At 48.8% G+C, this 57,671-nt stretch carries 44 protein-coding genes and 4 pseudogenes (2 of these 48 cut by a window edge); 13 read left to right on the top strand and 35 right to left on the bottom strand.

The features are described 5' to 3' along the window. The 5 genes from AC50Y5_RS02000 to AC50Y5_RS01980 all read left to right on the top strand — a co-directional run. A protein-coding gene (locus AC50Y5_RS02000; protein ID WP_494858105.1) for a hypothetical protein crosses the window boundary here: on the top strand, nucleotides 1-1,241 show its 3' portion. It extends 49 nt beyond the left edge of the window; only the last 1,241 of its 1,290 coding nucleotides appear in the window; the start codon falls outside the window, past its left edge; the stop codon is at nucleotides 1,239-1,241. A 35-nt stretch (nucleotides 1,242-1,276) separates the two neighbouring features. After that, nucleotides 1,277-2,410, top strand: coding sequence for a hypothetical protein (locus AC50Y5_RS01995; RefSeq protein WP_494858103.1), 1,134 nt, complete (start codon nucleotides 1,277-1,279; stop codon nucleotides 2,408-2,410). Between the two features lie 1,126 nt (nucleotides 2,411-3,536). Beyond that, nucleotides 3,537-4,937 carry a discoidin domain-containing protein gene (locus AC50Y5_RS01990; RefSeq protein ID WP_494858101.1) on the top strand — a complete coding sequence of 467 codons (1,401 nt, stop codon included), beginning with the start codon at nucleotides 3,537-3,539 and terminating at the stop codon, nucleotides 4,935-4,937. A gap of 244 nt (nucleotides 4,938-5,181) precedes the next feature. Beyond that, complete coding sequence (locus tag AC50Y5_RS01985) at nucleotides 5,182-5,988, top strand: alpha/beta fold hydrolase (protein ID WP_056029915.1); 807 nt, start codon at nucleotides 5,182-5,184, stop codon at nucleotides 5,986-5,988. Between the two features lie 170 nt (nucleotides 5,989-6,158). Next, nucleotides 6,159-7,310: a PQQ-dependent sugar dehydrogenase gene (locus AC50Y5_RS01980; protein WP_494858098.1), complete on the top strand. Its 1,152-nt coding sequence runs from the start codon at nucleotides 6,159-6,161 to the stop codon at nucleotides 7,308-7,310. A 63-nt stretch (nucleotides 7,311-7,373) separates the two neighbouring features. Here the strand turns inward: AC50Y5_RS01980 and AC50Y5_RS01975 are convergent, their stop codons facing one another. The 14 genes and pseudogenes from AC50Y5_RS01975 to AC50Y5_RS01910 all read right to left on the bottom strand — a co-directional run. Further along, complete coding sequence (locus AC50Y5_RS01975; protein ID WP_494858096.1) at nucleotides 7,374-9,068, bottom strand: DUF8769 domain-containing protein; 1,695 nt, start codon at nucleotides 9,066-9,068, stop codon at nucleotides 7,374-7,376. A 54-nt stretch (nucleotides 9,069-9,122) separates the two neighbouring features. Further along, nucleotides 9,123-10,286, bottom strand: a complete 1,164-nt coding sequence (locus AC50Y5_RS01970) for an MFS transporter (RefSeq protein ID WP_056029924.1) — start codon at nucleotides 10,284-10,286, stop codon at nucleotides 9,123-9,125. An 11-nt stretch (nucleotides 10,287-10,297) separates the two neighbouring features. Then, nucleotides 10,298-11,173 carry a carbohydrate ABC transporter permease gene (locus AC50Y5_RS01965; RefSeq protein WP_056029927.1) on the bottom strand — a complete coding sequence of 292 codons (876 nt, stop codon included), beginning with the start codon at nucleotides 11,171-11,173 and terminating at the stop codon, nucleotides 10,298-10,300. A gap of 26 nt (nucleotides 11,174-11,199) precedes the next feature. Next, a complete protein-coding gene (locus tag AC50Y5_RS01960) occupies nucleotides 11,200-12,102 on the bottom strand; it encodes an ABC transporter permease (protein WP_056029930.1) in 903 nt (300 codons plus the stop codon). Between the two features lie 166 nt (nucleotides 12,103-12,268). After that, nucleotides 12,269-13,861 carry an extracellular solute-binding protein gene (locus tag AC50Y5_RS01955; RefSeq protein WP_494858093.1) on the bottom strand — a complete coding sequence of 531 codons (1,593 nt, stop codon included), beginning with the start codon at nucleotides 13,859-13,861 and terminating at the stop codon, nucleotides 12,269-12,271. A gap of 386 nt (nucleotides 13,862-14,247) precedes the next feature. After that, a complete protein-coding gene (locus tag AC50Y5_RS01950; protein WP_056029936.1) occupies nucleotides 14,248-16,518 on the bottom strand; it encodes a helix-turn-helix transcriptional regulator in 2,271 nt (756 codons plus the stop codon). 377 nt (nucleotides 16,519-16,895) lie between these two features. Continuing rightward, the gene (locus AC50Y5_RS01945; RefSeq protein WP_056029939.1) at nucleotides 16,896-17,552 is read right to left on the bottom strand and encodes an urease accessory protein UreH; all 657 of its coding nucleotides are present in this window, start codon (nucleotides 17,550-17,552) and stop codon (nucleotides 16,896-16,898) included. 33 nt (nucleotides 17,553-17,585) lie between these two features. After that, nucleotides 17,586-18,425, bottom strand: a complete 840-nt coding sequence (locus tag AC50Y5_RS01940) for an urease accessory protein UreD (RefSeq protein WP_056029942.1) — start codon at nucleotides 18,423-18,425, stop codon at nucleotides 17,586-17,588. Next, complete coding sequence (gene ureG / locus AC50Y5_RS01935) at nucleotides 18,418-19,134, bottom strand: urease accessory protein UreG (protein WP_099519519.1); 717 nt, start codon at nucleotides 19,132-19,134, stop codon at nucleotides 18,418-18,420. Before ureG ends, AC50Y5_RS01940 begins: the two co-directional genes overlap by 8 nt. A gap of 59 nt (nucleotides 19,135-19,193) precedes the next feature. Beyond that, the gene (locus AC50Y5_RS01930; protein ID WP_494858084.1) at nucleotides 19,194-19,928 is read right to left on the bottom strand and encodes an urease accessory protein UreF; all 735 of its coding nucleotides are present in this window, start codon (nucleotides 19,926-19,928) and stop codon (nucleotides 19,194-19,196) included. 27 nt (nucleotides 19,929-19,955) lie between these two features. Beyond that, nucleotides 19,956-22,004 (bottom strand): urease subunit alpha, encoded by a 2,049-nt coding sequence (ureC, locus tag AC50Y5_RS01925; protein WP_494858082.1) that lies wholly within the window; start codon nucleotides 22,002-22,004, stop codon nucleotides 19,956-19,958. Further along, on the bottom strand, nucleotides 22,001-22,327 hold the full coding sequence (locus AC50Y5_RS01920; protein WP_056029948.1) for an urease subunit gamma: 327 nt from the start codon (nucleotides 22,325-22,327) through the stop codon (nucleotides 22,001-22,003). Before AC50Y5_RS01920 ends, ureC begins: the two co-directional genes overlap by 4 nt. Nucleotides 22,328-22,573: 246 nt before the next feature. Beyond that, entirely contained in the window at nucleotides 22,574-22,996 is a 423-nt protein-coding gene (locus AC50Y5_RS01915; RefSeq protein WP_056029951.1) for an ester cyclase, read from the bottom strand. 23 nt (nucleotides 22,997-23,019) lie between these two features. Further along, nucleotides 23,020-23,271, bottom strand: a pseudogene (locus AC50Y5_RS01910) (TetR family transcriptional regulator C-terminal domain-containing protein); the annotation flags it as partial. 421 nt (nucleotides 23,272-23,692) lie between these two features. Here AC50Y5_RS01910 and AC50Y5_RS01905 point away from each other — a divergent pair. Continuing rightward, nucleotides 23,693-23,917: pseudogene (locus AC50Y5_RS01905) on the top strand (MFS transporter); the annotation flags it as partial. 504 nt (nucleotides 23,918-24,421) lie between these two features. Here the strand turns inward: AC50Y5_RS01905 and AC50Y5_RS01900 are convergent. The 3 genes from AC50Y5_RS01900 to AC50Y5_RS01890 all read right to left on the bottom strand — a co-directional run bounded on the left by AC50Y5_RS01900 (nucleotide 24,422) and on the right by AC50Y5_RS01890 (nucleotide 27,880). Then, on the bottom strand, nucleotides 24,422-25,441 hold the full coding sequence (locus AC50Y5_RS01900) for a Leu/Phe/Val dehydrogenase (protein WP_494858769.1): 1,020 nt from the start codon (nucleotides 25,439-25,441) through the stop codon (nucleotides 24,422-24,424). A gap of 341 nt (nucleotides 25,442-25,782) precedes the next feature. Further along, nucleotides 25,783-26,175, bottom strand: a complete 393-nt coding sequence (locus AC50Y5_RS01895; RefSeq protein ID WP_056029960.1) for a DoxX family protein — start codon at nucleotides 26,173-26,175, stop codon at nucleotides 25,783-25,785. 43 nt (nucleotides 26,176-26,218) lie between these two features. Beyond that, entirely contained in the window at nucleotides 26,219-27,880 is a 1,662-nt protein-coding gene (locus tag AC50Y5_RS01890; RefSeq protein WP_494858079.1) for a helix-turn-helix domain-containing protein, read from the bottom strand. A 194-nt stretch (nucleotides 27,881-28,074) separates the two neighbouring features. Here AC50Y5_RS01890 and nikA point away from each other — a divergent pair, with 194 nt between their 5' ends. Together nikA and cntE are read left to right on the top strand one after the other, a co-directional pair. Further along, complete coding sequence (nikA, locus tag AC50Y5_RS01885; RefSeq protein WP_494858077.1) at nucleotides 28,075-29,712, top strand: nickel ABC transporter substrate-binding protein; 1,638 nt, start codon at nucleotides 28,075-28,077, stop codon at nucleotides 29,710-29,712. A 1-nt stretch (nucleotide 29,713) separates the two neighbouring features. Beyond that, on the top strand, nucleotides 29,714-30,910 hold the full coding sequence (gene cntE, locus AC50Y5_RS01880) for a staphylopine family metallophore export MFS transporter CntE (protein ID WP_494858075.1): 1,197 nt from the start codon (nucleotides 29,714-29,716) through the stop codon (nucleotides 30,908-30,910). 30 nt (nucleotides 30,911-30,940) lie between these two features. On the opposite strand, the gene AC50Y5_RS01875 is transcribed toward cntE, so the two are convergent. After that, nucleotides 30,941-32,521, bottom strand: coding sequence for a helix-turn-helix domain-containing protein (locus AC50Y5_RS01875; RefSeq protein WP_494858072.1), 1,581 nt, complete (start codon nucleotides 32,519-32,521; stop codon nucleotides 30,941-30,943). 85 nt (nucleotides 32,522-32,606) lie between these two features. Between AC50Y5_RS01875 and AC50Y5_RS01870 the strand changes: the two are divergent. The 3 genes and pseudogenes from AC50Y5_RS01870 to AC50Y5_RS01860 all read left to right on the top strand — a co-directional run. Then, nucleotides 32,607-32,945 (top strand): annotated as a pseudogene (locus AC50Y5_RS01870) (MFS transporter); the annotation flags it as partial. Nucleotides 32,946-32,973: 28 nt separating this feature from the next. After that, entirely contained in the window at nucleotides 32,974-34,002 is a 1,029-nt protein-coding gene (locus tag AC50Y5_RS01865; RefSeq protein WP_494858067.1) for an IucA/IucC family protein, read from the top strand. Continuing rightward, nucleotides 33,959-34,543, top strand: a pseudogene (locus AC50Y5_RS01860) (IucA/IucC family C-terminal-domain containing protein). The gene AC50Y5_RS01865 and the pseudogene AC50Y5_RS01860 overlap by 44 nt, the downstream one beginning before the upstream one ends. Nucleotides 34,544-34,934: 391 nt before the next feature. On the opposite strand, the gene AC50Y5_RS01855 reads toward AC50Y5_RS01860, so the two are convergent. The 12 genes from AC50Y5_RS01855 to AC50Y5_RS01800 form a co-directional block, all read right to left on the bottom strand. Next, nucleotides 34,935-35,861: an ABC transporter ATP-binding protein gene (locus AC50Y5_RS01855; protein ID WP_056029987.1), complete on the bottom strand. Its 927-nt coding sequence runs from the start codon at nucleotides 35,859-35,861 to the stop codon at nucleotides 34,935-34,937. Next, nucleotides 35,825-36,928, bottom strand: a complete 1,104-nt coding sequence (locus AC50Y5_RS01850) for an ABC transporter ATP-binding protein (protein ID WP_494858065.1) — start codon at nucleotides 36,926-36,928, stop codon at nucleotides 35,825-35,827. The genes AC50Y5_RS01855 and AC50Y5_RS01850 overlap by 37 nt, the downstream gene beginning before the upstream one ends. Nucleotides 36,929-36,941: 13 nt before the next feature. Continuing rightward, a complete protein-coding gene (gene opp3C / locus AC50Y5_RS01845; RefSeq protein ID WP_494858063.1) occupies nucleotides 36,942-37,961 on the bottom strand; it encodes an oligopeptide ABC transporter permease in 1,020 nt (339 codons plus the stop codon). Further along, nucleotides 37,954-38,895 (bottom strand): ABC transporter permease, encoded by a 942-nt coding sequence (locus AC50Y5_RS01840; RefSeq protein WP_494858061.1) that lies wholly within the window; start codon nucleotides 38,893-38,895, stop codon nucleotides 37,954-37,956. Before AC50Y5_RS01840 ends, opp3C begins: the two co-directional genes overlap by 8 nt. 132 nt (nucleotides 38,896-39,027) lie before the next feature. Beyond that, a complete protein-coding gene (locus AC50Y5_RS01835; RefSeq protein ID WP_494858059.1) occupies nucleotides 39,028-40,713 on the bottom strand; it encodes a peptide ABC transporter substrate-binding protein in 1,686 nt (561 codons plus the stop codon). 216 nt (nucleotides 40,714-40,929) lie between these two features. Continuing rightward, complete coding sequence (locus tag AC50Y5_RS01830) at nucleotides 40,930-42,426, bottom strand: monooxygenase (RefSeq protein ID WP_494858057.1); 1,497 nt, start codon at nucleotides 42,424-42,426, stop codon at nucleotides 40,930-40,932. A gap of 30 nt (nucleotides 42,427-42,456) precedes the next feature. After that, nucleotides 42,457-42,963 carry a MarR family transcriptional regulator gene (locus AC50Y5_RS01825; protein ID WP_056030006.1) on the bottom strand — a complete coding sequence of 169 codons (507 nt, stop codon included), beginning with the start codon at nucleotides 42,961-42,963 and terminating at the stop codon, nucleotides 42,457-42,459. Between the two features lie 99 nt (nucleotides 42,964-43,062). After that, nucleotides 43,063-43,623, bottom strand: a complete 561-nt coding sequence (locus AC50Y5_RS01820) for a nitroreductase family protein (RefSeq protein WP_494858055.1) — start codon at nucleotides 43,621-43,623, stop codon at nucleotides 43,063-43,065. A 369-nt stretch (nucleotides 43,624-43,992) separates the two neighbouring features. Next, on the bottom strand, nucleotides 43,993-44,976 hold the full coding sequence (locus AC50Y5_RS01815; protein ID WP_494858053.1) for a glycoside hydrolase family 43 protein: 984 nt from the start codon (nucleotides 44,974-44,976) through the stop codon (nucleotides 43,993-43,995). A 22-nt stretch (nucleotides 44,977-44,998) separates the two neighbouring features. Next, nucleotides 44,999-45,844 carry a carbohydrate ABC transporter permease gene (locus tag AC50Y5_RS01810; protein WP_494858051.1) on the bottom strand — a complete coding sequence of 282 codons (846 nt, stop codon included), beginning with the start codon at nucleotides 45,842-45,844 and terminating at the stop codon, nucleotides 44,999-45,001. Beyond that, the gene (locus AC50Y5_RS01805; RefSeq protein WP_494858049.1) at nucleotides 45,841-46,698 is read right to left on the bottom strand and encodes a carbohydrate ABC transporter permease; all 858 of its coding nucleotides are present in this window, start codon (nucleotides 46,696-46,698) and stop codon (nucleotides 45,841-45,843) included. The genes AC50Y5_RS01810 and AC50Y5_RS01805 overlap by 4 nt, the downstream gene beginning before the upstream one ends. A gap of 81 nt (nucleotides 46,699-46,779) precedes the next feature. Next, nucleotides 46,780-48,126 (bottom strand): ABC transporter substrate-binding protein, encoded by a 1,347-nt coding sequence (locus AC50Y5_RS01800; protein WP_494858047.1) that lies wholly within the window; start codon nucleotides 48,124-48,126, stop codon nucleotides 46,780-46,782. A gap of 189 nt (nucleotides 48,127-48,315) precedes the next feature. Between AC50Y5_RS01800 and AC50Y5_RS01795 the strand changes: the two genes are divergently transcribed. Further along, the gene (locus tag AC50Y5_RS01795; protein ID WP_494858045.1) at nucleotides 48,316-49,389 is read left to right on the top strand and encodes a GntR family transcriptional regulator; all 1,074 of its coding nucleotides are present in this window, start codon (nucleotides 48,316-48,318) and stop codon (nucleotides 49,387-49,389) included. Between the two features lie 116 nt (nucleotides 49,390-49,505). On the opposite strand, the gene AC50Y5_RS01790 is transcribed toward AC50Y5_RS01795, so the two are convergent. The 3 genes from AC50Y5_RS01790 to AC50Y5_RS01780 form a co-directional block, all read right to left on the bottom strand. Then, nucleotides 49,506-50,570, bottom strand: coding sequence for an LLM class flavin-dependent oxidoreductase (locus tag AC50Y5_RS01790; RefSeq protein ID WP_056030024.1), 1,065 nt, complete (start codon nucleotides 50,568-50,570; stop codon nucleotides 49,506-49,508). A gap of 192 nt (nucleotides 50,571-50,762) precedes the next feature. After that, complete coding sequence (locus tag AC50Y5_RS01785) at nucleotides 50,763-51,899, bottom strand: SMP-30/gluconolactonase/LRE family protein (RefSeq protein ID WP_494858043.1); 1,137 nt, start codon at nucleotides 51,897-51,899, stop codon at nucleotides 50,763-50,765. Between the two features lie 42 nt (nucleotides 51,900-51,941). Next, nucleotides 51,942-52,721 (bottom strand): SDR family NAD(P)-dependent oxidoreductase, encoded by a 780-nt coding sequence (locus tag AC50Y5_RS01780; RefSeq protein WP_494858041.1) that lies wholly within the window; start codon nucleotides 52,719-52,721, stop codon nucleotides 51,942-51,944. Nucleotides 52,722-53,075: 354 nt separating this feature from the next. Here AC50Y5_RS01780 and AC50Y5_RS01775 point away from each other — a divergent pair, with 354 nt between their 5' ends. Next, the gene (locus AC50Y5_RS01775) at nucleotides 53,076-53,744 is read left to right on the top strand and encodes a TetR/AcrR family transcriptional regulator (RefSeq protein WP_494858039.1); all 669 of its coding nucleotides are present in this window, start codon (nucleotides 53,076-53,078) and stop codon (nucleotides 53,742-53,744) included. Between the two features lie 115 nt (nucleotides 53,745-53,859). On the opposite strand, the gene AC50Y5_RS01770 is transcribed toward AC50Y5_RS01775, so the two are convergent. After that, nucleotides 53,860-55,926: an AraC family transcriptional regulator gene (locus tag AC50Y5_RS01770; protein ID WP_494858037.1), complete on the bottom strand. Its 2,067-nt coding sequence runs from the start codon at nucleotides 55,924-55,926 to the stop codon at nucleotides 53,860-53,862. Between the two features lie 146 nt (nucleotides 55,927-56,072). Beyond that, nucleotides 56,073-57,671, bottom strand: partial view of an AraC family transcriptional regulator gene (locus tag AC50Y5_RS01765; RefSeq protein WP_056030035.1) — the 3' portion only. The gene runs 360 nt beyond the window's last position; only the last 1,599 of its 1,959 coding nucleotides appear in the window; its start codon lies beyond the right edge, outside the window — the gene reads right to left on this strand; the stop codon is at nucleotides 56,073-56,075.

The following is a 57,671-nucleotide window of genomic DNA, read 5'->3' as shown; positions in this document are numbered from 1 at the left end:
CGGTTATTTTAGCACTGCTCGCCCTCTTCCTCGCGTTCAATCTGCTGTACATTATGCAGCAGTCGTATAAGCGCCAGGATATGGCGGTACTGAACACAATGGCTGGACAATTCGGTCTGCGAATTAACGATCAGATGCTGGCTGAGATTGAGCAATATAATCAGCAGCAGTTGGCGGAAATGAACGCGCTGACGAAAGAACGTGCAGGGAAAGTATATGCGCAGGCGGATGATTTTTTCACTTATGATAATTTGGGTGAAGTTGTTTATCAGCAACCGGGCCTATTTCTGGAATCTGAAATCGCCAGCTTTCATCGGCTGAGCATTTTGCAGCATTATGCTGCGAGAATGCAGAGTATCGATGAAGTCTATGCCAAGCTGGATACGAGCCAAATGGCTGAAGGACAAATCCAATTGTACGGCCTTAGCGGGCAAGCTGCAACGGCCTTGAAAGAGCGTTATGCCGGGCTGGACACACGGCTTCAGCAGCTTGAGGCAAGCGGAGAATATAAGCATTTATTTTTCGATGGCAAGCTGTATGGAACGCACTCGATGCTGTTTAAAAGCCTGCTCAGGATGCTGCTGTTCGAGCTAATGATTTTAGTTGTGCTCCTTTCTGTCTTTTTAAGCAAAAATGAATTTGAACAGCATACGCATTTATTGTTTTATTCAGCCAAGCATGGGCGAAAGCTGCAAACGGACAAGCTGCTTGCCGCGCTTGCTGCTACCGCTGCACTGACAACTATACTGGCTGGCATTACCCTTTCCGCCTACTTTCTCACATTTAGCTACAAGGGACTGTGGCAGGTGCCGATCAGCAGCTTTTTCACCTGGGAGCCAGGCATGGCCTTTCCATTCCTCACTTGGCACGTTCTATCGTTCGGCAAGTATTTGGGCTGTGCTGTAGTACTTATGTACGGGCTTCAGCTGATTTTCGCTGCCTTGGCCTTTGTACTCGGCTTTTTTATCCGCAGCAGCTACCTTGTATATGGCAGTTTTGCCGTGCTGTTTGGCAGCCTGCTGCTGCTAGGAAGAGTCATACCGTTGAGCTCGGAGCTGCTATTTTATTCCGGTTTTACTCCCTTTCAACTCATACTTAATCCGCATATATGGTTCACTGCAGGCGGGGCGTTCAATATGATCCGGGATTGGGAATGGATAACCGCAGGCGGCTGGGCCATTGTGCTGGCTGCTCTCTGTTACGTGTGTCTAAAGCAATTTAAACGCCAAAATATTCATTAATCGGAGGTGCAGCTGTGGGGATCGTCCTTCACGAAATGAAAAAGCTTTTTAGCCTGAAAATGATCGTTTTAGTCGCTGTACTGAACGTCCTTTTTTATTTGATGTTCATCCAGTTTTATTTTGAATATTTTCCGAATGGCAGGCCCGATAAAGATGCGTATAAGGTTGTCATCGAGATGCAGCAGCAATATGGGCTGGAGCTTGATGAAGCGGAATTCGAACAGTTCAAGCTGAGCTATCACGAAAGGGTTCAGGAAGCTGAGCAGCTTATGCATGATGACCCGCAGTTTAAGAAGGCCGGCATTTCTACTTATGAGGCTTTTCGTGCAATGGATGTGTTCAGCGACAATAAGGAATGGAATGAATTAGACCGCTACGCGATATTCAACCCCGGCATTGATTTGTTCTGGGAGCTGCAAGGCAGAGAGTATTTAATCGAGCAATATGAACGCAGGCTGGAGCGGCCTTATGCAAATCTTTCAAATGAGGATGCGGCGGCCCTGCAGCGAATGGATGAAATGGTGGCGTCTGGCACGCTGAATACGATTTTTCCATCGATGATTTATGATAATTTTAAAAATGTGATGTTTTATGTGTATGCCATAAGCATAATCAGCATTTTGCTAATCGTATCGCCGATTTTTTTGCGCGACAGGCGCAGCCGGGTCGTTCATCTCCAGCATGCCTCGCGAATCGGGCGCAGCCTGTTCCGCAGCAAGCTGATTGCTGCACTGCTGTCTGCTGTACTCATTATTTCTATACAGCTCGGCTGCATCTTTCTATTGTACAGTCAGCAGCCGGGCATTGAATTATTTTACGAAGCACCCATCAACTCTGCCTTTAATTTTCCCTACTTCTGGTATGATCTTACGTTTGCCCAGTTTATCATGCTGACGGTTGCCGTCCTTTATGTGCTTGGCTTGATTACCGCTCTGGCGGCAGCTTTCTTCTCCAGCATCTCTGCGAATTATATGGCGCTCGTTGCGCTGCAAATTCCTTATATTTATCTCATTACACAGCCGCTTTCCCGTGTGCTGATTGAGGAACTCATTATGTTGTACAAACCGAAGTACGCACAGCCTCTCGCATACGGGTTGTTTATCGCGATCGTCGCTAGTTTGCTTGCATACAGGTGGCATCGGGAACGAAAAGGAGATTTGCTTCTATAAAACTTGCTTTGCCATCAAGCATCAGCCTACCCACAGGCCTCGCTTGATGGCTTCGGCTGTTTAAGCAGCCGGTCCTAGACTGCCGATGTTTGCTCAATATGTATTAAAGTACGATTTCAACAATTGGGCACATGACCCAGTATCATTAGGCTAATGTGTATCATACATTGCCATATAAGTTTTCAAAATGTTTTGAACAAAGAAACGTAAAAGGAGTTATTCATCATGTGGTCTTATTCTCCTGATTGTTATTATCGCGCATTTGGACCGTTTGGAATTCCAGGCCCTTCAATGCCACCACCAATTGCTCCCCCTTTTTTCCCTCAACCTGGGATGCAGCCATTCCCAAGCACGCAGCCTCCCGTTCAAACACCTACTCAAGGAGGCCCTCCTGCTTTCGCTCCTCCTTCTACCATTCCACCCAGACCACCACAATTGCCACAAGGAGTGTCAGCTTTAATTGATCCAGGTGCAATCGTAAGTTGTCGAAATAAATTTACCTATATATGGCAAAGTAACGGCGCTTCCTACTGGATGTTTATTACTTTTGTTGGCCCAAATTCAATAGCTGGTTGGCGCTGGGTCGGGCCAGGAATTGGTTGGGTAAATTTTGGGCTTGATCTTAGATTTGTGGACTCGAGTGTCTGCGTCCCTTAATTTCATGATTTTTCACTAAGACGATTGTGGACTAAGATTCAAGGGGATGCAGCCAACTATTTGACTGATTTGATTTATTTTATTCGCAAGGCACTTGGCATTAGAGAAGCTTAAACGGCCTACACCCTCAGTAGATAAAAAAAAGACGTTCCCTCCAATTCATGAAAGCTGAATGGGGAACGTCTTTTTTTTGCCTTTCTATTTATTTTTAGTCCAATCGGCCAGCGCCGCGTTTCCCTCTCCACAACGTTATTTTTCGCTCGGCGGCTGCATGATTCGACAGTTATCCACAAATTTCAGCAACAATTTACAAAATAATACTTTCCTATTTTTTTCATCTATTGTAAAATGATAGACGAATTGATAGTTTGCTAGATGTATCCAAAAATTCAAAATCAAAGTACATGTGGGGATGAGGGTCAGCTAGCCGTTTTAAAAAAATCCAATCTCAGAAAATGGAGGAACACAAATGTTAAAGAAAACCAGCCTCACCTTGACTTCATTCTTGCTCTCGGGCTCCCTGCTTGCAAGCAGCCTTACCGTTGCGTCGGCAGCTCCGGCGGTGCCAACGATTACGCCAGCAGTCGCTTATCAGGCTTCAGCCGCCGCGGTCAGCAGCATTACGCTTGCAGACATGCCTGCGAACCTGAAAAACTCCATTGAGTGGGTATGGACTAATCGCATGGTAACGGAAGGCTCGACGGTTCGCAAAAATTTGATTTTTGATCAAATCGTTGCTGGAAAAGGCACTTTAAATTACGTCGTGCGCTGGCAATCGGGCAAAAACTTGACGCTCCAGCAGCGCAAGGATCTTGCCGCCATGCTGCAGCGCCAAATGAATAACTGGACGAAGCATTTGAAAGATTATGACGGCTGGCCTTACGGAGACATTCAAGTGAAAATCGTGGGCTGGGCCGTAGCCAACTCCGCGCAAATTTTAGACAAGCAAGCAGATGAAATCATCTATACAGACTATATAACTGACCAACTGAGCACCTCTAATCCCGCTATCCCATCGAAGCTGCCTGTAGCGCCGAGCGCTTTGTCGCGCTTTGACCATTTTACGAACCCCAACTATGTTTATCCGGGCGGACTCGACAAGCGCTTTGACATGTATTTGTGGGCAACATCAGGCTTTGGCGGCGGAGCAGGCGGCGATTGGGGCCAGCGCATGTCCGACGATTACATTTTGAGCACCGTCAATTCCAATGAAATTCAAATTACAGAGCATGAAATTGGCCATGGCTTTGGTTTGCCAGACTTTTATGAGGCGAACGAGCGTCCTCCGGGCGGCTTCCCAGTGCCTACCATTATGTGGGCAGGAAATTCCCCAACGATTACGAACTGGGACATCTGGATGCTGCGTTATACATGGAGCCAAGTGAAGAAGGATGCTACTCGATTCCCGGGCATAACTGATAATGGGAATACGAATTTGAGCAACATTGCGCTTAACGCTTCCGTTACGTCCTCTTATGTATCCCCTTGGGAAAGCATTAGCGCACTCAATGACGGCTTTGATCCGATTCATTCCAACGACCGCAATCATGCGGTTTATGGAAACTGGCCGGAAACCGGTACGCAATGGGTTCAATATACGTTTGATAAGAGCTACACCGTTACACAAACGGAAGTGTACTGGTTCAAGGACAATGGCGGTATCGATGTGCCGAGCTCGTATAAAATCAAATATTGGAACGGCAGCGCTTGGGTAGATGTCCAAAACGCCGTCGGTCTCGGAACGAGCATTAACCAATACAACACAACAACATTCAATCCTGTCGCAACGACATCGCTGAGAATCGAAATGGTGTCGAAAAACCCGGCATCCACTGGCATTTTGGAGTGGAAGGTTAAAGCATCCAGCTAGCATTGGAGCCTGGAAGTTTAGCGAAAAATAAGCTGGGCTGCGCGTAAAGCAAAGCAGCAAAAGCATAAAAGGAACGTCAAAGGAGACTATCCCCTTTCGGCGTTCTTTTTTTACCAATTACAATTAGTAGAAGCATAGACAGTCGCCGAGCAAGTCTATCCCCTATTCATCATCCATGCTTATGGCATGACGGCCCGCCAGCTCGAATATAATGATAAGCATCCTAATGTGGAGGCCTATTCCTATGAACGAGCTTCTAGCAACTGCTCAGCACCTGTCGTATCGCAATAGCAGCATAGCTTATCAATTCATGCCTAACCCCGGAAAACAAACGCTATTGTTTCTCCACCCGGCGTTCGCAGATCATCGGGTATTTCGCAAGCAGACGAGCTATTTCAAGAGCGGCTATCAGGTGATAGCCCTTGATATGCCAGGGCATGGCCGCAGCCAAGTTCAAGGCACCAAAGTGACGTTAAAAGATATGCCGCACATTGTGGCCGCGGTTTTAGATAAGCACAACATTGCCGCCTGCCATGTGGTCGGCGTTTCCCTTGGCTCGCTCGCAGCTCAAGCTTTCGCTGAACGTTTTAACGAGCGGGTGCTATCCGTTACGATTGTCGGAGGTTATTCCATTCATCGCGAAAATGCGGAAATTTGGAAGGAACAGAAGCGCGAGGGACTGCGGTGGCTGTTTTATTTTTTATTTTCCATGGGGCGGTTTCGCCGTTATGTGACTACCATTTCCTGCGCCAGCAGCTATGGCCGGGATGTATTTGCCCGAGGCGCGAAGCTGTTTAATCGGCGCTCTTTTGCAGCCATGTCGGGGCTTGGCGATTTTTTCACAAAAAAAGATACGCCCGTCCCCTACCAAATGCTGCTCGTATACGGAGATCAAGATTTGAAGGTGCTTGTGGATCACGCGCACAGCTGGCACAAGGCAGAAACGCTGTCGCAGCTTGTGCTGCTGCCCGGTGCCGGCCACTGCGCCCAGCTCGACGCGCCGGAGTCGTTTAATTGCATATTGGAGCGTTTCATCATGTCTGTATCCTGACGGGCATGTTATTCCTTCTGCCAAAGAAACGGGTGCTGGAGCCAGCGCCTGTTTTGGCTTGCTTTCGACGTATCGCTTGGCTGAAGCTTTCCCTATTCATTTTTCTGTTTCGGCGAAGCGCCCGAAGCGTAATAATAGGTGATAGAAGAACAAGAAGGAGAGGATGAATCTTGAAATGGACACGAGTATCAGCTGTACTTATATTGAGCCTATGGTTAGGGGTTTTGGCCGCTTGTGGACAAAATGAAGATCCGGCGGCAGCTAAGCGCTCCGCTGAGGCATCGCCAGCATCAACATCGGATACAGCTGTGCCAGTTGCATCCGATGCAACGGAACCATCGACCGAATCGACTGAACCCTATGAGGTTGTCGCAGAAAAACTGCGAGCTCCTTGGGTCATTGCGTTTGCCGGTGACATTATATACGTTAGTGAGCGGGAAGGCCATATTGTCCGAATCGAGGGCGATCAATCGACGAGGCAAAACGTTAACCTGTCTAAATCGGTTCATGGCGGCGGCGAGGGCGGATTTCTGGGCTTTTTGCTGGCGCCGGATTTTGAACAGTCGCAGCAGGCGTATGCTTACCACACGTATGAGGAAAATGGCGAAATGCTCAACCGCGTCGTGCAGCTGAAGTATACCGGCGAGAGCTGGGATGAGATACGTGTTATGCTGGAGGGAATACCCGGTGCTTATAATCATGATGGCGGCAGAATGGCCTATGGACCGGACAAGCTGCTGTATATGACAACAGGAGATGCCCAGCAGCCTGAGCTATCACAGGATAAAGACAGTCTGGCAGGCAAAATATTGCGCATGACGCTCGATGGCGAGGTACCAGCAGACAATCCATTCCCGGATTCGTACGTTTATTCCTATGGGCACCGCAATCCACAGGGACTGGCCTGGACAGATACAGGTGTCATGCTTGTGACGGAGCATGGTCCATCGGGCTCGCCTGGCGGTCATGATGAGATTAACGTTATCGAGCCTGGCGGCAACTATGGCTGGCCCACCGTATATGGCGATCAAACTGGCAGTGGGATGAACTCGCCCGTCTATCATACTGGCGAGCCGGCTATCGCGCCTTCCGGTGCAGCCATTGACGATCAGAACCGGATGCTGATCGCTACGCTAGTGGGCAGTGCCTTGTATCGCTATGACCCTGCAACAAAGGAAATGTCGGTCGTGTTTGATGGAGAAGGGCGGCTGCGCGATGTGAAAATAAAGGATGGCCGTGTATATGTCATCACTAATAACACCGATGGCAGAGGAAACCCGGCAGAGACGGATGATCGGCTGCTGATCGTGAACGAGTTGTAGTAAAACATGCCGCCGCTTGAACGAAGCAGTGCCCCCATTTCTAACGGAAACGGGGGCACTGTGCTAAACCTTCCCCTGCACTCTGCTGAGCAAAAATTTCATTGTATTGGGGGCGGCAGGTGTCTCTAATGATTTTTTCGCTTGTACCAAATAGATGATTTCCAGACGATTGTCAAAAGCTTGCACAACAGGAGCTGGAGCCTCCGCCTCAACTTCAAGCGTCAGCCCTGGCAGCGTCCAGCGATTGGCCGCAATGCCGCGCGCGTCCACCCCTTGCCCCGTAATTTCAAAATAAAATTCAATATCAACGGCGGCACCGCACTGAACCTCTACCTCAAGCTCGCGTTCATTCACTGCCGCTTCATAATAGACACCTCGCAGATGGGTGTTCCAATGCTTGCCGACTTCGCGCCGAATGAGACGGAGATCGTATTTATGTCCATCCGCCGTTTTCCAATGAATCGTGGCGGGGTGAAGCTGGCCGTTCGTGTTTTTGCTGCCTGACATGGCACCCATCATCAGCTCTTTCTCGATCCAAGCCCGCGCTGTACATAAATTTGTATTTGCATCCGGCTGGTCCCGCTCACACAGCTCCCGGAAAGGCTGCTCCACAAGCCGGTCGCCCTGATGCTCGGCAAGCTGCGGAAGCAACTCCTCCGGTACATCTACACCGACAAGCGCGATCATAATATCATGCTCCGTCTCACAGTTTATTGCGGTAAAATGCTCATAGCCATTGCCGAGCGCCAAATACAGCATGACACCCAGCGAGCTGTGGGCGGTCATTTCCATTTCATAGGCACGGGCAAACGGCCCGGAAAGATTTTCGATATACGGATTATAAAAATCGGCGATGTTGGCCCAAAGCCCCTTCTCCATCGCATGCCCAAGCTGCTTAAAGGCAGCCGTCTTTCCGTATTGCCGCCATAAACCAAGCACCGTCAAATCGACACCATAATAGGTTGTCGTATTAAATTCGGATAAGGAGCCAAACTCCGCATAACGGGCGTGAAGCTTCTCCGCCTCGCGGTCGGCATGCTCCAGCCAATCGCTGCGCTGCAGACGTGTGCCATAATAATGGACAATAAACGTATGCATCAGCTCAATATTGGAATTCATCGGAACGACATCCGACAAGCGGCGTTCTATGGAGCCGGTAACCGCCTTGATCATCGATTGCTCCATACGTCCGAGCAGCTGCTGCGGCAGCTTGCCTGCAAAATGCTCCAAAATGACAGCAAAAATGCAGCTAATGAACTCGCGCCAATTCGGATCGTAGCTTTTCCAAACTGGAGGCAGCACTTCATCTACCGCCGTCACAAGCCGGTCAGCCCATTCCTTTTTCGCTTGCTCGCCTTCTATTCCGCTGACCAAACGCTCGGTTATTTTTTCAACGGTTTGCGCTAGAAAATAAGCATGGCCATGCCCTAAGCTTTTCCAAGGGTAGTTGCCCGCTGGCGGGTCGACTGACTCAAGTGCGCTCTTAAAGGTGCCATGGTAAATCTCATCTGGCGCATCGAATTGCAAATCAATAATTTTATGGAGCACCTCGCAAGCCCGCTCTATGTCGCCCGGCTCGCTGCGCAGCAGCAGTCCGAGTGCGTAATGTCCACTGCCCCTCGTGCCGTGCTTGCCATGCTCCTCGCTGTCGCCAATCAGCTTCGCCTTCTCATCATACTTTGCATCCATATAAGCCAGCGCTTGATCGACTAAATAACGGCGCTCCTCCGACAACTGGCTCCATTCTTTCCATGCCATGCCCTTTCTCCCCCTAGAAGTTCCGCCATTATCCGCCCGGTTTTCATCCCTAAATTAATGCCCTTGCAAAGAACGGCTTCTTTTATTAACGCCATGTAACAGCAACAAGCCCATTATAGCACTGACCGTGCATGCCAGATACATCAATTGTGCGCCACCCGCATTGTACAAAAATCCATTAAGCAGGTTGCCAATAATGCCGCCCAGCCCAACAAAAACCATATTAAATACACTTTGCCCGGTCGCCTGCATGTCCTTGCCCGATACGTTTGCTACATACTCGACCGCTGCGACATAAAAGAGTCCGAACGACAAGCCATGCAGCGCTTGGATACCTATCATGACAGGCGGGTACGGAAACAGCCATTGCACAGCCCAGCGCAGCGCATAGGCGAAAGCGGCAATGACGAGCGTCCGTTCCCTGCCAAGCTTGGCAATAATTTTAGCGGCCAGCAGCATGGAGGGCACATTAGTCATCGAAGCGAGCAGCAGCGCAAAGCCGACCATGGAGAAGCTTCCCCCTGCCTCCTGAAAGGACAGCACAAAAAAGGAATTGTAGGCGGTCAGCGTCTGATTGACAAAAAAGCAGGCTACAAGAAACCATAGAAAATTGCGGTTGCCGAGCATTTTTTTGAACCCTTCGGTTAAGCTCACCGTCGTTCGGTAGCTATCCGACTTATTCGACAGCGTCAGCACCATTGCCACTCCAGCCGCACTGAATATAAAAAACGGCAGCCACAGCTGGGTAATGTGAAAATAAGATAAGTACAAGCCGCCGGCATAACCGCCAAGCGCCGTGCCTAAACTCCCCAGGCTGCGAATCGTCCCATAGGAGGTGCGCCCTTCGCGGGCAGCGGTAACGGCATAGGAATCGGCGATTGGGCTTTGCGTCACGCTGAAAATAATCGACGTTGTGTACACGATGACAAGCAGCGCGAATATGTGGACATTGTAAAAGTAAGCAAGCACCGCAGGCATGCCGATGCTGCATACAAGCACTAGCTTCGTCTGGCGGTAACGGTCCACCATGTAGCCCCAGAATGGTTGAACGATGATAGACAGCAGCGTGCCCAGCGACATCATCATGCCTACCTGACCCGCCGACATGCCTTGATGAACGAGCAGCGTCGTTAAATAAGGGTTGAACAAACCGCCAGCAAGCCCTGTAAACAAGTACAAGGCTCGCAGCTTTAGCAGCATTTTTTTCGCGTCATTCATGATGAGGTTGATTATCCTTTCACTGCTCCAAGCATTACGCCACTGACAAAATAACGCTGAAGCCATGGGTATACGAGCAAAATCGGAACAGTAGCAAAAATAACACTCGCTGATTTCAAGCTTTCCGGCGTAATCTTCGGCCCGCCGCTGTTGCCTTCAAGGCTGGACAGCTCGGACACCATATTGTTCTGAATCATTTGATACAGCTTGAGCTGAATCGGATACAGCTCCGGCTTGGAAATGTACATGAGCGTATCCTGAAAGCCATTCCAGCGCCCAACGGCGTAAAAGAGGCACAGCGTCGCCATAACGGGCAGGGAAAGCGGCAATATGATGCGCATCAGCGTTCCAAAATGCGAGCTGCCGTCGATTTCAGCCGCTTCCTCCAAGCTTTGCGGAATGCCATTAAAGAAAGAAATCAGAATAATCAGATAAAATGGGCTAATCAGACCCGGCAGCACGAGCGCCCATACCGTATTGAGCAAATTCAGGTCACGCACGAGGATATATTCCGGAATGATGCCGCCTGTGAAAAACATCGTGATGACGATTAAAATCATGAACAGCTTGCGTCCTTTAAGCTGCGATTTCGTTAACGGATAGGCGGCAACAATCGTCATTGCCATACATAGCGCAGCGCACAGCGCCGTAAGAAATACAGTAAACCCTAACGACCGAATCATCGTCATATCCGAAAAAACCTTGCCATACGCATCCCAGTTGAACCCGACGGGGAAAAGGGTTACCTTGCCCGACGTAATCGCTAAGTTGGAGCTGAGAGATACCGCAATAATATGCAGAAACGGCAATATACAAACTACAACTGCTAAGGCAAGCAAAACAATATTTACCGTATCGAATACGCGGTTTGCCGTACGTTCATTCATGGAGCCTCCGCACCTTTCTGCAAGAGCTATAATATGCTCTCATCTGTTAGTTTTTTAGATGCATAATTGGCGCCAAGGACGAAGATGAGTCCCACTACCGCCTGGAATAAACCGACGACGGTCGCCAGCGTATATTCGCCAGACTGGATACCGACGCGGTAAACGAAGGTGCTGAGCACATCCGAATATTCGCGAACGGCCAAATTGCCTATAATATACGGCCGTTCAAAGCCTATCGTAATCATATTGCCTAGATTGATAATGAGCAGCGTGACGATTGTCGTTTTGAGGCCCGGAAGGGTAATATGCCAAATCCGTTTGAAGCGCCCTGCTCCATCAACCTCCGCCGCCTCAAACAGCTCGCGGTTAATGCCCGTCAAAGCGGCTAAATATAAAATCGTGCCCCAGCCTGCGCTTTGCCACACGCCAGTTGCCAAATACGTCACAAGCCAATCCTTTTTATCCGTCAGAAACGGAATCGCATCAAAGCCAAGCGAGCTTAATAAATTGTTAATCATGCCGGATTGCGTGCCAAATACTTGATAAACAATGCCGCCTATAATGACCCATGAGATGAAATGGGGAATATACAAAATCGTTTGCGATATTTTTTTGAACCAAACCCATTTTGCTTCATATAGCATGATTGCTAAAATTAATGGAGCCGGGAAGGAGACGATTAAATCCAAAATATTCAGCATTAACGTATTGCGAAGCGTCAAATAAAAATCCTTCATTTTGAAAACTTCTACAAAAGCATCAAATCCAATCCATTCACTGCCCGAAATGCCTTGAAACAGGTTGAAATCCTTGAATGCGATTTGCACGCCCCACATCGGTCCATATTTGAACACTAGAAAATAAAGGAGCGGAAGTGAAATCAGCGCGTAAAGCTGCCAATACCTGCGAAAATAAATGTTTGTGCTCAATGTTGTTCGCCCCTTCTTTCTTTCATTTACAGTTGGCGCAGAGGGAGCCCCGCCTATATCGGTTCAGTTCGGCTCCCCACTGTCCTCCTGTCTTTTACTTGCTTGCTAGTTTGCTAACTAGCTAGTAGCTTGCCTGCCTAGCCTATCAACTCAAACGTACGCTGCTTTACTTCGCTTCTGTGTAAGCTTTCGTACGCTCGTCCATCACTTCCTTGCCGCCACGGGACATGTAATCTACCAATGCCGTATCAAAGGTGCTGTCGAATTTATCTGGAGAAGCCATCGTTGTTTTTACGATCAATTCATCAAGCTTGCTTTCAAGCGAAGTGCCGTATTTCGTTTTGCTCTCAATCGGACGGGCAAATTTGACCGGCGCGATCGTATCCGTATCGGCAAATTCCATCGATTGGCGGACGCCTTCTTGATATTTCGTTGGCATCCCGTAAATAAAGGCTTCTTTATTTTTCTCGTCATCGCCTGCGATTCTGCCATTAGCTACGATGACGATATCGCCGAGGTTATAAATTCGGTCTTTCGCTTCCTGCGATGCATTTTCAAGCACCACTGGAATGCCATCCTTCAGCTCGTAGTTTTCGCCTACAACGCCGTTTTGCATATCGATTAGAACATTGGTCGAAGACATCCAATCCAAATATTTAACCGCTTCAGCAGCATGCTTGCTTGACTTGGGAATCATGATGTACAAGCCATTGGAAGCATATTCCGGCTTTGCATGCTGTCCTTCCGCATTCGTATATGGATCAATTGGAGCGAGAACCGCTTTCGGGTTGTTCGCCTGCAGGTTCTCATACGCCGCATCGTTATAATAAATGTTGTCGTAGTCATCGCTGAACATGCCGATTTTGCCGCTTTGAATATCCTGTGTGAGCTGCTTCTTATCTTGATCCAGCCCAAAATCCTTGCTCATCAGCCCTTCGTTATACAGCTTGTTCATAAAGCGCAAGCCTTCCTTGAAGCCTGGGAGCACCGGCAAATAATCGCGGTTGGCCAGCTGCTCATCCGTTGTCAGGCTGTTTTGCGGCTGAACGAATGACCACAGCAATGGCTCCAGCTGTCCAGGCTCAATGGTCATGCCGAGCGGAATGACGCTGCCTCCCGTTTGACCCGGGTCCTTCTCTTTAAACGCTTTAAGCGTTTCGTAAAGCTCGTCTGTCGTCGCCGGCATCGGCATGCCCAGCGCATCCAGCCAATCTTGGCGAATCCAAGATGAATATCTAGCCGTTATCGTTCGTTTGCCCGGAATGGCAAATTGTTTGCCTTCTACTTGTCCATACTCCAGCGTATCGTCGCCTAGAAACGTCTTAAGGTTTTGTCCATGCTCATTTAATAAGTCCGTCAAATCAGTGAGACCGCCTTGCTCGGCATAACGTTCGAATGTCGCTTGATCATACGTAAATACGATATCCGGCACATCATCGCCGCTTGCCATCAGCACATTCAGCTTGGCAATTTCCTCTGAACGGGGAATCGGCACGAATTGAACATCAATGCTGCTCGTTTTGCTGAAGTTGTCCTTCACGTAACGAGTTAAGTAGCTGTCTGTAATCGTATAGCCCTGCGGCGTATTGCCGCGGTCAAAAATTTCTACTTTTAATGAAGAAGCTGCGCCACCGCCTGTATTTGAGCTTGCGCTAGGTGTTTCTCCGCCTCCGTTCGAACAGCCCGTAACCAATACAGTTAATGCGAACGTACCCGCCATCCATTTTCTGACCGCCATTTTACTTTTGCTACGCTTCATTTGTTCACAGCCCCTTTTTGTTTGGTTTGCCTCGCCTGCTGAGGTAAGCTTTCCTAACCTCTCGTTGACGATGCCGCTTGTGGAGATGAGCCAAGTATGACATTATGACAGGAAATCTGACAATAAACAGAATTCCACCTCAAAAAATAGGTGGAAAATCGTCGCAAGCCCCGTATTTCCGCTGATGTGACGCTATTCCTGTAAACATACCTTTTTCCGATTCGCTGGAATTGGCCATCCAAGGTGAAACGGCTGTCGCCATCCTCTGGCGGTGCGGCGTGTTTCAGTCCGAGAAATATAAGCCTATTTATACGTGTGAAACTTATACATTCTTATATTTAAAAAAGGCCCCCGAATTTGTTCGGGAGCCGCCTTGCAGCTAAAGCTTATTCATTTGCATGATCTGGCTTCATTTCGTATTTTCTATAGTCTCCCGGCGTCACACCGACTATTCTTTTAAACACACGTCCGAAGGTGACGGCATTCGCATAGCCGACCTGCAAGGCGATTTGCTGGATCACCTCATCGGTTTGGCTCAGCAAATTTTGGGCATGCACAATGCGCAGCTGCGCCAAAAAATCAACGAATTTTGTATGAAACTCTTCCTTGAACAAATGGCTCGCATATTTCGCCGACACTTGAAACCGATCGCTCAATATGGTGAGGGACAGATCGGGATTCGTATAATGATCTTCAATGTAAGCTTTCATCTCACTAATCATCGCCCGATAGCTTTTATTTTCATTAGTCGACACATATACTCGGTAAACCTCATTCATCATTTCCAGCAGCAAAGCTTCCATCTCGGGCAGCCGTTTCGTTTTATCCAGCTCTGCCCGCCACAGCTGCGCCTGCTGTCCGACGAAATAATCTTTCAGATTGTCAGAGAGGTCCATCAGCTCTCTGCCCAGCATTTGGCGCAGCCAATGGATGAGCATGCGAATGTCATGATCCGCAAGCAGCTCAGAGCCGACCATTTGAAACAGCGTATGCACCTGCTCCCGCCATTCCTGATTGGTCAAGCGAAACATTTTCACAATGCCAGCCATGATCGGGAAATATTTATAAGACTCCATATGCGGCTGCAGCGGCACATCCGAGCCAAACACCATTTCATTTTCACCCAGTGACAATACATATTGCAGCGCCGATCCGGCGGATTGGTAGGATTCCTTTAAGCTTAAGGCGCTATCCAAATTCGCCACAATGCCGATACCGAACTTCATTGTCAGCTCGAATTGGTTCGCGGCCCACTGGTGTGAGCTCCTGACGGCTAATCGCAGCCTGTCTTTGAAAGCTTCTTCATCATCTTCTGCTTCCTCTGCGGCACCACTTGTAAAAATAATGCCCAACTGGCTGCTGCTTATCCATTCCGCCCAGCTGTCCAGCTCCCTTTCCCGTGCCAGCTCCTGAACAAGGTTCATAAGCGTCAAACGGAACGTTTGCTGATCCTGATGGGAGAAATCGCCGTAGGAGGCATCAAAATCATGCATTTCCGCAATGACGACCGCAGCATGCACCGCATGCTCCGACGCTTGCAGCACGGCTAAAGAGCGGCATTTTTCAACCCTATCCCCTTGAGCATTGCCTTCGATTAAATCGATAAAAAACTGCCGCCTGCGTATAAGCAGATTCTCATGATGCTGCATCTCATAATCTGCGGTCTGCTGAATAAGCTGCTCCAGCGCGTGGTCAATTAACGCCAGCTCGTCCCTGGTCGTGACATCTGCGGAGCGCGCGGGAAGCGCCTGAATACGGCTCATCATCACCTGAATGGGCTTATAGTTTTTGCGCGTAATATAAATGATATAGAGGACGGCTAGCAATAAGGTAGCCAGGCCAATAATAATCCATACATAAGAAATGACGGATACCCATGCAAACAGCTGCCCCGCGCGCAAGCCGCTGCTGAACGTCCAGCCCAGCTTTGGAGATACTAGCGTCGTTAACACCGTACCCTTCTCGTCGATACTTCCCGTTCCTAAATTGCCTTTCGGAAAAATAGTTTGGCCCTGCTTCCCCGTCACATGAAAAAAGGAAACGTTGCTGCGCGTCATATCATCAATCATCCGGCCTATCGGATAAGCACCCAAATTAATGACCAAAACCCCCTCCTCGCCGAACGGAAGCGGCAATCGCTTATGCATGCTGATTACTTCCTCCGGCTTGTCGGATTCCAGCAGCTTAAAGGAGCGAATTTGCGACCAGCCCTGAAAAGCTGGTTCATCCAGCGCCTGCTCCAAATAAGCGCGATCAGCAAACACCTCTTGCGTCGTAAACCCATATTTACTAACGATTCGCTGATCGGACAGACGGTATATATACATGGAATCCAGCAGCTCATTGTTGCTTTCCATGACCCATAGCTTTTTGGCGAGCTCCATAAATTCAGGACTGCCCTTCTCCACATCGCCCGCAAGAAATTGTCCGTAAATCGGATCATTTTCCATTTGGCGCAAAATTTCCATCTCTACTTGATTGAGCGCTCTGTCCAGACTATCGACGACATAGGAAGTGGAAATGCGGCCCGCCTTCTCGGTTTCATTCCGTGAAATCTCATTCACAATAAGGAAGGAGAGAAAAATGACGATAGATATCGTTAAAATAAAAATCGGAAAATACGAAAATAGCAATCTGCGATACCAATTTTTTGACATATGCCTCACTCCAAATCTGACAGCATCGAAATTGCCATGCGATTATTCCTTACAAACGCCCTGTTAATGGCAGCTTTTCTAACATTGTATCAGATATATCGAGAAAACAAAGCTTAATTCAAAAAAAGATGGCAGGAAAACCCTTACATTTGCAATGTAAGGGCTATATAAATGGACAAAGAAAAACGGGAATGCCTCGGAGCATCGGTCAGCCCCTCACATTCCCTTGTAGTCGTACCGCTTACTATATAAAACGCAATAGCCTCTTCAGCGTTGTCATTAAACCATAAAAATGTGGTGATTTTTTTGCATGGATGGCTGCTCTTTTAATTGAATCAATACTTTTCACATCGCAAATACGCCATACCTTGTACTACCTACACCCATAATCCAAACAATCCTTCATTCACGCCTAGGTTGTACATATAATACAAACCAAATACAGCGCTAACGACGCCGGTTGCCCCGATTAGAACGCGATTCAGCTTAAAGCGGCTGGAAGAAAGAATAAACGGAATGCTAATGAAGGTAGTAAAGCATAACATGCCGATTACCGTACCAACGCCAAATACGACGATATAGATCAGCCCTTCGCTAATACTATTTACGGTGCTCATCGTCAAAACGACCATCGCTCCGCTGCCAGCGAGGCCATGAATGAAGCCAATCAGCAAAGATTTACGATAGGAGCCGTGAAAATGCTGACTATCCTTCGCACCCGCAATCGCACGCCTGTTTCTAAGCGAAATCATCGTATTTACGCCCAGCACAACGATCATGACACCAACAAGAAATTCTAGCGACATCGCCCATTTTTCCGTCATCTCGCTTCTCATGGCCATGAGGATAAACCCGACAATAAACAGCGTCAGCGAATGCCCGATTCCCCAAAACACGCCGGAAAAGGCGGACTTAACAATATGCTTGCTTTTAATCGCAATTGTGGATACCGCAATGACATGATCCGGCTCAAGCGCATGCTTGATGCCCAGCAGAAACCCGATAGCCAGTACAGAGAGTATACCTGCATCCATTTCATAACCCCCTGTTTTTTAATTTTTATTCCACTACTTGCGCAGCTGAAAAGCATCCTTACCTAACAGCAGCGGGCGCAGCTCGCTCCAAATGACATGGAACAGCGCCTCAAGCTCTGCTCCGCTATTGCCAAGGCAGCGCACGACTAGGCCATTCGCCTCCAAGAGCGACACCCCGCCGTATATCTCCTGCCCTAATCTACTACTATTTGACGGCTTCACATTCGAATAACTGTCCAGTATACGCCGCACCGCATCCACATGCTCTGCTGTAATCTTTTCAGACAAAAACCAAAAATTCCCAAAATGAGAATAACCCCCAAGCACCGATTGGGGCGGAAACTTCGGAGGCTCCAGCCTTAATGGGTCCCATACGACAAGCCGATCCTCCCAATACACCGCCAGCTCGCTGTGCAGCATCTCGTATTCAAACGTTTCTCCGTAACCCGCACGGCCAGGCGTAATGATCTCACTCATCAAAAGCTGTGCCCCCCGCTGCAGACGAACTACCGTATTCCCCTTATAACGGACATCCTTATAAGGAACGAGCGGCCCTGGAAAATACTCCAGTACAGCATCTTTCCCGACTCGAAAAAGATTGTTCTGTCCGCTCGTCGCCTCGCCCATTCCCGGATGCAGCTTGCACGAAGACTGTGTCGTAAGCAGCAGATGTGCGTTCTCCCCTACTAGGCAATCCAGCTCCTGAACATCCCCGCCGAACAGGCCGGGAGATGATTCCATTAAATAAATAATCATCTCGCCGGATGGCCCTTTGAACGGGCGGGTAATTTTCAGCGGTGCTTGATGAGCCGAATAGCTTAAAACATTTTTTCCATTAATATAGTCAATTTCACCCTGCCATCGGCTATGCATGGTCGTGATGATGCTCGTGATGGTGGTGATGAGTATGGCTATGCTTTAGGGCTGGGCAAGCTGCGATAATCCATTCCACGACTTTAGCGGCACTTTCTTCGCTTTTGAGATTGGTCATTACAAATGGACGGTCCCCGCGCATCCGCTTGGAATCCTCGCTCATCACCTCAAGGCTAGCGCCAACATAGGGGGCGAGATCGATTTTATTAATGACGAGCAGATCGGAGCGGGTAATGCCCGGCCCGCCTTTGCGCGGAATTTTTTCGCCTTGGGCAACATCAATGATGTAGATAAACATATCAACCAGCTCTGGGCTGAATGCTGCCGCCAAATTGTCGCCGCCGCTTTCAATGAACAGCAGATCCAGGTCGCTAAAACGCTCCTCTAGATCCTCGACCGCCTCCATATTCATCGATACATCCTCGCGCACAGCGGTATGCGGGCAACCCCCTGTCTCCACTCCAATGATGCGCTCCTGCGGCAAAACGCCTGTTTTGGTCAAAATGACCGCATCCTCTTTCGTATAAATATCATTAGTAATTATGCCGATGCTGTAGTCCGGATACATGATTTCGCTGATTTTCTCCAGCAGCGCTGTTTTCCCCGAGCCGACAGGACCGCCTACTCCGATACGAAGCGCTCTTCCTCCTTGAAACGGCGTGCTGTTCCAGCTGTCATGGGCATGGCTATGATTTGCTCCTCCACACATATGCTCATCTCTCCTTCATCTTTTTTAATTGCCAACGCGACGGCTAGCTTCATCCACCATTAAGACATAAACAAGCGGGAATACAGACTTTCATGGCGCATAGCTGCAATTTCCTGCATGACGTTCGCGGTATACATCTGGCTTGGCAAAAGCGGCTCCGCTGTTATCGCCGCCGCCTCGCGCTCCAGAAGCGGAAACAAGGCGGTCATTATTTTTTGACCATCGGTCTGGCCCAGGCTCCACATTCGAATTAAATTTTGCAGCATGCTGTTAACCGTCTGATATAAAAAGCTGAGCACCGCCATATGAGGCGTCAGCTGCAAAAACGCGCAAATCCAGCCATGAACGATCGCCGCGTTCGCGTCCCCGCGCTCATGCTTGATCCAAGCCGCATAATCGCCCAGCAGCGATTCGGGGTATACCGCCTGCACGGTATGCAAATACCGTTTGCCGATTTTGCTTGCCCCTTCTCTGGACTCCCGCGCCAGGCGCGTGCCCGTCATCCGGCGCGATAAATCCAGCAGCTTCAACTTAATCTTTTCCTGCTCCTGCTTCTCAGACTGCTGCCTGGACTGCTGCAAGTAGGCTGGCACCCAAATGGCGCTCCAATACACGCCAGTGCCTTCAATAGGGGCAACGGTGCCTTGAATATAACCTTCCATCCATGTTAAAAAATCGGGAATAGTTCGAATTCGCTCCTCCTGCACATACGTTTCTAGGCCAAAGGAGTGGGAAAATGCCCCTGTCGGAAAAGCCGAATCTACTAATTGTGCCACTTGCAAAAAAGACATCATCCTTGGCTTCTCCCTCCAAGCGAGCTTCTAAAATAAGTAGTACCGCTGCGCCATCGGAAGCACGCTCAGCGGCTCACAGATCGCCTGCTCGCCATCGACCAGCACCTCGTACGTATCTGGATTAACGGTAATTTCCGGCGTTAAGTTATTAAGCAGCATGTCGCGCTTGCCAATCGTGCGGCAGCCCGATACCGGCAGCACCTGCTTCCCAAGGCCCAACTGCTGCTTAATTCCAGCTTCAGCTGCTGCTTGCGATACGAAGGTAATACAGCTGCTGTATTTCGCCTTGCCATGCGCTCCGAACATGAGCCGACCGATTTTGGGCTCCGGCGTTGGAATCGAGGCATTAGGATCACCCATGATCGCGAAGGCAGGCATTCCGCCCTTCAGCACCAGCTCCGGCTTTGTCCCGAAAAATGCCGGCTTCCACAAGACGAGATCCGCCCATTTCCCCGCTTCTACCGAGCCTACATATTCTGAAATGCCATGTGCAATCGCTGGATTAATCGTATATTTAGCTACAAAACGCTTTACCCTGCTGTTGTCGTTGGCACTCGCCTCTCCCGCTTTGCCATCCTGGCCAGCCCCACCATCTCCAGCCAATGGGCCGCGCTGGCGTTTCATTTTATCGGCCGTCTGCCATGTACGGGAAATGACCTCTCCCACTCGGCCCATCGCCTGTGAATCAGAGCTAATAATGCTAAGCGCCCCCAAATCATGCAAAATATCTTCCGCTGCAATCGTTTCAGGACGTATGCGTGAGTCAGCGAAAGCGACATCCTCGGGGATGTTGCGATCAAGATGATGGCAAACCATCAGCATATCCAAATGCTCTTCTATTGTATTAATCGTAAAAGGCTTTGTTGGATTCGTTGAAGACGGAATGACGTTCGAATGCCCTGCGAGTGTAATAATATCCGGCGCATGGCCGCCACCCGCCCCTTCGGTATGGTACGTATGAATCGTCCGTCCATTAATGGCTTTAATCGTCTCTTCCACAAAGCCCGCTTCATTCAGCGTATCGGTATGAATCGCTACCTGGACGTCCATTTCATCCGCGACCGTGAGCGCCGCGTCGATAACAGCTGGCGTTGAGCCCCAATCCTCATGAATTTTAAGGCCAATCGCCCCTGCCGCTACTTGCTCGCGCAGCGTCTCCAGGCCGGATGAGTTGCCTTTGCCAAGAAAACCGATATTCATCGGGTATTCCTCAGCCGCCTCCAGCATGCGATGAATATGCCAGCTGCCCGGTGTACAGGTCGTTGCTTTCGTTCCCTCTGCAGGCCCCGTTCCTCCGCCAATCATCGTCGTTACACCTGAAGACAGCGCCGTTTCGATTTGCTGCGGGCAAATAAAATGAATATGCGTATCGATTCCACCCGCAGTAATAAGCTTCCCTTCTCCGGCAATGACCTCTGTGGAAGCGCCTACGATGAGCTCAGGATGAACGCCCTCCATCGTATCTGGGTTGCCCGCCTTACCAATAGCGATGATTTTCCCATCCTTAATGCCAATATCACCCTTCACAATACCGACGTAATCAATAATGACGGCATTGGTAATGACCGTATCGAGCACATTCTCATCCCGAGTACGAAAGGCTGACTGCCCCATGCCATCCCGCAGCACCTTGCCTCCGCCGAACTTGCATTCATCACCATAATGGGCATAATCGCGTTCAATTTCTATAAACAGCTCTGTATCAGCGAGCCTCACTCGATCGCCTATCGTCGGCCCAAACATGCTGATATAGGCTTCTCTAGAAATCGGCAAGCCCACCTGTTTATCCTCACCCTCAGTACTTAACGGCGAGGCCGCTCCGCCATAAGCTACGAGCTGAACCGGCTTTTCCTCGCCTGGCTCGAAGCGCACAGCCGTTCCAGATGGAATATTGAGGCGGAAGCCTTCTGCTGCGGCACGGTCAAAATCCAGCTTAGGATTTACTTGTGCAAATGGAAAATGCGACCCTACTTGAATCGGCCGATCACCACGATTCATTACTAGTACGTCTCTTACTATGCGACCTGTATTTTGCCAAACGACATTCTGCTTCGGAACTACCTCGCCGGGAATCATTGTTCACTCCCCTTCCTTCGCGGAACAATGGGGTCATGAATCGTAACTAGCTTCGTTCCATCTGGAAAAGTGGCCTCGACCTGCACCTCATGAACCATCGACGAGATACCCTCCATCACATCTTCCTCAGCAAGAATGGTACGCCCGTAACTCATAAGCTCAGCTACCGTCTTCCCGTCCCTTGCCCCTTCCATAATCTCATAAGTAATAATGGCAACGGCTTCGGGATAATTAAGACGCAGGCCGCGAGCTTGCCTTCTCCGTGCCAAATCGGCTGCCAGCACGATAAACAGCTTTTCCTTCTCTCTCTCCAGCAAATACATAGCTACACTCCTTTAATAGCGTCATCTTCCCATGTTGTATAAACTATATAACTCTTGTCATATATACTAACATGAAAACCCTTATTTTTGGATATTTTGAACAAAAAAATAAATATTGCGTCCGAACGCCAGCCAGCCTCATATAAAAAAAGCCTCCAGCCCCACGAGATCCGTGGTTCTGAAAGCTTCTTATGCGCCATCTAATTCACCTCAGTGAAGGCCACCGTACTGCTGTTAACAATTAACTTAAAGTTTAGCATTTTGCTCCAATTGGACACGAATGCCTTCACGATCGATTTGAATCCAATATTCAACGATTTTTCCAGCTTCAACCCTATAAACCGCACTTGCGATTTCAACAATCGGTTTTCCTGTCGGCACAAAACCGTCTATCTCGCCCAAATGGGTGCCCACCTGCTTCCAGCGCACGTAAACCTGGTCATCCTGTACTAAAAATTGTTCAACGGTTAATGTAAACTCCCCATATATATGCATCATTTCGCGGACATGAGCTGCATAATCCGCTGGCGACCGCTCTACCGTCACTTCCTTTTCCGATTTAACCTGATGGGCCAATACGCGTTCCGCCATTACTCCATGTACCGCTTCAAGCTCCTTACCTGAACGGACCTTTTCAAAAAATTCACGTACAACCTGCGCAGCCGACATCCTCATCCCTCTTCCCCTACTGGCTATGAATCTAGCAAGCTCAATATCATATTCATGCTATTGTCAACAAAAGAACGATCAGACACAACCAGCGTTTGGGCCAATCCCTTGGCGTTGATATTGGAATCAAGCTCGCCCGTACTAACGCCTCGTTCAATCATCTCCTCAAAAATAACAGAGAGATACATCTGATGCTCTCTCGTCAAAATTTCGAATTTCTCATCATGAGGGGACAGCTCCACCGTCGTATTGAGGCAAAAGCACCCACACTCGGGCCATAGCAACCTCCAATTTAATAACGATCGGTATACTATTATTTTAAAATCGAATAGGCATATTGTCAACATAGAAGCATTCAAACCTTGACAAGTGTATGGGTTTAAAATTATAGTAATCAAGCATAATTATGTACTGATCAGTATTTTATATTAGGCAAGGAAAAGCCCTTACAAAACTGAATGCATGAAGGAATTATTTTTGATGATGAAAAAAAGAACACCGTCTGCGAACCTCGACGCCGCAGCCGTACTAGATAAGTCCAAAGAAAGCCCCGTTCCGGCTTTATCGCGAAAAAAAGCGTTATTATTCGCCTTCGCCTGCGGGCTTGCCGTAGCGAATATTTATTTTGCCCATCCCTTGCTGGACGCTATTTCGGGCGAGCTGGGCATAACCGCCGCCTCGATAGGTATTTTTCCATTAATAATAGGTATTATCTTGCTGGATTTAGCCGTACAGGCCGTACATGTCACCAATCAGAGCATGATCCTCAGCATTCGACCGGAGGCGCGAAGCAGACTGACTGCCGGTTATATGGTATTTTATTCGACAGGCTGGGGCGGTGTATGCTGGCTAGGGGCAGGCGTTAGCGCCATAGCACTCCTTTTTTGGGCGGCAACCCGGTTGCCGAAATCTGCTGCTTAGCTCTCCCTTTTTTTCAACGACGTTTCCGCCAATTGTATTGGGGTTTCCATTGCTTTAGGCCGTTATCCCCTTAGCTCAGAAAAAAATATCGGCGCACCATTTGGCACAACGCTTCTGAGCTGAGGGGATAACTTAGCAAAGCGCAAAAAAACATCAGCGTTTCGCATGAATGATACAATTGCGGCGGAAAGACGCACAACGAAATCAGTATGAATTCTAAATACATAGAAATAGCTGATGTGCACAAGCTAATAATTCCCCAGGAAATAAAGGAAAATATTACGGCTATCGTAAGAAGCTTGCGAATGCCTTTAAACATCTTGAAAAACTCAGTTTTCCCAGTGATTAACTTAAAATTCTCACCCGGGTCATCATGAATGCAACCACTCCCGGAATAATCAGCAGCATATGAGCCACATAGGGGCTGCGTTACGATTGGTGCAAACTGGGCAAGCACACCGGGACGGTTGCAACTCTATCCATTGCGTTCGCGGAATTTCACCACTAAACAGAGACCCGATGTTTATTTATCCGCATCTCCGCCAGACGATCCGCTGCACGGAAAGAAGGAATTTGCTGCTCTTTCGATATTTCAAAAATACGCTGGAGTTGGCTGTAAATTCCCTCTACCTTGCTCAGCACTCGCTCCCTGTTATAGCCATACAATTCGTCAGCGACATTCATTAAGCCGCCGGAGTTGACGACGTAGTCTGGAGCATATAATATGCCTTGGGCCGCGAGCTGATCGCCATGCTTTTCTTCCTTCAGCTGATTATTGGCAGCACCAGCAACCACCTTCGCCTTAAGCAGCGGAAGCGTATCATCATTAATAATCCCACCCATCGCGCATGGAGAAAAAATATCGCATTCGACGCCATAAATATCATCCACGCCGACCATTATTGCCCCAAACTCAAGCACAACACGCTCTGCATTTGCTTGCACGACATCGGTCACAATCAGCTTTGCGCCCGCTTCATGCAAATAGCGGCATAAATGATAGGCAACGCTGCCTACACCCTGTACCGCAATCGTTTTTCCCTTTAGTTCAGTTGTCCCAAAAGCTTCAAGGGCAGCAGCTCGAATACCATGAAATACACCTAGTGCCGTAAAAGGCGAAGGATTACCTCCACTTCCAAACTTTGGCGATACTCCCGTAACGAATTTCGTCTTCTCACGAATAAAATCCATATCCGCCACAGTCGTCCCTACATCCTCCGCCGTGATGTATCGGCCGTTCAATGTCCCAATGAATCGTCCAAACGCATGAAACAGCTCCTCGCTTTTATCCGTCATGGGGTTGCCGATAATGACCGCCTTGCCCCCTCCCAGATTAAGCCCTGCAACGGACGATTTATAGGTCATGCCTCGCGCAAGCCGGACGACATCGTGGACGGCGGCCTCCTCCGTTGCATAGGGATGCATGCGAGTACCGCCAAGCGCTGGTCCAAGCGTCGTATCATGAATAGCGATAATCGCCTTTAAGCCCGATTTGTGATCATAACCAAAAACGAGCTGCTCCATCCCATATTGCTCCAACCGCTCAAAATACAAAACACCCACTCCTATCTCCATTCAAATAATGTCAGATATAATAACACTATAATCATCCATGAGGTTCATAAAGGCTTTAATCGTTTTAGAATATCCCTCTCGATAATCTATTCTTTAAAGCTATGATTTGACTCATCAGCTTGCCTAGCCAACCAGGCAAGTTTTACTAGACGGTTTGCCTTCGATGGATCGCCCTTATAGATGGGCTGCAAACAAAAACAGCCTTATTTTCTCGGCGACCCAGAACCGTAATCGTTCTGGGCGCGAGCAAATAAGGCTGTTTAGACAAGCGACTACATCCTATTCCTCTTTTATTTTTGAAAAGGAATTAATTTACGCACCTGCTCGTTCCGCAGCCAAATGCCACCCCAAGCAAGCACAGCAAGATATACTGGAAATAATGTGTTGCTCAGCAATGGGGCATCCAAACGCAGATGCGTCGCGATAACCCCACCGAAATAACCGGTCAGCAGCACAACGCCGAGGAACGACGTACGCGGCAGCGCATATAAAATCGTGGAAATGAGCGCAAGCACGCCCAAAATGACAATATGATGCTCCTGAAACCCGAGCTCGAGTGTTGATTCCACTACAACCGCAGGCTTAATCAGCTTCATAATGCCATCAAACAGCATAAACAAAATAACCAAACCGCTCATGATCCATGATGTCCAAAGCCGTCCTTTTGAAGTGCGAGCATACATCGATAGTTCCCCCTACGTTTTTGAAAATATTGTACCACATCTGCTACGGCAAGCGGAAAATTCGCGGCAGCGCGGGTAAAAGCCTGTCCCTTGTAATGGGATCATCGAAATTCCATTTGGCTTCCGTTACATAAACCCGGCTGATGTCCAACGACTGCCAATACGCGCTTTTTGTAATGCGCGCCGCCTCGGTTCTAGATCGCTCGCTCTCCCCTACTAATAAGAATAGGCGGTCAGCATGATATTCACTCATTTGCTCCAGAGCAATCGCTTGGAAAAGAATTCCCGCTTCAATTAATTGCCTTACTTTGTCTGCTGGTTCAAATGCCATCGGATGGTAAAGCGTCAAGGCGATGCCTCTCATGCCCATGACATACAAATCACCATCTACTAGGACAAAAATAGCAGCCGTTTCCCTTTCCTTCGTATATAAAGCCAAATGCCGCCACATCTCCCCGGCTTTGCGCTCATAATGTTCAATCCATTGCTTGGCCTGCTCTTCCTTCCCGAACAGCTCCGCCACCTGCATGAGCCGGTCATAGGTTGGCTGCAAGCGATCAATCGATACGGTAGGTGCTATTTTGGACAGCTCCTCCATTCGATCCTGCCGGAAGCTGCTGTAGAGAATCAAATCCGGGCATAGCGCCTTCACCTTGCCGAGCTCCCCCAGCAAGCCAATATCTGAAATATTTTTCAGCTCATTGCGATAAACGACCTTTCGGCCAATAACCGTCATGTCGGCTCCTACTGGCCTAATGCCCAGAGAAAGCAAATCGCCAAGTACATAACCAACTACAACGATTCGTGAAAAAGGGCTAACGTCCTGCTTAATCGTCGGATGGCTGACGCCGCGAGTTTTGGCATATTGCTTCGGAGTCAGCCCCATGGCATGCCGGAACCTGCGGGCAAAATAATATTCATCCTTGAACCCTGCCTGGCGGGCAATTTCACGTAAAGGATCATTGGTCAGCAGCAGCAGTTCCTTCGCCCGATTCAAACGAAGCTCCGTCAAATAATCGAGCGGCTTTTTGCCAGTTAACGTTTGGAACAATGCGCTATATTGCCAGCGGGCTACACCGGACATTTTCGACAGCTGCTCCACGGTTATCTCCTCACGGTAATGCTCTACCATATAAGCGATGCTTTCCTGAACGGCCAGCTTAGCATCCGATGAGGAACGTGAAGCTGCCACATGCTCCATCAGCAACACAAGAAGCTCCTGCAGCCTAATCTGCTGCTTGAATTGGTCCACTTGCTTGCAGCTTTGATGATTTGCAGCTCCCTCAGCAGCTTGCTCCAGCAAATCAACGAGCCGCGCCATTGCAGTCACATCAATTCTCGTCTCATAGGGCAAGGTTAAGCCTATTTCTTGCGCTGGTTCCCGTTCTCCTACTCGATAAGCATCGAAAGCAATCACATATACCGCTCCCCGATGATCGCCTGGCTCACTTCCTTCCACTTGCGCCTTTGCCCCAGGAGCAAGAAGAAAGCACGCCCCTTTTTCGGCATAAATAGAATGGCCCTCCAGATGGAGCTTGCCCCCGCTTTGCGCAAAAGCAATGAGGCGATGTCCTTCGCTTTCTAATGTATGAATCGATCGGTCAATTGCACAATCTACTATGTTAACAGACGTAAGAATATACAAGTAAGGCAGCGATAGGGAAGCTGATGTTTCATCAGGTTTTAACAAGGGATGTTCATCCATCGGCGTGCTCCCTTCTCATCATAATTGTATTAGTATATCGGAATATAACTGGGCTATCAAGAAACATCCGCGCCCGCTCTTCATTTTGTCCAATAAAAAAACAGACATTTCTCTATTGCTAGCCAAGTGAAGAATCCTTAGTATTATTGAACGTAATAATCATTCTCAATAGATGAAAAGGGGTACCTGCAAAGATGTCCAGAATAAAAAGAAATACCACCCTGCAGACGATTTCCGTTCTGTTCGTATTAGTCATGCTCGCAATGGGATGCTCGCAGCAAGAGGCGGCCTCTAATGGCAACGAGGCGGGAACAAGCACAGCCGCACCGCAGGAACAAGCGATTACCGTTGCTTGGCTAAGAGATATAGGTCCGCTTAATCCTCATGTCTACTATCCATCGCAATTATTTGCACAGTCCATGCTCTATGAGCCATTGGTCAGCTACAACGAAGGCGGAGAGCTTAAACCGCTGCTGGCTGAGTCATGGGTCATTTCAACCGATGGCAAGGAATATACGTTCAAGCTCCGCCAAGATGTTAAATTCGCGGATGGAACGCCGTTTAACGCAGCCATTGTCCAGAAAAACTTTGATGCAATCATGCTTAACAAAAGCGTCCACAGCTGGATTGGACTCGTCAAAGTGCTTGAAAAAACGGAAGCTGTCGATGAATTTACGTTTAAAATAACGCTGACCTCTCCCTACTATCCAACCTTGCAGGATTTGGCGATTGTGCGGCCTTTCCGTTTTCTCGCCGAAGCCGGGTTCCCGGATGACGGAGATACGACGAAAGATATCAAGCAGCCGATCGGCACCGGACCTTGGCAGCTCGCTGATTATAAGAAAGATGAATATGCGGTTTTCACCAGAAATCCGAATTACTGGGGAGAAATGCCGAAGCTCGACAAAATAACAGTCAAAATTATACCGGATGGTGAAACACGGGTTCTCGCTTTCGAGAAAGGTGAGCTGGATCTGATTTTTGGCGAGGGCGCAATCAGTATGGACGCTTTCCAGCAATTAAAGGATTCAGGCAAATATGAGACTGGGCTATCCGAGCCTGTTGGCACAAGAAGCCTGCTGCTCAATACGCTAAACGACAAGCTGGCTGACCACCGGTTGCGCCTTGCGCTTCAGCAAGGCTTTGACAAAGCAACCATGGTAGATGGCGTAACGGGTGGCGTTGAGGAAGCTGCCAACAACATTTTATCCAAAAACTATCCTTATTCCAATATCGACTTTGAGCCTATCGGTTACGATGTGGCGAAAGCAAATGCCTATTTGGATGAAGCCGGGTGGAAGCTCGAAGCTGGTAAAACGGTAAGGGAAAAAGACGGCCAGCAGCTCGAGCTTGAGTTAATGTACGATAAGGGCGACCTTATTCAGAAAGCGATGGCCGAAACGATTCAATCCGGGTGGGCCGAAATTGGAGTCAAGCTGAACCTCAATGCTGTTGAACTCGCGATGATTCCTCAGCGCTTGCGGGAAGGCACCTTTGACATCCACTTCTGGTTCAATTATGGCGTGCCTTATGATCCGCATACGCTTATTAATTCAGTCAGGGAGCCGGGCTTCGGTATATCGGAAGCACATAGCAGCCTCCCCATGAAGGCGGAACTGGATCAGCAAATTGTCACCGCACTCGCTTCCACGGACGAAGCGGAACGCCAGCAGTTGTATACATCCATTTTAAAAACATTGAATGAACAGTCGGTTATTTTGCCAATCTCTTATATTAAACAAACCGTCGTTTACCAGAAAAACTTGAAAAACTTCAAATTTCCCGCCAGTCGTTGGGATCATCCTTTTGAAGGGCTCGAACTGAATCCGTAAAATGGGCAAAAGCATAGCTGTATCCGTATCCCCGCCTTTTATGCGGCTTTATATTGTTACCTTTTTATTTTTCAGCGCGAATCCGATTATTAATATCGTTGTTCCGCTGCGCGGGAAAGCCGAAGGAGCAAGCAATGCCGAAATTGGCATGATGATGGGCGCTTATATGCTTACCAGCATGCTGCTTCGGCCTTGGGCCGGCAATGTGGTCGCCCGTTTTGGCCCACAGTTTGTGCTGCGTTTATTATTGCTCGCAAACTTTATTATTTTGGCATTGTACGCGCTTCTCGGTCTGGAATGGTATTTTCTGCTGCGTGCGCTGCAGGGCGTGACGACCGCCTTTTTTTCCTTGGCGCTGCAAATGGGTATTGTCGATACGCTGCCTGAAAAGGAGCGTTCGCAAGGACTGTCGCTGTATTTGTTAGCTGGCATGCTGCCAACCGTTGTCCTGCCTATGGCTGCCCTTTATTTATGGAATTGGGGCGAACTGTACTCTTTCGCAGCTGTCCTGCTTATTATTGGCGTTACAGCAGGCTTTGTGGGGTATAGTTCCCCCCTTCCTTCCCGCTTGGCCAGTTCTAGCACTGGTGTGAAGACAAGCTCTACACTGGCGCAGCTTAACCAATTATGGAGCAATCGGGCTTTTCTCGTGTGCAGTACGGCCATGATCATTGCTTCTATCGGCTTTGGTGCTGTCGTAACCTTTATTGCCCTGTATACGAAGCAAAGTGGGGTCGGCGATGCCGGCATTTATCTCATGATTCAGGCTGGCATCATCGTCATTTCCCGCTTTGCACTGCGGACAAAGCTGCCCTCCGATGGCAAGTGGCCTGCGGGCTTAACGATTAGTTTGCTGTTGTGTATGACGATAGGTACCGAGCTGCTAGCCTTGTCCATCCATTGGGGAGCCGCCTATATGTATGTGGCAGCCGGATTAATCGGGCTTGGCATGGCTCTGCTTTATCCAACCTTAATGACCTATTTGACCTTTGTGCTGCCAGCCGCCTCCCGAAATACGCTCATTGGCTTATTTATCGCCATGTCCGACCTCGGCGTTGTGCTCGGCAACATGGCGATGGGGCCAGTCGCCGATCATTTATCCTACTCCGTTATGTACAGCATTTGCGCCTTATTATTGCTTTCCGCTGTTGCGGTTGTACGCATAAGCGGCCGCCGCTTGAAATCGGAATTCCACTAATATATACACGAAAAAAAGCTCATTGATCGGCTATTTTGCCAGCAAATCAATGAGCTTTTTTATAATATACTGCCTTCCTAACGGTGTCCAGCTCATGACGAACCAGTTAGGAATCGCATGTATATTTCCCTCTTGAATGGCACCTGTCTCCTGCCACGCAGCTGTTTGTGTCATCCGCTTGAATATTTCCTCGCTGCCTGCCAGCACATGATGCTTCTGAATAAACAAATGCTCGGTGTCCAGTACAGGCAACGCTTCCGGCGGAATTTCCAGCCTCCACATCTCTTCAGGCACTTGTCCACCCGGCTTTAGAGCAAGCTCTTTATAAATGAGTTCATTGAGTGGATGGGCTGTTTTTCCTTGAATGCCAACCGCCCGGTGACTAACCTGCATAACCGTAATCCGTTGCTCGCCCATCGAATGATGCAGCAGCCGCTTGGCATCTTCAATACTTAAATCCAGACGGGTCAGCACCGCTTCGGCTTCACGCTCCCGGTTTACAAGCTCGGCAATTTTCACAAAGTTTCGTTTCCAATCCCACACGGAAAAATCGAGAAAATACGGTGTTGCGATTTGCTTAAAGCTGTCCTTAAGATGCAAATGGTAATGATCTGCAATAATTAAATCGCACTTGGAACGCTTTAGCTCGCTAAGCTGCTCAATCAACTGTTTGCTATACGCCTGTTCCCCTATCCCTGGATATTGAAACAAATCGACGACGCATACAGGCTCGATGCCGATGGACTGCAAATGCTCGTGAAAGCCAAGTGAAGAAGCGACCGCGATTTTCATCGTTCCGCGCTTCATATAAACGGTTGGCGATACGCCGACTAAACGCTGAAACATGCGGCTAAAATAAAACTCACTGCGAAAGCCGACGAAATCAGCCACTTCCTTCACGCGCCGATCTTCCTGATCGAGTATTTGCTTCGCCTTATCCATCCGGATTTGATTTAAATATTCAATAGGGCTTGCGACCTTCATTTTGCGAAAAAGGCGGGAGTAAGCGGTTGTCGTCATTTCGGCAGCCTCAGCCAAATGGTCAATGCTTATTTTTCCCATATAGTTTTCTTTCATATAAATAATGCTGCGCTCAATTCGCTCATCGCTCGCTTCACGCTGCTCCGGTGCATTTGCAATAATAAAGCTAATAAATTCTTCTAACAACAGCCGCAAGGAAAAAGCATCCGCCCTCGCTGCTCCTTTGCTTTGGTCATACATATGCAGCAATCGTTGAAGCACCTGCTGCGGCTGGCGAATAGCAATATGGCCCGGCAAAAAAGCGCCAGACAGCGATAATGCTTTTACCCCTTCAAACTTTTTGCCTTCCTTCACGAGCATAACAGGCTGGAAAAAAAGACCGTAATACGTAATCAGGCTGCAGCGGTCCGGAACATCAATGATCATTCCCGGCACTAATAAATACAGCTCGAAGGGGCGAATTCTGCACAATACGCCATCTATTAAGAGGCTTGCTTCGCCTTCTAAAATAAAACACAGCACATGCACGCCTATCCGATGGCTGCCTGCTCCTTGATGAACGGGAAACTTCCGTTTCCGCAAGGATGAAAATAAATAGAGCTGATTCGTCTTCGAAGAACGCAACGGCATTCGGTTTAGCATCGACCTTTCGTAAAACCGTGACAATTTCTTCTATCGGCCCGCACGCAATTTCACCGCAGCCGGGCTACTATGCGCCCTTTGCATCATCGCCCAGACGCTGCCTTTTGGCTTGATCTGGCTTTTTATTGTCCGTTTTCTGCAAGGCTTTTTTTACAGTGCATTATTGCAAACCGTCATGCTTTCTGTCCTCAAAACCTCATCCGACCATGACAGAGGCGTTAAAATCGGGGCAACAAACAGCCTCCTCATGGCAGGACAAATTTCCGGGCCAACCATTGGTGTCTTTATTGGCGCTCAGCTAGGCCTGTCTTCTGTCTTTTTGGTGATGGGAGGCTTCATGCTGCTCGCCTCTATGCTTGTCTGGTTTCCCGCTGCCCATATTCGGCAGCAAAAACATTTTTCCGCCCAATAAATCAGCGTTTGAAAGGAGCTAATCCAACATGCCGCAAGCTCAAATAAACCAAGTTACTTTATCTAGCCCATCCGTTCAGCTCTCGGAAAAAGAAAGCATCAGCCGCTTGTTAAATGCCTATCTTCGCGAATCGGGGCAATTCGAGCCTAGCGATGTTTCCTTTTTTCATCCTGAAATAACGAAAGTCATTTGGCTCCCGCACACGAAGCTTGGAATCTATGGAACTGTTCTGCATTTGTCTGCGGGCGGCCACCATGTGTTGGGGGAGCACTTTTATACAAAGGAAGCACAGCAATGGAAAAAAAACTCGTTCGCCGAAGTGATTCAGCTTGTGCTGGATGAAATTTGCTTCGCCCAGGCAGACTCAGCGTCTAAATCGCAAAAACGGGCGGAGCTGGAAGCCCTTATTCATAACAGCCAGCAGCGTTTAAATCACTATTTGGCTTATGCCGCTGAGCAGGAGCGCGAACAAGGGGAGCGGCTCCTTGATTTCCGCTATTTGGAGCAGGCGCTACTTTGCGGACATCCCTTTCATCCGACTCCAAAAAGCCTGCAAGGCTTCACCGATAACGATTCACAGGCTTATTCGCCAGAATTCGGCGCCGCCTTCACGCTTCACTGCTTTGCTGCGGCAGCTGAATATATTGCGGAGGATTGGCTTGGCGAACAATCGAATGAGGAGCACTTCGCGTGGATTCCACCTGCGATGAAAGCGGCAGCCGAAGCGAAGCTTGGCGCGGCGAGCGGCGATTATAGGCTTCTGCCTTGCCATCCTTGGCAGGCAGAATATGTACGCAGCCTTGCGCCTGTGCAAAAATTGCTGGAGCAAGGAATGCTTGTAGATTTAGGGGATACCGGGCCACTCGTATACCCGACCTCATCTGTGCGAACGGTATGGAACCCGGAGCAAGCTTGCTTTTACAAGCTGTCGCTGCACATTCGGATTACGAATTTCATTCGTGAGAATACGCCCGAGCAGCTGCTGCGAACGCTTGACGCCTCAAGGGCGATTGATGCTATTCGAGAGGAGTATACGACGGAGTCATTTGCAGCCTGACTGGACAAATTGGCTGCGCCAATATTTGCACTTGTCGATGAAGCCGCTGCTGCATTTATACGCGGAAACGGGCATAAGCCTGGAAGCGCATGTGTAAAATGCGATGCTCCGCTTGCACCAAGGCATGCCCAGCACTTTTTATGTTAGAGATCTTGAGGGCATTAGCATTAACGTTGAATTGGCCAAGCAGCGGGGCTGGATTAACACCTTGCTGCGGGAAGACAGCCCTGTCCTCTATTCCGAGGAGCAGGCGCGCCATCGCTTAAAATATTATTTTTTCGTTAACCATCTCTCTCATCTAATTGCACGAATTTCGTATTATAGCGGGAAGGAAGAGCAGGTGTACTGGGCGATCGCAAGCGACGTGCTGCAAGAAATCAAGCAAGCATCCTCCCATGCGCTTTTGCACAATCTTATTCAAGATTTATTAACCAGCGCTACGCTCCCGGCAAAGGCAAATCTGCTCAGCCGTTTTCACCAGCGCGGCGAAACGCCCTTATATGTGGAAATACCGAATCCAATGCGCATAGATGAAACATAAAATTCGCCTTTTCAATTGTAATTAAATGTGGGAGTTGTTTAATAGACAACTCCCTTTCTCCCTTCCAGCATAGATACATGCTTCGCGGCGCTTTGGGCCATTATCCCCTTAGCTCAGAAAGCTTGAAGGCTGCGGCTGGAGATACCAACAGCCTGCCTCCCAACAACAGAAATGAACAAAGAAGAGGTTAATTACGAGGGGTAAGACGTGTTAACCTGCACATGCGGCTCTTCTGAGCTAAGGGGATAACAGCTGTAAGCAACCGAGAATTAGCAAACGCTAACCGATTGAGCACAAAAAACATACAACCATTAGCAAACCATAAAAACAACAAACAGCTCATTGCTAACTATGCTGCCAGCCCCTTTTATCGCATGCCGCTTGCATTCATTTATCTGCCGATCCACAATGAAAAATCCTCCTCGGTAGCAAGCACGCTGTGAGTCGCCGAAACGGCCTGCTCCGTCCCTCTCGCATAATCGATCCCGCTGCTTGCATAGTCGTAGGAGAGGGTGACTCTCGTTTTTTCCTTCAACGGATTGGCATGGGGAATCGCCGACAACAGCGACTTCGTATACGGATGTACGGGGCGCTCGAAAATATCCTCCGTCGTTCCCGTCTCGACTAAATAGCCTAAATGCAGCACACCGATTCGATCAGAAATATATCTGACCATCGATAAATCATGGGAAATGAACAAAAAGGCTGTGTTTGTTTCCTCTTGAATGCTCTTAAGCAAATTCACAACCTGCGCCTGAATCGACACATCGAGGGCGCTGATCGCCTCATCGGCGATAATAAGCCCCGGCTCCATAATAAGTGCCCGGGCTATGCCTATGCGCTGCCGCTGTCCGCCCGAAAACTGGTGCGGATAACGGTTTGCATGCTCGCGCGACAGCCCTACTTTTTCGAGTATGCGCTCTACCTTCTCTTGGCGCTCCTGCTTCGTTCGGTACAGCTTATGAATGTCCAGCCCCTGCGCAATAATGTCGATTACTTTTTTCCGCGGATTAAGCGAGGCCATCGGATCTTGAAAAATCATCTGCATCTTGGTGCGCAGCAGCGTCTGCTCCTTCTCCCTCAGCGTCCCGGAAATATCCGCACCTTGAAAAGAAATCGCGCCCGCCGTTGGCTCATACAGCCGAATAATCGTTCGCCCAATCGTCGACTTGCCGCTGCCTGACTCTCCTACGAGCCCATAGGTTTCCCCTTTATGGATGTCAAAGGAAACCCCATTTACCGCCTTCACTGTATAATGCTTGCTTACTCTAAAATGCTGCTTCAGATCAGCAACTCGTAAGATGGTTTCTCTTCCCACTCGCTCCCCACCTCCTTCGCCACCCTGCCCGATCTCGCTTTCAGCGTCTCTGACATTTCGATCTTCGGCGCATTCTCATGCAGCAGCCAGGTCGCCGCATAATGCGTGTCCGTAACTTTAAACATGGGCGGCTCCAGCTTAAAATCAATGTTTAGCGCATGGACATTTCGCGGTGCGAACGCATCCCCAGTAATGGGATGAAGCAAATTCGGCGGACTGCCGGGAATCGTGTACAGCTTTTCATTCGGCGAGCCCATGTCCGGCATTGAGGAAAGCAGCCCCCATGTATATGGGTGGCGAGGATCGTAAAAAATTTCTTCCACCGTCCCCCGCTCAATCATTTTTCCCGCGTACATGACCGTCACATAGTCGGCTACCTTCGCAACGACGCCTAAATCATGCGTGATATAGATGACCGAAATGCCCGTTTTCGCTTGAATCGTTTTTATCAGCTCTAAAATTTTAGCCTGAATCGTCACATCAAGCGCCGTCGTTGGCTCATCGCAAATGAGCACCTCCGGGTCGCAGGCGAGCATAATCGCTATGACGACACGCTGACGCATGCCGCCGGACAGCTGATGCGGGTAGCATTTCATCCGCTTCTCAGGATCGCTTATACCAACGAGATGCAGCAGTTCCAGCGCCCGCTTGCGCGCTTCGGAGCGGTTTTTTTTCAAATGGATGATTATGCTTTCCATAATTTGGTTGCCGACGGTCATCGTCGGATTCAGCGACGTCATCGGATCTTGAAACACCATGGCGATTCGCCTGCCATTGATTTGCGAGCGCATTTCCTTTTGTGACAGCTTAAGCAGATCCTGGGTCACACGCTTGCCATTATCCTCATAGTGAAATAGGATAGAGCCGGCATTAATTTGCCCATTGCTGCTCAAGATTCGCATGATTGCCTTTACCGTAACGGACTTTCCGCTGCCAGATTCCCCGACAATCGCGACCGTTTCCCCTTTGCGCAATTCAAGATCCACTCCGCGTATGGCATTTACGAGCCCACTCGCCGTTTGAAACGAGATCGATAAATTACGGATTGAAAGCACCGTTTCGCTCATCTGCTTCCCCCTCCTAGCTTTCTTTCATTTTCGGATCAAGCGCATCGCGCAGCCCGTCTGCGAGCAGATTGAAGCTCAGCATCAGCAGCGCCAGTACAACGACCGGGGCGACAATCATATACGGATAAATCGTCATCGACTTGAAGCTTTCGCTAATGAGCGAGCCTAATGACGCCATGGGCTGAGGAATGCCCAGACCGATAAACGCCAGAAAAGCTTCGGTAAAGATCGCGCTAGGAACTGAAAACATCGACATAATAATGATTTGCCCGAAAATATTCGGTAAAATATCTTTGAAAATAATACGGAAATGACCCGCCCCGAGCGTTCGGGACGCGAGCACAAACTCCTGTTCCTTCAGCTTTAAAATTTGCGCCCGTGCTACCCGGCTCATCCCAATCCAGCCTGTAATCATTAAGGCGAGCGTTATCGTTACAAACCCCGGCTTTAGCACGACAATGAGCAGCGTCACAATGACCAAATTCGGGATGCCACTTAAAATTTCAATAAATCGCTGCATGACATTGTCAACCGAACGGCCGAAATAACCGGAAACAAGGCCATAACACATGCCGATCATCATATCTACTGCAACGGCAATTACCGCAATGTACAAGGAAATGCGCGTCCCCTCCCAGGTACGGGTCCATAAATCGCGCCCCAACGTATCGGTGCCGAAAATATAATAAACATCGGTCAGCCCTTTCTCCTCGTACACATGAACCCCATTGGCTACTCCATTAAAAATAAAAAAGGTATCCAAGCCTTCAATGCGCGGAGGCAAGCTTTTATGCTTAATATGGATTGATTTATACGTGTGCTCATTCATCATCGGCCCGAAGGCGGCGAAAAAAGAAATGATAATAATAATGACTAGGCCAATAACCGCACCTTTATTCGCCTTAAACCGCAGAAAAGCGTCCCTCCCATACGATTGGCTCGTATAGGTATAATCGATTTGCGCGCGCTCGCTATTGCCAGCAAGCTCGAAGTCGCCACCTGTACCTGTATAAGATTGAACCGGATTACCCATGCTTCTCCCCCTTCGCCAAACGAATGCGCGGATCGATGACGCCATATAAAATATCTACAGCCAGCATAATCGCAATAAACATCATGCTGTAAAGGAAGGATACGGCGATGATGACGTTGTAGTCATTGATTTGAATCGCCGTCACGAGCAAACTGCCGATGCCGGGAATAGCGAAAATCTGTTCAATAACGAGACTGCCGGTCATTAAAGCGACAACGAGCGGCGCCAGCACCGTAATAATGGGAATGAGCGCATTACGCAGCGCATGAACAATAATCAGCCTCACGCTTCCCACTCCCTTGCTCTCCGATAGCCGTATGTATTCTGAGCTAAGCACTTCAATCATTTCAGAGCGAGTAAAACGGGCAACGGTCGCAATCGTAAACATCGAAAGGGCAATCGTTGGCAGCACGGTAGACACAAACGGCGATGCAGAGCTATATAAGAGCGGAAACCACTTGAGCTTCCATCCCAAAAAATACGACAAGGCAAGGGCAAATACATAAGAGGGAAAGCTGACACCAATGACCGAAACAAAAGTCGTCAGGCTGTCGGCAAAGCTATTGTGCTTAAGAGCGGCTACAATGCCGAGAAGCAATCCAATCGCCGTTCCCAGCAGCACGGCCTGAAACCCGATTTGTATGGATACGGGCAGACGCGCCTCCAGCATGGCGGAAATCGGCATATTTTTCTGAATGACATAGGAAACGCCGAAATCACCGCTCAGCATCGCTTTAATATAATGGACAAAGCGATTAAACACGGGCTGGTCAAGGCCATATTTGGCATCCAGCACGGCCCGCTGCGCCTGGGTAATTTTCTCATCGTTAAACGGCGAGCCCGGCATAAGCTCCAGCATAAGGAAGAGCGCCAGCAAAATAACGAGCAGAGTCACAACGGCTAAGCCTAATCTTTTTAACACATAGTTTCGCAATCGTTTCACCTCTCAAGCGTAAACGGCTGTCGCCGTCCTCTGGCGGCAAAGCTATCGTTTCGCGATGAAATGCCGGATCACAGCTGCTTGAACTTCCGCTTCTGCGATCCGGCCCTTCAAGGAATCAGCCCGTTATTGTTTGTCAGCTAATTTGTAAGAAATGCTGCCACCTATAGCGCCAAGATTAACTCCACTTACCTCCGGTTTAATTAAAATAGCGTTGCCCTTCTGATATACAGGGAAGATAACCGCTTGCTCCAGCACTTTCGCTTCCAGCTGCTTTAACGCTTCCCACCGTTCCTCAGGCTTGCTGGCCAGATCGCCTCTGCTCACCCGATCCGCGAGCTCATCATAGGCTTTATCGCTCCATTTGCCAAAATTGTTCGGATTGTCCGTCGTCCACATCGCCAGATAGGTCATCGGATCGTTATAATCTGGCCCCCATCTGGTCAGGCCCACTTCATATTCGCCGTTGTACATCAGCTCGACACGATTTTTCTTCGGCTGGGACTTGAGCGCAAAGGTTACGCCGGGCAGCGTCGTTTCGATTTCCGATTGAATGTACTGCGATACGAGCGTCGCCGATTCCGTATCCTCGAACAGCAGCTCCAGCTCAATGGCATCAATGCCAAGCTCAGCTTTCGCTTTTTCCCAATATTTCAGTGCTTCTTCTTTATTGCCCGATGGATAGCTGCCTGCCGTTTCCCTAAAGTCCTTCCCATCCGGCCCGGTCGCCAGAAGCTGCGGAACGGCAAAGTCTGCTACGATGGAGCCATCCTTCAATATCTCATCTACTACCGCTGTTTTGTCATAAGCAAGCGCGAGCGCTTTGCGCAAATTGATATTTTCAAGACCGGGAACCTTCTGATTCGGTGACAAATACCATAAGAAGCCTGTCAGCACACTATGGTATTCAGGACTTTGCTGATAGTTTGCAATTTGTTCGCCTGAGAGGGCGACATAATCGATGTCTCCATTTTCGTAGGCGAGGACAGATTGCTGGGTGTCTTTAATAATTTTATAGTTTAGGCCATCCAGCTTCACACTGGCTGCATCATAGTAGTCATTATTTTTTTCCAAATAAAAGGTTGTGCCGCCGACCTCCCAGGTTTTCAGCTTGAACGGGCCATTCGCCAGCAGCGCTTCAGGAGTCAAGGCGTATTCCGTGCCTTTCTCCTTCAAGAAGGCTTCATTTACAGGAAAGAAAGAAGGAAAAGCGATTACAGAGTTAAAGAAGGGAATGGGGCGTTCAAGCTCCACCGTCAGCGTCTTGTCATCAACAGCCTTTACGCCAAGCTCGTCGAAGCTTTTCTCGCCGGCAATGATGGCATCGGCATTTTTCAAACCGGCTACTCCTGCGATGAAGCTGTATTCACTAGCCGTTTCTGGATTAACAAGGCGCTTCCATGCAAATTCAAAATCATGCGCTGTAACCGGAGTGCCATTGGACCACTTCGCATCTCGCAGCGTAAACGTATAATGGAGGCCGTCCTCGCTCAAATCTACCTTTGCAGCTAAAGCCAGTTGGGGCACGCGATCCTCATCAATCGTATACAAGCCTTCTGTTGTAGCGGCAATCACTTCGAAGGACAGCCCGTCTGTCGCAATGGCGGAATCCATCGACGCAAGCTCCACATCTTTCCCCAAATTAAGCACCTTCAGTGGTGAAGGACTTGCTTCTGGCGCCAGGCTCTCTGAAGGGGCACTAGAGCTTTCAGCTGAAGCGGGCGTCGTACCCGAGCTCTGCTTTGCGCTTGTGCAGCCTGCTAATAATAAAAGGACCGAAAATAGGGCGATTGTTATCTTTACTTTTTTCAACAAGGTTTCCTCCCCAAATGCTAGAAATAAAAAGGAATCTCATTCCATGTAAAATTCAGGATGTTTCAACCTTTTTATGCATTATACAAGTCGATTTTTTTAAAGTCAACTAATCTTATCGGAATTATAAAATTAATTGATATAACGATAGAAAAATCAAATAACCCCTATCTCGGCAGCGAGACAGGGGAATTAGACAAGCCATTCAATGATTACTTAACCAGGCTCACACCAGCGGGCAAGTCCTGCATTGACCGCCTCCAGCGGCGCCGTTTCTGTACGGTCAATCGCCCACGCAATATAGCCATCTGGGCGAATCAATGCCGTATGGACATTTTCCCAATCGGTAGCCGCTTCTGCTATAGAAGCTTGCACGCCTTCCACATGCCCATATTTCTCCCAGTCGACTAGCTCGCCAAATTGGGGATCACCCGCAAGGTGTAGCAATACATAGGAGCCAGCATGCATGAGCTTATAAGATTTCAGAAGAGAGCCGCTCTCCAGCCTCAACGTAAGCTCCGAGAATCGGCGTCCATTCAGGGCATGCGGCGGAGAGTGCGGGTCGGGCGCATAGCCCACATTAAAGGCTGAAATTTGGTCAGACAGCAACGCATTGGCTTCGGGAATTTGCAGAAGGGATGACATTAGCTTTCTTAAATCCATTACGCCCGGAAGCTGTCTAATCAATAGAGCCTGCGCTTCGGTATTGCGGAGCAGCGCCGTGCTGACAGGGTAACGTTCCTCATGATAGCTATCCAAAAGCCAGTCCGGGGCCCAGCCATTCAGCTTGGCAGCCAGCTTCCAGCCCAAATTCACAGCCTCCTGCAAACCGACATTCATCCCCTGCCCTCCTGCTGGGAGATGAATATGCGCCGCATCTCCGGCCAGGAAAACCCGGTTTTTGCTAAAATGCTCAGCCTGGCGAGTTGCATTGCCGAATCGCGAGAGCCACTGCGCTTCTCGAATACCAAAATCTTGTCCATAAACACGCAGCATGCTGGACTTCAGTTCATCCAGTGTTACTGGTTCATCTTTAGGAATCGCCATCCGCTCGGTATCAAACACAATAACCCGGTAAATGTGCTTAGTCACAGGTACAATCATGATGCCGCCCTGCTCCGTAAATTGGGATACGGTTTTGCCTGGCTCAAGATCGGGCAGTTTGACGTCTCCAAGCATACAGGTAAAAGTAGCATCCGTTCCTAGAAATGCGATCCCCAGTTGTTTGCGGACAAGGCTCCCCCCGCCATCAGCGCCCACAGCGTATTCAGAAGTCAGCCTATATTCCCCTTCCGCTCCTATCGCCGTCACTTCAACACCTTCGTCGTGCTGGCGGATCGATTTCACTTCCGTTTCCCGGAAAATAGCTACCCCTAGCACTTTTGCCCGTTCCTCCAGCAGCTTCTCGGTTTCACTTTGCGCCAGAAATAATGTATAGTTCGAGGCTGAATCCAAAATCGAAAAATCCAACGGCGTTGGGAGGCCGGCAAAATGCCCTCTTGGAATCGGCCTCCCCCTCTCCAGCAGTTCCGGCGTCATGCCTCGCATATCTAAAATCTCCAATGTGCGAGGATGAATGGTTAATGCCCGGGAATAAGGCGTTGTTTCCTTCAACCGCTCCAGCAAGCACACTTTTACATTAGCTAATGCCAGTTCAGAGGCTACCATCAAGCCGACCGGTCCACCTCCTACCACAATTACGCCATAATGCATCTTTCATCACACCTTTCCATCGATTATTCATCAGGTTTGCTCCGTTATCTTTGCAATGCTTTGCTCATAAAAACCGATCAAATCCAGCAGAAACCGCTTGACCACTTCAAGCTCGGCCTCGCTATAGGCATGCAAAATCCCCATAAATTGCGCTTGCGCCTTATCATGTATCTCTTCATGAATGGCATACAGCTGCTTGCCCGGCGAGGTCAGACGAAAAAAAACTTCCTTTTTGTTGTCGTTTAATTGTGTCCTACGTACCCAGCCGTTTTTGAGAAGGCGATTCGTCACCTTGGAGATATTTCCTTTGCTCAGTGCCATTTTATCAGCAATTGCCGTCAAATTAAGCGGCTCATGCTGCCCGATGCAGGCTACCACATGAATCTCCGTCATATTAAGCGGCGTATCGAATTCAATGCTTTTGCGCAGCTCCTGTAAAAACAAGCTACCTTCCTCCTGCTCAAACTGCTCCTGCTGATGCAGCAGCTTTATCAGCATTTCATAAACATATTGCTTGTTCATTTGATGTTTTTCCACGCGTAACCCATCCTTTTTAGCTTCACTCCTTTCAGTATAACGCATAAATTGTTTCAAAGGAAACAATTTGACCAATAAAAAATGTCCCGCAGCAGCAGATTACAGAACGGTTAGTTTCTTTTCAGCAGGTGTCCGGGTCTTCGCTTTCGGAATTTTATCATAATAGCCCATATGCAGTATACCGACTATTCGCTCTCCCGGCTTGACGCCGATGCCTTCACAAAACAACGGAGAATGGATACATTCAAGCGTCGACCAAACCATCCCAATCCCTTGCTCCCAAGCGAGCAGTTGAAAATTTTGGATAAGGCAGCTGACAGCCGCAAAATCCTCCTCCTGCTTATGGGCATCTTTGTCTGCTTTCATCACAACAATTAAAAAGGCCGGGGTTTTGCTGTAATGCTGCGACATCATTTGCTTCATCTTTCCTGGCATCAGCTTAAGGCGCTTCAGATGGGACATCGATTCCATCATGAGATCGACCATCCTGGCTTTGGCCTCCATACGCTGGGCTGCAATAAAGCGCCAAGGCTCCCGCAATCCATGATTAGGTGCCCACACGGCATCATTTAACAATTGGAGAAGCAGCTCCGTCGCAATCGGTTTATCGTTAAACTGCCGAATGCTCCGTCTTTCCCGAATCGTAACTGCAATGCTCATTGAAATGCCCTCCTTCATTTTATTTTTCGCTCCAGAAATTTTGTTTCGAAGGAAACAATCCAACTATAGAAAGAGAATTAAATTCCGAAACCTCGTGTAAATTGTTTCCCTTGAAACAATTTAATCACAACTATCTGCCATTCGTCAATAAAGGGTTGAAACTGGTCGCCGCGCCAAAACCTATCGCTCCATTCCGCAATCAAAAAAACAAGAAGTGTCTTCAAACCGCTAAACCACTAAACGAGGGATTGATAGCGTGATTCCAGCCGTTCTAGACGGATAAGCCGCTTTTGCCCTATCATCGTTTGTGAATCGCCCTGTTTGAAGACACTCCCTAGCTAACTTCATTTTTTGATCATGACAGAGGCATTAGGAAGGATCGTCAGCTTCCGGTTCACCGAATACCGGATTCCCATCCTCATCCCAGTCGATTTTTTTTATTCTGGCATGGCGATTGGGGTCATACAGTGGATTGCCCACAATCTCCTTATAGCTCCGCGCATGATAGACAAGCACATTCTCCAGCCCGTCCTCCGCAACCGTGAAGCAGCTATGTCCAGGTCCGTATTGCCCTGTCTGCTCGCTCGTCTGAAACACCGGCTGTGGCGATTTGCTCCAAGCAGCCGCATCAAGCGGATCACAGTCCGCATTTGCTGTCAGAAGTCCCATGCAATAATGATGATCCGTTGCGCTTGCGGAATAGGTGATAAACAGCTTGCCGTTTCGCGCTAGCACGGCTGGCCCTTCGTTCACCTTGAAGCCTATGATTTCCCATGAAAGCTCCGGCTTCGTCAGAAGCACCTGCTCGCCGCGCAGCGTCCAAGGATTTTCCAGCTCTGAAATATACAAATTGGAATTGCCTGCAATATGCGGCGCTTTCTGCGCCCATACCAGATACTGCTTGCCCTTATGAGAGAAGCTGGTCGCATCAAGCGCGAACGTGTCCCAGGCGGTATGGATTTTTCCCTTCTCCGTCCAATTGCCTTCCAGCGGATTGGACGAAGCATTTTCAAGGACAAACATGCGATGGTTGAATAAGCCGTCAACGATTTCCTCGGAAGGCGCCGCCGCAAAATAGATATACCATTTTTCTTCAATAAAATGAATTTCCGGTGCCCAGATTAAAGCGCTCATTAGCCCAATGCCTGGCTTCGTCCATACAACGACTGGCGTACTTTCGGCAAGCTCCGTCAGCCCCTTTGCCCTGCGCAGCTCAATTCGGTCGAATTCAGGCACGGATGCTGTAAAATAATAATATCCGTCCGAATGCCGGTAAATCCACGGGTCCGCTCTTTGTTCGATAAAGGGATTAGGAAAAAGCTGTTTATTTACTGGATTAGCTGCATCTTTCATCGTTGTGAGCCTCATTTCGTCGTTAGCCTTTTACCGCGCCCGCCGTTACGCCGCCAATAATATAGCGCTGAGCGAATCCGTAGAAGATCATAATAGGAATCATGGACAGGATAATAGCTGCGAATGCCATATTCACCTGAGACGTATATTCGCCGAAAAACTGGAATTGCACGAGCGGCAGCGTGGAAACCGCTTTTTTCTGCACAAGCACCATAGAAACAACAAAATCGTTCCACGCCCCCAGGGCGCTAAGTACGATGATCGTCATGTTAATAGGCTTCAGCAGCGGAAAAATAATACTAAAAAACGTACGATACCGTGAAGCTCCGTCCAGCAAAGCCGACTCTTCCAGCTCCCTCGGAACCGTCTTGATAAAGCCGACATAAAGGAAGCAAAAATAACCGATTTGCACGCCCGTCAACGAGGTGATGAGCCCCGGCAGCGTATTCAAAATATGAAGGTCCGCCCAGGTTTTGTATAGCGGAAACATCAGCACCTGAAACGGCAGCATAATGCTCGACATAAATAAATAATAGAAAAACGTATAAAAGCGGTTATTGTTTCGGGCAATGACGTAAGCTCCCATGGAACAGACGAGAATCGTCAGAGCAACCGTCGCCGACGTTGTCACCACACTGTTGCGCAGCGCAAGGAAAAAGTTGGAGGCTTCAATAGCATCCGCATAATTGCTCCATGAAATGTGCTTGGGAAAGCTGAGCGGACTTTCGGCCGTCTCCATCGGTGTCTTAATGGAATAGACGATTGCGATATAGAAGGGGAACAAGAACAGCAGGCCAATTGCATAAAGGATAGCAATGCGAATTCGTTCCACCCACTTAGACTGTTTGGTAGCTCGCGATGTGTTCAATATTCCACCTCTCTTCTGCGGAAATAGCCGGTAACGAGAACGGTAATAATGAGAATGAACGCGAAAAGCACAATGGCGGACATCTGCCCGTAGCCTGCCTTGAAATAAGGGAATTCGTAATTGTACACATACATAGCCATCGTCTGGGAAGACGTTCCTGGACCACCTTTTGTCGCAACCATCGAATAATCAAATTGCCTCAAGCCTGTACCGAGCCACAAAGGAATGCAATACGTAAAGGCAGGCATCAGCAATGGGATTGTAATGCTGCGGAACTGCTGTACGATGCCAGCGCCATCGATGCGGGCCGATTCATACATATCTTTCGGAATGGTTTGCAGGCCCGCATAATAGATGACCATCGCCAGACCAACCTCTTTCCAAACAGCAATGATGACAATGCCCAGCATGGCAGTTGAAGGATTGCCAAGCAGACCGCTATCGGTGTGGAATAAAATCGGATAAATATCACTGTAAATATAGCGCCAAATAATGGAGGCCAACACAAGGCTGATGACCATCGGCATAAAAATGAACGTCTTTAACAGGTTGACCCCTTTGAATTTGGTATTGAGTGCCACGGCTAGCAAAAGACCCAATACGTTCACGAGAATTGTCGTTGAAAAAGCGAAAAACAACGTATTTTTAATCGGCTCGATAGCATCGGTGTCGCTGAACAGCAGCTTGAGGTTGCGCAAGCCAACATAGTCATAGGTTGGGCTGATGCCATCCCAATTGGTAAACGCAATGTTCAGCCCGCGGAAAAAGGGGAAAATGACAACTAAAGAAAAAAATAAAAGAGCCGGAATCAGGAACGTAAAGGTTACGAGGTTGTTTTTGTATAGTCTCTTCATCCACTCACCGCCAAATCTTTAATAAGAATGTAGAGCTTTTCGGCGCCCCTATACGATTCAAGCGCCGAAAAGCTAGAGCTGTTAATTCATTTTATTGATTTTTGCAAAGCCATCATCCAGCTTCTTAATCGTCTCATCCACATTGCGCTCGGCAGGGTCGGTAACGAGGAAGAAGGTCATCACTTTTTGCCATGTATCGTCATATTGGCCGTACCAAAGCGGCTTCACCTGATTGTTGACAATTTTTCCGGATTGGAAAACGGCTTGGAACTCAGCCGAGATCGGGTCCTGCTGCGCTGGTTTAATATCTTTGGATATCGTACTGATGGTCTGTACGCCATCCGCCCAAATTTGCGCTCCCTCATCGGAGGCCATAAAATCAAAGAATTTTTTCGCCAGCTCGACATTCGCCGACTTGGCCCCGATCATCCATGTGTCATCCGTGGAATACGTCATGTAGTTGTCTTCTGGATTATCAGTCGCCGGGTACATAAACACTCCGAAATTGCCACTTGGATTGTAACTGCGAATGCTGCCAATCGCAAAGCTGCCCATAATATCCATCGCTGCTTTGCCTTGTGCAAAATATTGCAGGGAACGGTCATAATCAATATCTTTCGCGTCGCTGTTCGCATAGGCGCTAAGCTGGTTTACGCGCTGCAGGAAGTCTTTATAGCCAGCAACGTCCGAGAAGCTTTTTTCGCCAGCTATAATTTTGCTCGCATAATCTGGGTTGTTCACGAGCAGCGTCCCCCACATGTCCGGCCACATAAAGCTCATGTAGGAAGCTCCATCCTTCCATGAGGCTGCAAATGGCGTAATCCCTTTGGATTGCAGCGTCTCCGCAGCCTTCAGCAGCTCCGAATAGGTTTTCGGCACCTCAACGCCTGCCTCTTTAAATAAATCCTTGTTGTAAATGACGGCATTCGTCATCAAGTCAATCGGCAAACCGTATACCTTGCCTTCATAAGTGACATTTGGAATATAGGCTGGGTCGACCCTTTTAACAAAAGTCTCATTCGTGACGTCCAGGAAGGCTCCAGCCTTCGTCATGTCAACCATGCCTGCAGGGCGTCCAAATATAATGTCAGGCGTATCTCCTGCGCTGACTTTCAACTTAATGTTATCGTTGTATTTATCTACCGGCATAACCGAGATATCGAAGCTTACGTTTGGATTCAGCTCAGTGAATTTGTCTGTCAGCTTCTTGAAGGTATCTACCTTCGGCTTCTCAACCATGTAGTGAACGACGCTCAGCGTAACTTTCTCACCTGCGTCTGTTTTAGCAGGAGCGGACGCCTGCTCCGATGGAGATGCACCTGTCTTGGAGGAATCCTCATTGCCATTGCTTGCACTTCCGCAACCAGATAACATCGTTACTGCCAAAAACAAGGTGCTTGCCATTGATAACGCTTTCGCTTTTCTCATTTTGTTGACCTCCGCTTTAGTTATGGATGGGCATTTCGAATTGTAACCGCTTTCTATTTGGATTATAGAATAAAAAATAGCGATATTATATATCCAATTGGTTATAAAAATCACTTAATTATATTTTTCTTTTAACTCCCTCTATTTTGATGATATAGTATAATTATCTTTCCTTTTGAGGTGGCGCCAATGGGCAAATTGCCTTTATACAAACAAATACAAAGCTATTACAGAGAGCGGATTTTAACAGGCGAATTGCGCTACAAGGACAGAGTTCCTTCCGAGCAAGAAATTATGGAGGAATTCCGGGTCAGCAAAATTACGGTGAAAAATGCCTTGATCTCGCTGGCGGAAGAAGGACTGATCACCCGTATACAAGGAAAGGGCACCTTCGTCGCTCAAGTGAATGAAAAGGCTCTCAGCGTGAAATCGGAGCAGCAAAGCCGCCCGCCTGCCGAAGGTTTGAATGACATTATTGGGTTTATTATTCCTACTCTGAAGACGAAGGTCATTCAAAAGCTGGTCGATTACGTAGAGCTTCATGCGAAGGAAGCCGGGTACCAGACGATTTTGCATATTACGAGGGAGTCCTCTGTGGAAGAGTCAAAAGCGATTAACAAATTGACCGAAATCGGGGTAAAGGGAATTATCGTTTTCCCAACCGAGGACGAGAAATACAACGAATCGCTGCTGCGATTATCGCTCGATAAGTTTCCCTTTGTATTTATTGACCGTTACCTGCGAAACATTGATACTTATCAAATTATTTCAGATAACGCAGCCGGGTCCTACGAGACGATCAATTATTTATTAAGCAAAGGGCATCAAAATATTGCTTTAATCTCGCCCGACAATACGAATACAGCGATTGAAGACCGCACGCTGGGCTTTGAGAAGGCATATATCGATAAACGTATCTCCATTGACAAAACACTGTGGTGCCATGTTCCGCTCGATATTTTACGTACAGACCAAGCCGAGCCATACGTCACGGCCTTCCTTAGCCTTCATCCCGAGGTGAGCGCCATCTACGCTTTATCCGCCGAAACGGCTCAAATTGCCTATCAATCGCTTGGGAAGCTTGACCGCCGGGAAACCGAAATCGTCTCCTTCGATAATCCCGACCTTCCGGGCATTTCCTATGTCAGCCAAAACGAAAATCGGCTTGCCCAAGCAGCTGTCACCTTGCTTAAATCGCAAATGGAGGGAGAATATTTGCCGCAGCAAACCGTCATTGAAGTAGAGCTGATCTTATTTGACTAGCTGCACCAGCTGCCATAGAATGAGAAAAAAACCGTTTCAAACCAAGTAAAGCCAAGAGGAAATTCCTCCTGGCTTTACTCGGCTTGACGGCAAAACGTTGCAGTATTGCCTGACTATCAGACCTTCTGGTACGAGAATAACGGTTTGCCTTCCCAAACCTTGCTCGGAATTTCCCGCTTCAATACCGGAATGACATCAGCGGCAAAACGCTCCATCTGCTCGCGCTGCTCCGCCTCCGTCAGCCCATCCACGCTTATGCTCAGCACCTCGTGCCCAAACGCTTGTTGATAATCCAAAATCTTCTCAATCACATGCTCCGCACTGCCGACAAGGGCGGGACCATTCGCAATATTATCCTCCAAATCCTTGAACGGCGATTGATTATGCTTCGCAGAATCCGTTGACTGAAAAGCGTTATAATAGGGGCGGTAGCGCCTAATCGCTTCTTCATTCGTGTCCGCCAAATATAAGCTGCCGGCTCCCGAGCCAACGACCGCATCCTTCGGATCATGCCCGTAAAACGCCCAGCGCTCACGGTAATGATCAATCAGCGCCTTATATTTCGCCTGTGGATGAAAGCTGTTGGAGGAAAAAATCGGCTCTCCGTATTTAGCCGCCAGCTCCGTCGATAGCGGGCTCGATGCGCTCCCATGCCAGATTGGAATGCGCGCTTGGAAGGGGCGCGGCTGCGTCGTCACCTTGTCGAGCGGAGTGCGGTAGCGGCCTTCCCAGCTTACCTCTTCCTCGGTCCATAGCCGATTAAGCAGGGCATACCGCTCCGCCATCGATTCCCACTGCTCCTCTTCCGTAATGCCAAACAGCGGATAATGCCGCGGATCATTGCCCTTGCCAATAATGAGCTCCAGCCGCCCGCCGGACAGATGGTCCAGCGTTGCATAATCCTCGGCTACGCGCACCGGGTCAAGCACGCTCAATACGGTAACTGTCGTAAGCAGACGAATGCGCGACGTTCTGGCGGCAATCGCCGTGAGAATGACCGGAGGCGACGAGGACAAAAACGGCGCGCCATGCCGCTCCCCCACCCCATAAGCGTCAAAGCCAAGCTTTTCTGCCAGCACCGCCTGATTTAGCACATTTTGAAATTTTTGCTGCGTGGTGAGCGCCTCTCCAGTGACGGCATTGGGAATATTCATCAGCAAGCTGAATAAAGCAAATTTCATGCTTGTGGCTCCTTTCAGGATAAAAAGTCAATATACCACTATTCACATGATTATAATATGAATTAAGTTAAATTCACCTTATCACCTGTTTCCTGCTGCCGTCTAATAGAGATTATTGATTTTCCAATTTAAATAATGAATACGAAAACGAATGGCACTGGGCTCGCGGAAAAGTCGGGGCTCTTTGGATAGTTACTGGGACAAAGGCACGCGATACACGCCTTCACTGCCGCCTGGCGCAGTCCCGATATATAAATAACCGTTATGATTGACCGCTGTCGTTATGCCATAAAGCGTGCCCTCCGGGTCATGCCAGCTCTCAAGCAGCTCCCCTTGCGGGCTGTATTTGGCGACAAGCCCATGCTTCACCGGGGCGCTGGCACCACTCAGCAGCGCTTGCGGCACTTTAGCCATCAGTCCAGCCAGCCACGGGCTGCTGTGCATTTGATCGGCAAACGCCAAGCGGGTCGTGAAAATGCCGACCCAGAAGTTCCCTTGTGCATCGCGCGTTACATTGTCCGGGAAGCCCGCCATATTTTCAGCAAAAATATCCGCCGTCCCCTGCTTCTCGCCCGCAAGCCAATAACGGGTCATCTGATAGTGATACGACTCCGCCACCAGTACATAATCCTCATCAGCAGACAGCGCAATTCCATTGGCAAAATAAAGACCGTCCAGCAGCACCGAGGTTTGCTTCGTCGCCGGATCATATTTCAGCAGCCGTCCATGCGGCTTGTTTTCCGCCATCTCCTTAAAGCTCACCTTGCCATAATTCGATGTATCTGAAAAATAAACCGTGCCATCCTTCGCGATATCGAGCTCATTGGCTAAATAAATCGGCTCGCCATCGACCGAATCGGCAAGCAGCTCTACCTCCCCTGCTGGAGATATCTTCAGCAGGCCTTTCTGTACATCGGTCACAATAAGATTCCCGTCAGCATCAAACATCATGCCATTGGGTGTTCCTTGCGTATCTGCAAATACTTCTGCCTGACCGGGATTGCCCTGCGCATCGAACGGAACCTTATAGATTTTACCGTCGGAATCGCCTGTATAGAGCTGTCCCTCCTTATCAAAGGTAATAAACTCTGGAAAATGCGGGGCATCCGTAACCAGTTGGGCGGAGCTGAGCTTGTCGTTCTGCTGCCAAGGCCCTTCCGCCTCGAAATCAGGCGCGGTTGGCGCGATCCATTTTACCGGGTCGACTGGGGATGGTATTGCAACAAACACCAGCGCACCTGCCACGAGCAGCCCTACTAGGGATAAGGCCACCCGGCTGATGATTTTTCTTTTGGCGGAAGCTTTCGGTTTTTTCACGGTAGTTGTCATTTAAATAACTCCTCTAAGTTGATGTAATAGCTACTGGGATGGTTAGCGCGGCTTCAGCATGCCGCCTACGATCCGAAGCGACTGCCTGCGAGTAACGAAGCGGGACATCTGCGCACCGAGGTAATTTTGCATACCCGGTACAAAATACGACTTGCCTTGCGCCAGCTTGCGCAGCGCCTCCTTGACGATTCTTTCCGGTGTGTCTTTTTTCCCGACGGAAGCGGATTCCGTACCTACGACCTTAAAGAAATCCGTATCGGTCGAGCCGGGACAGAAGGCAAAAAATTTCACGCCGCGGTTGCGATTTTCCCACGATAGAGCATCCGTGAACGATAAGACAAAAGCTTTCGTCGCCCCGTAGACGGCCATATAAGGAAGCGGCTGAAAGCCCGCAGTGGAAGCTACATTAATGACGGTTCCTGAGCTTCTGCGCAGCATGCCCGGCAAAAACAGATGGGTCAGGCTCACTACCGCTGCAACATTGAGCATAATCTCCTCATGCTGGCGCTCGCCCGATACTTGCTCGAACAAACCATGTGTAGCAAAGCCTGCATTATTAATAAGCAGCTCAATATCCAGCTTCAGCTGCTGGCATTGCTGATACAGCTCGCTCGGCGCACCCTCCTTGGACAGATCCAGCGCAATGACCTTTGCTTGTATGCCGTGCTTCTTGCTAAGCTCGGTGGCCAGACTTTTCAGCTTGCTCTCCGACCGCGCTACAAGCACCAAATGGCTGCCTTTCTCGGCCAATTGTCTGGCGAACTGCTCTCCTATACCTGATGATGCCCCCGTAACAAGTGTCCATTTTCCTTGAATATTCATATAACGTCCTCCTATTGATATACAATGTAATTTTAAAGAAACACTGTTACCAAACCTTTAAAAATAAGCACCATTACCGTGGGTTAGCCAAGTGAGTTTTTGTTTGGTAACAGTGTTTCTTTATAGAACCATAGTAATTCAGTCTGTACATACTGTCAATGCTTTTTTATCAATAAATAAAATTCCTCTACAGCCGGTTTCTAAGCTGCTCGGCCGACCTTCCACCATACTCCGCTTCCAGCCTGCTGTTTATTCGCATTGACAAGCCCTCCCCGTCTGTATAGAATTTGGGTAAGCAATTTGGAAACTCTGTTTCTGATTAAAAACAGATTGACCGAGACGAAGGTGATAAAAATGAGTGAACAGGATCGTTCCCTTAATACGAATAAACGCGAGCTGAAAACCTACCAGGAAGCACGGCTGCAAAATACCGAAAATCTCCGCAAGCTCGTCGTAGATGCTGCGGCTACTATTTTGCAGGAGGAAGGCCCTGAGGCGGTTACCGTTCGTAAAGTTTCACAGAAAATGGGCTGCTCCACCAAAATCATTTACAGCTTGTTTGTGAATAAAGAGGGTCTAGCCCAGCAGCTGTACCTCGATGGCTGCAAAATAATGGCTCGCGAGTTTGAAGCAACGCCTGCACTAGCCGACCCGAGAGCGCATTTGCTCGCTTTAGGCGAAACCTACTGGCAGTTTGCACAGCGCTACACCAGCTACTACAAGCTGATGTTTGGCGGAGCATTCGGCGATTTCAAGCCGGATGAGGAAAGCATGCAGGGCACCGTGACGGCTATGCGGCAATTAATCCATGTCATCGGCAGCGCCCAGCAGCAGGGTCTCCTATCAGTGGCGGCACCGACGGATACGATAGAAATTGTCCGCCTCGTCTGGGGCGCCCTCCACGGTGTCATCCATCTGCAAATGGGCGGGCATTTTGGCGATGTTCCCTCCGCCCATGCCACTTATCAGCAAACGATCTCCCTATTAGCGAGCACCTTATTCGCTAAACAACAGGAAGGTTAAAATCGCACCCTGCCACTTAGCTGTTAGTCAAACGGCTAGGTGATTAATCCGACGTCCTTATCCCAGCGTGAAAAAGCCGCCAATCCTCTAAACAGGACTGGCGGCTTTCTACCGATTATTTTTGATTCGCCGTCATGACGCTGACGACTTTCTCCAGTTGAAGCTCCAGAGAATACGGATCTTCCATAACGAACTCATCGCCGTTTTCGCCAAAGGTGCCGTATTTATATACTTGGCCCTTTTGCACGGCAGGCAACTGCTTCCACAGCTCGCTGTTCAATATTTCCGCGCTTCCTTCGTCCTCTGCCCCGTATAAGAAGATATGATCGCCCGTATATTGAGACAAAACCTCCAATGAAATACTTGCAAAACCATCCTTCATATCTTTCGCCTGCTGGGTTGGCGGCAGCTCCAGCATTTGATAAATGGTCGAGCTGCCATAATTGCCGCCCTCAGCCGCGATGACATACAAGGCTTTGTATCCGAATTGAACGATGGAGACCGTTTCGCCTTCCTTGACGATTCCGGCTATTTTCGCTTTGGCCTCTTCAACCTTTGTAGCATACTCTGTGATCCACTGTTCGGCTTCCTTCTCCTTCCCGAATATTTTGCTGACGTTCCGGAATTTCTCCAGCGGTCCTGCTGTCTTCAGTTCTTCCCAATAAGGCAGAAACACCGTCGTGCCTACCTTCTCGTATTGCTCAATATTTTCATCAATAGAGCCAATAATGAGATCCGGCTCCAAATACGTCAGCTTCTCCAAATTCATTGGAAAACCGCCCAAATCCTCTATGCCATCCAGTACATCCTGCGAAATGCCGGAATCCCCAAGCCAGGCCTCATTCAACATAAAACTTCTGACCCCAACTGGAATAATGCCCAGCTTCAGCAGATGGCCCATATATTGATCAGCGGCAACTCGCTGCGGATTGGCAGGCACCTCTACGTCTCCTTTAGGCGTAGCTACGATTCGGGTCGCGGCTTGTGGCTCCGCTTGCTGAGCCGCAGACGATGTCTCCGCATTCGCAGCACCAGCCGACTGGTTAGTCGCAGACCCCGAAGGGCTGACACTCGTATTTGCCGCTCCCCCGCATGCGCTTACGAGCAAGGTAAAACACATCACTAAAGCCATAACTGCTATTTTCGTTCTTCTTTGCATCAATAACTCTCTCCCTGTCCGATAATGAAAATGATTTTCAGTATCATTATAAGGATAAAACGGAGGTTGCAGAACGGCAATTCCTTGCATCGATAAGGGCAAATCCCGACCTTTCCCTTCCATGCCATACTTCTCTCTATATCGAGCTGGAGAAATCCCCTTATATTTTTTGAAGCTGCGGCTTAAAGAATGGGCATCCGGGAAGCCTACATTTTCGGCAATTTCCTGCAAGGTGGCATCCGTCCGCAGCAGCAGCTGCGTCGTTCGCTGGGTGCGAATCAGGCCTAAGTAATGCATAGGGCTGCTGCCTGTTTTATTTTTGAACAATCTCGATAGATGCCCTTCACTGCATTCCAATGCCGCAGCGATCGTTTCCAGCGTGAGCGGATTATTGTAATGTTCATGAATATAGCGAACGGCCATTGCTGCCAAGTCCGGCCGAATCGGGTCTATTTCCTGCTGATGCCATTGCCAGAGCAGCTCATACACGAACTGGTAAAAGCCCGCCTTCACCTGCAGCCTGCCAAGCCCCGTCTCCTGCCTCCACTCCTCATACAGACGCTCGACTTTATCGAATAAAGCAAGCGGAGCACTGGGCTCAAACGCATATTGATAATGGAAAGGGTTATCCTTCTCTATCCGCTTCGCCAAATCCTGTGCGCTTGGCAGCGCAAGTGTCGGCTTGTACAAAATCATATAATATTCCAGCTCGTCCTCTGCTAAAATAGCCAGATTCATGCCTTTGCCGCCATGAAAAATATGAAATCGCTTGGCCAAATGCATTTGGCGGTCCAGCCAGATTTTCGCGCTTCCGCGCACCGTATACATAAACACACTAGCTGGCAGCCGATAAGAGGACAGCTCTTCCCCTTTGTCCATTGCCGAATAGCGAATATCAATTATTTTAATGAAAACATGGTTCCATAATCGTATATGTTCATTTAATTGCATACTGCCGCTCCACTCCTCTATTGCAAGCCCATCCGAACGATTATATTTAACCCCATTATAATTGATAATCATTCTTAGCGGCAACCAATTCAGGATGATTTAATAAGCAGTGTCCAGTATAAAAAATGGTATGCAGGCGGCGACCTGCCACAATAAAAAACGCTCTGCTCTGAATGATAAGAGCAGAACGTTTTATTTTCAACATAGCCGCCTTACGGTCACTTGCTCGCTGTGGTCGCCAGCAAAGCGTTCGTAATGACATCCAGCTGCGTATTCAAGGAATAAAGATCGGTGTAATAAAATAAGCCAAAATCAGCTTCGATGACTTTTCCAGCCTTCACCGCAGGCAAGCTGCTCCAAACGGCATGCTCAGACAGGTCGTCCATCCCCTCCCATGAGGAGCGCAGCACGTAATCACCCATAAATTGTGGCAGCACTTCCATGGATACCATTTCGCTTTCTACCGTTTTCGTCTTATCGATCTTCTGCTGAATAATCTCCGGCGCTTTCATGCCTAAATAATCATAGACGATTTGCGAGCCCCGTCCGTACTCCTTGCTTTCAATGACCAGCATTTCTTTATTGCCGCCTTCGACAATCGTAATCGTCTTGTCCAGCAAGCCCGCTGTGCGAAGCTTTTCTTTGCTTTCTTCTACTTTGCTCTGGAAGCTGTCCAGCAGCGCCTGCGCTTCCTTCTCCTTGCCGAATACTTCGCCAAGCTTCTTAATCCGCTCCTCTGTCGAGATTTGATCAGCTGGAATAAGCACGGTCGGCGCAATATCCTTGAGCATCCTATAATTATCCTCGGAATTGGCAATAATCAGATCCGGATCAAGCGCCATAACCGCCTCCGGGTTCGCTTCATTCCAGTGGCCCAGCGATTCCACACCTTCCAATTGCTCAGAGAAGGCTGCTCCATCATAAACCTCAGAAATACCGATTGGCTTAATGCCAAGAGCAACCGCATCACCAAGCATATACAGCACAACGATCCGTTTCGGCTCCGCTGGCACAACAACATCTCCTTTTACAGTGGAAATGGTCCTTGTACTCGCTTCACCAGCCGTATCGGCATTGGCCGCAGAAGTTGCTGTTACGTTCGTCGTAGTCTGGGATGTGTTTGAACCCGCATTGGTTCCTCCCGCTGAGCAAGCGCTAAGCAGCAGCGTCAAGCTGAGCAGCACGCTCAATACTAGTGCTGAATTTTTATTTCGTTTCATATTTGTAAACCCTCCGCCATAATATTGATAATGATTATCACCACCATCCATACTATAACGTTGCTGTTCGTACGATCCAATGGACAATTTGGTACTGCCGAATGGACTATCTTCCTTTATGCCGCTGCCTCGCTCCTTGGCCTGATAACGCGCTGGCGATAGGCCCGTCTGCTTCTTAAATAAACGGCTGAAATAATATTCATCCGCATAACCGACATATGCCGCGATATCGCGAAGTGTGGCACCCGTCTCCAGTAGCAGCTTTTTCGCTTCCTTAATGCGAATTTGAATAAGATAGTCAATCGGGCTTGCGCCCGTCTGCTTCTTGAACCTCATCGACAGATAACGCGGACTGTAATTAAAGCGATTGGAAAGCTCATCCAGCGAGATGCCCTCCTGATAATGCTCGTGCAGAAAACGTATCACCTGAGTCACAAGATCCGGCTCGCTGACGGCCGCCTCCGTTGTTTTCAGCTGGCCCAGCACCTCGTGCACAAATTGGTAGAAGAGCCCCTTAATTTGCACGCTGCCGAGACTTCCTTCATTTCTGAGCGTCTGATTCATCGTCGACATCAGCACGAGCATAGCCAGCGGTTC

It is taken from the genome of Paenibacillus sp. JT22N7 (assembly GCF_059383875.1).
Note: the sequence above shows the minus strand (reverse complement) of the source record. Positions and strands in the feature narration are given on the sequence as shown.

Bases quoted from the DNA above. Each gene is read 5' to 3' on its own strand.
- nikA (WP_494858077.1), top strand. From the start codon at position 28,075: ATGTCCAGAATAAAAAGAAATACCACCCTGCAGACGATTTCCGTTCTG.
- AC50Y5_RS01830 (WP_494858057.1), bottom strand. From the start codon at position 42,426: ATGCATTATGGCGTAATTGTGGTAGGAGGTGGACCGGTCGGCTTGATG.
- AC50Y5_RS01875 (WP_494858072.1), bottom strand. From the start codon at position 32,521: ATGCCGTTGCGTTCTTCGAAGACGAATCAGCTCTATTTATTTTCATCC.
- AC50Y5_RS01790 (WP_056030024.1), bottom strand. From the start codon at position 50,570: ATGAAATTTGCTTTATTCAGCTTGCTGATGAATATTCCCAATGCCGTC.
- AC50Y5_RS01990 (WP_494858101.1), top strand. From the start codon at position 3,537: ATGTTAAAGAAAACCAGCCTCACCTTGACTTCATTCTTGCTCTCGGGC.
- AC50Y5_RS01780 (WP_494858041.1), bottom strand. From the start codon at position 52,721: ATGAATATTCAAGGAAAATGGACACTTGTTACGGGGGCATCATCAGGT.
- AC50Y5_RS01820 (WP_494858055.1), bottom strand. From the start codon at position 43,623: ATGAGCATTGCAGTTACGATTCGGGAAAGACGGAGCATTCGGCAGTTT.
- AC50Y5_RS01770 (WP_494858037.1), bottom strand. From the start codon at position 55,926: ATGATTATCAATTATAATGGGGTTAAATATAATCGTTCGGATGGGCTT.
- AC50Y5_RS01890 (WP_494858079.1), bottom strand. From the start codon at position 27,880: ATGGATGAACATCCCTTGTTAAAACCTGATGAAACATCAGCTTCCCTA.
- AC50Y5_RS01940 (WP_056029942.1), bottom strand. From the start codon at position 18,425: ATGCATAGCCGATGGCAGGGTGAAATTGACTATATTAATGGAAAAAAT.
- AC50Y5_RS01800 (WP_494858047.1), bottom strand. From the start codon at position 48,126: ATGAGAAAAGCGAAAGCGTTATCAATGGCAAGCACCTTGTTTTTGGCA.
- AC50Y5_RS01920 (WP_056029948.1), bottom strand. From the start codon at position 22,327: ATGTATTTGCTGGAGAGAGAGAAGGAAAAGCTGTTTATCGTGCTGGCA.
- opp3C (WP_494858063.1), bottom strand. From the start codon at position 37,961: ATGGGTAATCCGGTTCAATCTTATACAGGTACAGGTGGCGACTTCGAG.
- ureC (WP_494858082.1), bottom strand. From the start codon at position 22,004: ATGATTCCCGGCGAGGTAGTTCCGAAGCAGAATGTCGTTTGGCAAAAT.
- AC50Y5_RS01815 (WP_494858053.1), bottom strand. From the start codon at position 44,976: ATGAAAGATGCAGCTAATCCAGTAAATAAACAGCTTTTTCCTAATCCC.
- AC50Y5_RS01805 (WP_494858049.1), bottom strand. From the start codon at position 46,698: ATGAAGAGACTATACAAAAACAACCTCGTAACCTTTACGTTCCTGATT.
- AC50Y5_RS01970 (WP_056029924.1), bottom strand. From the start codon at position 10,286: ATGAATGACGCGAAAAAAATGCTGCTAAAGCTGCGAGCCTTGTACTTG.
- AC50Y5_RS01985 (WP_056029915.1), top strand. From the start codon at position 5,182: ATGAACGAGCTTCTAGCAACTGCTCAGCACCTGTCGTATCGCAATAGC.
- AC50Y5_RS01995 (WP_494858103.1), top strand. From the start codon at position 1,277: ATGAAAAAGCTTTTTAGCCTGAAAATGATCGTTTTAGTCGCTGTACTG.
- AC50Y5_RS01775 (WP_494858039.1), top strand. From the start codon at position 53,076: ATGAGTGAACAGGATCGTTCCCTTAATACGAATAAACGCGAGCTGAAA.
- AC50Y5_RS01915 (WP_056029951.1), bottom strand. From the start codon at position 22,996: ATGTCGGCTGCGCAGGTTGTACGTGAATTTTTTGAAAAGGTCCGTTCA.
- AC50Y5_RS01975 (WP_494858096.1), bottom strand. From the start codon at position 9,068: ATGGCATGGAAAGAATGGAGCCAGTTGTCGGAGGAGCGCCGTTATTTA.
- ureG (WP_099519519.1), bottom strand. From the start codon at position 19,134: ATGTGTGGAGGAGCAAATCATAGCCATGCCCATGACAGCTGGAACAGC.
- AC50Y5_RS01950 (WP_056029936.1), bottom strand. From the start codon at position 16,518: ATGTCAAAAAATTGGTATCGCAGATTGCTATTTTCGTATTTTCCGATT.
- AC50Y5_RS01900 (WP_494858769.1), bottom strand. From the start codon at position 25,441: ATGGAGCAGCTCGTTTTTGGTTATGATCACAAATCGGGCTTAAAGGCG.
- AC50Y5_RS01930 (WP_494858084.1), bottom strand. From the start codon at position 19,928: ATGATGTCTTTTTTGCAAGTGGCACAATTAGTAGATTCGGCTTTTCCG.
- cntE (WP_494858075.1), top strand. From the start codon at position 29,714: ATGGGCAAAAGCATAGCTGTATCCGTATCCCCGCCTTTTATGCGGCTT.
- AC50Y5_RS01785 (WP_494858043.1), bottom strand. From the start codon at position 51,899: ATGACAACTACCGTGAAAAAACCGAAAGCTTCCGCCAAAAGAAAAATC.
- AC50Y5_RS01965 (WP_056029927.1), bottom strand. From the start codon at position 11,173: ATGAATGAACGTACGGCAAACCGCGTATTCGATACGGTAAATATTGTT.
- AC50Y5_RS01955 (WP_494858093.1), bottom strand. From the start codon at position 13,861: ATGAAGCGTAGCAAAAGTAAAATGGCGGTCAGAAAATGGATGGCGGGT.
- AC50Y5_RS01865 (WP_494858067.1), top strand. From the start codon at position 32,974: ATGCCGCAAGCTCAAATAAACCAAGTTACTTTATCTAGCCCATCCGTT.
- AC50Y5_RS01795 (WP_494858045.1), top strand. From the start codon at position 48,316: ATGGGCAAATTGCCTTTATACAAACAAATACAAAGCTATTACAGAGAG.
- AC50Y5_RS01850 (WP_494858065.1), bottom strand. From the start codon at position 36,928: ATGAGCGAAACGGTGCTTTCAATCCGTAATTTATCGATCTCGTTTCAA.
- AC50Y5_RS01945 (WP_056029939.1), bottom strand. From the start codon at position 17,552: ATGGATGCAGGTATACTCTCTGTACTGGCTATCGGGTTTCTGCTGGGC.
- AC50Y5_RS01895 (WP_056029960.1), bottom strand. From the start codon at position 26,175: ATGTATGCTCGCACTTCAAAAGGACGGCTTTGGACATCATGGATCATG.